Below are 56,331 nucleotides of genomic sequence, written 5' to 3'. Positions count from 1 at the left end.
GAAACGTGGCAGTCAAAGGAGCTAAATGTGTTACCCATGTCCTGACACACCTGTTACCCATGTCTCCGGTCTATACACAGCAGCAAAGAAAGTGACTGCCGCCCCGCACAGGGGCAACGCAAATAGACCAACGCGAATACGGGATCCGGCAAAATCAAAAAGCAAAAAGCAAAAGCAAAAGCAAAAAACATCACCGCAACGGCTTCAACCCTTCAAGCAAAGTAGGAATCAACTCACTCACGGTAGGATGAATATGCATAGCCCGCTGCAGCGTACTAAACGGCGCATCCGCATTCATGATATCGATGAAAGTATGAATCACTTCATCCCCCTCGATGCCATAAATCGCCGCGCCTAAAAACCGCTGCGACCGCGCATCGACCAGCGCCTTCATGAACCCATCCGTCTCACCGCGCTCCCGAGCGCGCCCCACCCGCGTCATCGGCATGGTCGCAATAAGCGCCTCGCGGCCATCCTTGCGTACTTCCTCCTCACTCATCCCTACCCGCGCGAACGGCGGATCCACGAACACCGCATAAGCCATGATGCGCGTATCGACGCTGCGCGACTCTCCATCGATCACATTCGAAGCGATGATCTCGTAGTCGTTCCACGACGTATGCGTGAACGCGCCGCGCCCATTCACATCGCCCAGCGCATAGACGCCTTCCACTTGCGTGCGCAACTGGCCATCCACGTCGATCATGCCGTGCCTGTTCACCTCGATGCCCGCGTGCGCGAGACCGAGATCATCGGTGTTGGGCGTGCGGCCCGTCGCGAAAAGCAGATGCGACGCATCGATGGTTTCATCGCCGACAAAAACACGCACCCCGCCCGCCGAACGCTCCACTTTCCCGATCTGCGCACCGAAGCGAAACTCGATGCCCTCGCGCACGAACACGTCGTGCATCGCGCGGGCGACGTCCTCGTCCTCGCGCGTCAGGATGCGCTCGCCACGCACGAGCAAAGTCACGCGGCTGCCGAAACGCCGGAACATCTGCCCGAATTCGAGCGCGATATAGCTCGCCCCGACGATCACGAGATGGGCCGGCACCTCGGTCAGCTCGAGAATCGTCGAATTGGTGAGGTAGGGAACGTGTCCGAGGCCATCGAGGTCCGGCACCGCCGCGCGCGTGCCCGTGTTGATGAAGACGAGATCGGCATCGATGTCCTGCGTCGAACCATCGCTCGCTTCGATGGAAAGCGCATGCGGACCCGTAAAGCGCCCGTGGCCCCTGAACACCGTGAGGTTCTCCGTGCCGCGCAGCCATTTTTCGATGCCCGTGCGCGAGCCGCCGATCACTTCGTCCTTGCGCGCCTTCACGCGCGCCATGTCGATGGCGATATCGCCGCCGATCATCACGCCGTACTGCGCCGCCGTGCGCGCCACGTGCGCCGCGCGCGCACTCGCGACATAAGTCTTGGTCGGCGTGCAGCCGACGTTCACGCACGTGCCGCCGAACAGATGCCGCTCGATCACGGCGGTGCGCCTGCCGCTCTGCGCGAGCCGCACGGCAAGCGGCGAGCCGCCCTGACCCGTGCCGATGACGACGGCATCGAAGTGCTGTGACATGGTGGGTTCTCCCCGGTCTTTTGCATGCGTAACGCAAAAAACCATGCGAATGAAGCGGATGACGAATGCAGATGCAGCAATCCGAAATGCATCTTACGCGCAAGTCCATGAGCGGGCAGACGCGCTGCCCGAAGCGCGCGCCCGGGACACGGGCATGGCTCGTGCTGCGTCCTGTCTGACAAGCCGCGCGTTGCGGCGCGCGGTCCCCTCGCCAACCAGCCCCAAAGCCGCACACGAAGCCCAAAGGCATTCATGACCGAGACGATCTGGTTTCTCGTCGTCGGCGGCGTGCTCATCTTCATGGGTCTCGCCAGCTCGACATTCAAGCGTCTGCCCATCAGCACCGCGATGTGCTATCTCGCGATCGGCTTCGCGATGGGGCCTGCCGCGGCCGACCTGCTGACGCTCGATCTCGCGAGCGACGCGACGGTCCTGCGGCGCATCACCGAAGTCGCGATGCTGGTGTCGCTGTTCGCGATCGGCCTGCGGCTGCGCGTGCCGCCCACCGACCGCCTCTGGATTCTGCCGATCCGCCTGGGCTTCGTCGCGATGGTGCTCACCGTCGCCGTGCTCACGCTTTTTGGCGCCTACGTGCTCGGACTCGGCTGGGGCCCGGCGCTGCTGCTCGCGGCGATGCTCGCGCCGACCGACCCGGTGCTCGCCCACGACGTGCAGGTCGAAACGCCCGGCGACATCGACTTGCTGCGTTTCTCGCTGTCGGGCGAAGGCGGCCTGAACGACGGCATCGCGCTGCCCTTCGCACTGCTCGGCATCGCGGTGTGCCGCATGCAGGCGACGCCCGGCGAAGCACTGCACTGGGACTTCGCGTTGCAGGCCACGTGGGGCATCGCAGGCGCGCTCGTGAGCGGCTGGCTGCTCGGCGCCTTGTCGGTGCGGCTCGTCGCTTATCTGCGCACGCGGCACGGCGAGGCGTTGGGGCCGGAAGGCTTTTTTGCGCTTGGACTCATCGCGCTGTCTTACGGTGTCGCAGAATTGCTGCACACGTACGCGTTTCTCGCGGTGTTCGCGGCCGGTCTTGCGATGCGCCGCGTCGAGCAGAAGGAAAGCGGCGGCAAGTCCGCGCGCGAGGCGGTCGGCAAAATCGATGCGGACGATGTCGGCGCCGCCGCCGCCGATCCCGAGCGCGCCCACGCATTCATGGCCGAGCGCGTGCACGGCTTCACGCTGGAACTGGAACGCATCGCCGAAGTGGCGATCATGCTGATCGTCGGCGCCGTGCTGGCGACGATATGGCGCGAGCTCTTCACGTGGCAGGCGGCCGCGCTCATCGTTGCGCTCTTTCTCGTGTTGCGGCCCGCGGCGGTCGAGATATCGCTCATCGGCTCGCATGCGGCGGGCGCGCAGCGGCGGCTCATGAGCTGGTTCGGCATACGCGGCGTCGGCTCGTTCTACTATCTGCTGTATGCGCTGGAACATGCGCCGCGTGACGTCGCCACGCCGCTCGTGCCGCTCGTCATCGCGACGATCACGGCATCGGTCATCCTGCACGGCATCACCGCGACGCCGCTCATGAGGCGATATCAGCGCGCACGGACCGACGATTGACCCCGAGGACCGCTACACGTGAAGCATCTGATTTTTTTCTGTGGACACGCGGGCACCGGCAAGACGACGCTCGCCAAACGGCTTTTCGGACGGCTCATGCAGGCGGCCGGCGCGCCCTTCTGCCTGCTCGACAAGGACACGCTCTACGGCGCGTATAGCGCGGCTGCGATCGGCGCGCTGACCGGCGATCCGCACGATCGCGACAGCCCGCTTTTCATGGAGCATTTCCGCGATCCGGAATATCGTTGTCTCGTCGATACCGCTGCGGAAAATCTCGCGCTCGGCGTCAGCGTCGTGGTGGTCGCGCCGCTCACGCGTGAAGTGCGCAGCTCACGGCTTTTCGATCGCGCATGGCTCGGCGTCGGCGAGGATGTCGACATTCGGGTCGTGTGGGTGCATGTGGATGAGGATGTGGCGCGCGAGCGCATCGTCGCGCGTGGCGATCCGAACGATGCGTACAAGCTCGCGCATTGGGACGAATATCGGCAGCGGCTTTTTCAGCCGGACGCAGCGCTCGCGCAAACGCTCGTCATGTTCGACAACACCGCGCCGACCGACGCAGCGCGCGATGCGTTGATCGCGCGCTTGCTGACTTAAGCCGCCGCCAGTTGCCGCGCCGTCGCGACCGCGTTGGCGCCTTCATACAGCTTGCCGAAGCGGTTGTTGAGAAACGCGTCGAGCGGCACCTGCTCCTGACGCACGAAACCGCTTTGCGGCAGCACGCCCTCGCGGAAGAGATCGAGTTCCGCGCAGATCGCGCCGGCGGTCGTAATCTGGATCGCGCTCATTGGCACGCCGCACACGTCCTTCGCGAAAATCTTGCGCGTGAATACGTCCTGCACGAGCTGACCACGGCGCATGCCGGTCACGGTGACGAAGATCAATACGACATCCTGCGCCGTCGATGGCACCGCGCGCTTCAACATCGTCTTGAGGCCGTCGCGGTCGCTGGACATGCGCAGATCGTCGAGCAGGAACTTCATCAGCTCGCGATGCCCCGGATAGCGCACCGACTTGTAATCGAGCGTCTCGACCTTGCCCGCGAGCGTTTCGCACAGCGTGCCCAGGCCGCCCGACGTGTTGAACGCCTCGTACTCGATGCCGTCGAGCGAGAAATGCTCGACGCCTTCGAGCGGCTGCACCCATTGCGTGCGGCCTTCGCGGATCGCTTCGCACGGCTGGCAATACTCGTTGATGAGGCCGTCGATGCTCCACGTGAGGTTGTACTTCAGCGCGTTGGTCGGAAACTCGGGCAGCGCGCCGACGCGCATCTTCACTTCACGCACGTCGTCGAGACGCTTCGCCAGATCGTGCGCGACGATGCCGATGAAGCCCGGCGCGAGACCGCACTGCGGCATGAACGCAAGCTCGGAATCGTCGGCGATGGCGCGGATCGCGTGCGTCGCGCGCACGTCCTCGGTCAGGTCGAAGTAATGCACGCCCGCCGCTTTCGCCGCCGATGCGACATTGATCGCGAGGAAATAAGGCAGCGCGTTGACGAGCGCATCGAAGCCGACGAGCGCCTGGCGCAGCGCGGGCGTATCGGCGGAATCGACACGTCGCGTCGGGATGCCCTGCGCATCGAGGAGCGCGAGCGCGTGCTCGTCGCGATCGAACGCGACGACGTCGAAGTCCCCCGTTTCACGCAGCAAATGGGCAATGCTCTGACCGATCAATCCGGCGCCGACGAGGGCCACTCTCATATTCATCTCCTTTATGTGCGGTTTGGCCAATACACCTCTTCACACAGTTTAGGAGCGCGCGAATACTGATCCTAGACACAAAATGATGCGCTTCGACGAAGAATTTCGTCATTTCGACGATCAAACACGTCGATTCGTCGTTCTCTCAACCCGCGCGATCGATCTTGCGCGCCAGGATGATGGACGTCGTGGTCCGCTCGACGCCTTCCAGCGCGCCGATTTCATCGAGCAGATCGTTCAGTCGATCCGGTGAATCGGCTCGCAACCATGCGACATAGTCGAACTCGCCGCTCACCGCGCAGAGCAACTGGATCTCGGGCATGCGCGCGAAGCGCTTCTGCAGATCGCGGCCATACTTCGGCATGAGCTTGATGCCGACGTACGCCTGAATGCTCGCATCGAGCACGTCCTGCCCGAGCCGCACGCCGTAGCCCGCGATCACGTTGTTCTTTTCCAGCCGCGCGATGCGCGCGATGACCGTCGTGCGCGCGACGTCCAGTTGCCGCGCGAGATTCGCGACACTTTCCCGCGCGTTCATTTGCAGGAGCGCGACGAGGTTGCGATCGATGTCGTCGAGCTGATCGAGGCGCGGCGGTCTCATGCGGGCGTCGTCCTTGGCATTTTGTGTTTTGCCTTATGCGTTTTGAATGCCATCGGGCATCCGGTGTTTTGTGTTTTGCATTATCGCCGACGTCGCTCGTCAGACGCCCATCAGACGCCGAGCCGGGCGACCATGAAATCGACGAAGCTCGCGAGCTTGGGCGTCGTGCGCGTATCGCGCGGATAGACGAGATGCGCGGGCGAAGGCTTCGGCAGAAAGTCCTGCAGCACCGCGACGAGCGCGCCGGCTGCCAGTTCATCCTCGACGAGCGCATGCGGTTGGAGCACGAGACCGAAGCCCGCGAGCGCGGCCTTCTTGAGCGCCTGTCCGTTGTTCGCCCGAAAGCGGGAGGACTGTGCGCGGCGCAGAAGCGTGGCGTCGTCCTCGCCTTCGAGCCGCCAGCCTGCTTCGCGTCCCTGATGCACGAAGCCCAGGCACTCGTGGCCGGCGAGATCGGCGGGGGTCATTGGCGTGCCGGCGCGCGCGAGATATGCGGGCGAAGCGCAGACGGTCATCGCATAGGCTTTGAGCGGACGCGCGACGAAGCTCGAATCGGCGAGCGGTCCGATGCGCACGGCCGCATCGAAACCTTCTTCGACGATGTCGACCATCCGATTCGTGAGATCGAGTTCGACGCTGATCTGCTCGAACGCCGCGAGAAACTCGGTCACGGCGGGCGTCACGAACTGCACGCCGTACGTGAGCGGCACCGTCACGCGCAGCACGCCGCGCGGCGTCGCGCCCATCGCTTCGGCGAGCGAATCGGCGGCGTCGACGTCTGCGAGAATGCGCCGGCATCGCTCGTAATACGCGCGGCCGATTTCGGTGAGGCTCTGACGGCGTGTCGTGCGCACGATGAGACGCGCGTCGAGCCGCGCCTCCAGCGCCTGAAGATGCTTTCCGGCCATCGGCGCGGAGATGGAAAAGCGCTCGGCCGCGGCGCTCAGGCTGCCCGCTTCGACAACGGCGACGAAGACCCGCATGCTCAACAAGGTGTCCACTGCGTTATTTTTCCAAAGACGTTTCGAATGTAAGCAGTTGTGGCAATGCGGGAGAATCCGCATGCAATCGTGATACTAATATCCGCCGATGGCGTGCTCTCGTTGCCTTTCAGCCCGGCTTACGAAGGGCGCCGCTTTTCCATATCGATCGAAGGTAAATCCCGAATGAAAAGAACTCTCGTTGCATTGGCCGCATTTTGCGCATTGAGCCCGGTATTCGCGCAGACGTCGGCGCCCGCCGCGGCATCGGCGCCCGCGGTGCAGGCCGCGGCATCCGCACCGGCCGCGAACAAGCGCGAGGCGCGCGTCGAAGAGCGTATCGCGGAACTGCATTCGAGCCTCAAGATCACGCCGCAGCAGGAAGAGCAGTGGTCGAAATTCGCCGACGTGATGCGCGAGAACGGGCGCACGATGGCCGATCTTTATCGTCAGCGCATCGCACAGCGCAACACCATGTCCGCGCTCGACGACATGAAGCAATACGAGCAGATCACGCAGGCGAACGCAGATGGCACGAAGCGCCTCGTCGAGGCTTTCGAGCCGCTTTACGCGAGCCTTTCGCCGGAGCAGAAGAAGCTGGCCGATACCAACTTCCGCGACGACAACGGCAAGGCGCGACAGCATCGCGCGCATCGCCATCCGCATGCGGCAGGCGCCGACGCTGCTTCGACGACGAAGCCCTGAGCGAGCGCGCATCGTAGAGAAACCCGCATCGTGCGATGCGGGTTTTTTTCGTCCACCGGGTGCAAAATGGCGCGAATGCCGTTACGATCCCGCACCGCCACCGCACCCGCCACTCCGGATCGCACCATGCTCCATCTTTCCCAGCTCGATCTCGCCGCCGATCCCGCCGCACGCCGCGTCGTGAAAAACGAAGCCGTAGCCGTCGAATTCGCCGCGTCGGCAGGCGAACTGATGAGTCTCGAAGGGCCGAACCGCTATGCGGCCGGCGACGCGCTCGTCACCGGCGGCGGCGGCGAGCGCTGGGTCGTGTCGCGCGAGCGCTTCGACGCGAAGTACACGCCCGAAGGCGGCATCGCGCACGGCGAAGCAGGCACGTATCGCAATCGACCGAGCATCGTGCTTGCGAAGGAAATGCACGAGCCCTTCTCGATCGCGCGATCCGCCGCGGGCGACATCCTCACCGGCGACGCGGGCGACTGGGTCATGCAATATGCGCCCGGCGACTACGGCGTCGTCAAGGCGGCGCGCTTCGCGAAGGTGTATCAGAACGCCTAAGCGAAGTCCTCGCCCATCTCGATTTCCACTTCGCGCGGCACGGTTTCGCCGTTCGCGTACGTCTCTTCGAGCGATCCGAGCGTCGCTTCCACATACGCGCGCAGCACCGCGTAACTGCGCGCGTGCATGCGCGGCGGCAGCGCGCGATAACGCGCGAGCGCGGCCGGATCGAAGCGCACGTCGATGGTGATGCGCCGCGCCGTCGAACCAAAGCGCATCGCGACATAGTGAATTACGAGCGACGTGCGGCCCTCATCGTCCCGACGTTCGGCGAATTGTGTCTGCTCGGGAAAGAGATCGCAGATGACGTGCGCAAGCATGTCGATGTCCGCGCTCGGGCAGTCGTATTGATAGTCGTCCATTCGATATAAATAGTCGATTGAAACGCCGGGTGCGGCGCGCTCAGACGCCCTGCGCAGCGGCACGGCGATAGTAGAGCACGAGCGCCACCGCGACGATCACGCCGAGCACGAGATACACGGCATCGGCGAAAATCAACGGCAGGAGGCCCGCCTGAACCATCGCGGCAGGCAAGCCGAAGAACGCATGCACGGCGACGAGAACGGCGAGTGCATGCCGTGAACGCTGGCGCAGCATCTGCCACATCAGCGCGGAGAAGCCGAGTTGCAATGCGAACGCGCTCGCGCGCTCGACGAGAAAGACGCCCGCTGACACCGGTGAAAGCGTCATCAGCACCAGATGAATGCGCGCGATGGCTTCGAGCGGCGCGTTCGCGAAATGCGCGTCGAGCGTGCCGCGATTGGCCAGCACCGCGTAGATGATCCATTGCACCTGCACGAGGACGCCGACGATCCACGCTTCCGCCCCGCCGTGCCCGATACCGTAGCCGAGGCCCGGGCCGTGACGTTCGAGCGCGCCGGGCTCGCGCGAGATGAGCCATTTCATCGCGAGAAAGCGCCCGACTTCTTCGCACAGGCCCGCCGCGATCGCGCCGTAGATGATGAATACCCCGGGATACCTGAGCCATACCGACGTAGCCGGATTGCTCAGCATGAAGCCGTGCAGCGCGCGCTCGATGATCATCGCGAAGAGCGCGAACACCGCGATGCCGAGGATCGCCTCGCGCGGCGCCATCGCAAAACGCGGCCGCAGCTTCCGGTACAGCACGATGGGCATCGCGGCGATGATGAGCGTCGCGAGCACGAGGCTCAGCAAGGTCGAAATACTGACCATTCAAGTTCCTTGTGATGCCTGTTGCGCGTCATTTTCGAGCGCGCGTGTCGTCGATGCGCGCACGACCAGATCGCCCGGCAGCAGACATTCGCGCGCGGGCATTGCGGCGCCGCCGAGCCTTTCGTGGAGAAACTCGACCGCGCGCCGGCCGATATCGTACGTCGGCTGGCGCACCGTCGTCATGCCGGCGAGTTGCGCCCATTCGGAATCGTCGATCGACATCAATGCGACGCTCGCCTGCCAGTCCGCGCCGTGCCGCTCCTTCAGATGCACCGCGACGCGCAGCGCGACGGGACCGTTCGCCGCGAAGAGCGCGACGCGCCGGCGCGCCGCTTGTGCCGCCGTGACGCGCGTATCGAGCTCGGCGAGTGCGGGCGTCGCATCGGCGAGATCGATCATGACGGTCGAGCCGCTTGCGCCGAGCGCCGCGACGGTGTCGCGAAACGCGGCTTCGCGCAGGCGCCGGGAGCTCACGTGCGTGACGGGCTGCACGATGAACAGCAGCTCATCGAAACCTTCATCGACGAGATGTTTCGTTGCGAGTTGCACGGCGGCGGGATTGTCGAGCCCGACCATGTCGGTGATGAAGCCTTCCACGGAGCGGTCCACGAGCACGACCGGAATGCCGCCTTGCGCGAAGCCTTGCAGCAGCTCTTCTTTCACGCCGAGCGCGTTGACGATCACGCCTTCGACGCGATACGTCGTGAGCAGTTGCAGATAGCGCCGCTCCATGTCGATCTCGTTGGCCGCGTGACAGATGAGCGGCATGTAGCCGAGCGCATGGCACGCCGCTTCGACGCCTTGCAGCACTTCGACGGAATAGGGATTGGTCAGATCGGCGAGCAGCATGCCGATCAGACGATTGCGGCCGCGCTTGAGGCCGCGCGCCATCTGATTCGGCCGATAGTCGAGCTTCGCGATGGCCGCCTCGATGCGCTCGCGCAGATCGGGCGACAACACGCTCATCTCGCCGTTCAGATAGCGCGAGATGCTGGTTTTGCCGGTGCCGGCTTCGCGCGCGACATCGGTGATCGTTGCACGGCGCGCACCGAATGCGGCCGGGCGATGGGTCAATGTGGGATCGTCGGACATAGTGGTCGTGGGCATACGCTTCGGCGTGAAGCGCGACGCGATGCCGTCATTATCGTTCTCCTCGCATCGCGCATGTTAGCGCATGCGCGCGCCCGACTTTTGCTTTTAGCGCGTGAGCACGGCGCGATTGACGATGTTCTGCGTGAGCGTGCCGTCCAGTGCGCCGATGAGATTTTCGGCGGCGTTGCGCGCCATCGCGTGACGCGTTTCGTGCGTCGCCGAGCCGATATGCGGCAGCGCGACCACGTTCTTCATTGCGAGCAGCGGCGAATCGGCGGACAGCGGTTCTTGCTCGAACACGTCGAGGCCTGCCCCGCGAATCGTGCCGTTTTGGAGGGCTTCGATAAGCGCGTTTTCATCGACGGTCGGCCCGCGCGATGCGTTGATGAGAATCGCGCTTTTTTTCATCTTCCTGAACTCGTTCGCGCCGATGAGGCCGCGCGTTTCCGGCGTGAGCGGCACTTGCAGGCATACGAAGTCGCATTGCGCGAGGAGATCATCGAGCTCGACGCGCTTCGCGCCGTAGTCCTGTTCTGCCTGCTCGTTTGCGCTGCGGTTCGTGTAGAGCACGTTCATGCGAAACCCGAGCGCGGCGCGGCGCGCGACCGCCCCGCCGATGCGCCCGAGACCCACGATGCCGAGTGTCTTGCCCTGCACGTCCACGCCGAAATTCGCTTCGCCGATGCTTGCCTTCCAGTTGCCTTCCTTCACCCATTCGGCGAGTTCGACGACTCGGCGCGCGCTTGCCAGAATCAGCGCGAAGACGGTATCGGCGGTGGATTCGGTGAGCACGTCGGGCGTGTGCGTGAGCACAATGCCGCGGCGCGTGAGGTCTTCCACGTCGAACTGGTCGAAGCCGACCGAGATCGTCGATAGCGCTTTCAGGTTTTTTGCGCCTTCGAGCATGTCGGGGGAGATTTTTATGCTTGCGCCGATGGCGCCGTCGGCTTGTTTTAGCGCTTCTACGAAGGCTGTCTTGTCTTTTGGGTCGACGTTTAGCACTTCGGCGTGGGAGCGGAGGTAGGCTTCTACGTCGCTCGGCAATGCCTTGTAGGCTACGATTTTTTTCGTCATGGTTTTGGCTTTTTGGGTTTGGTCGGATTGGGGTTGCGTGGAATCCTGATTTCGCGTCGGTCTATTTGCTTCGCCCCTATGCGGGGCGGCAGTCACTTTCTTTGCGTCGACCAGAGTTGGCGCTTTAGCGCTTACTCTGGTCCCGAGCAAAGAAAGTTATCCCCGCCCCGGGGAGGGGCAACGCTAATAAACCAACACGAAAACAAGCTTCACGACCTGACAGCCACACCGGAACTAATCGCACCCTGCGGCTTAACCGCCAACGTAAACCATACAGCCAGCAACAACGCCACGCTCATGAACACATAGGAAGCCGCCGGCGAGCCAGTCGCCCCATTCAGATATCCAACAAAATAAGACCCGACGAACGACCCCAACGCCCCCATGCTGTTGATAAGGGCCATCGCGCCTCCCGCGACATTCTTCGGCAACAACTCCGGCACGATCGCAAAGAACGGCCCATACGGCGCATACATCGCCGCGCCCGCGATCACGAGCAACGTATACGAAGCCCAGAAATTCGTCGACCCAAGCAGATACGACCCGGCGAACGCCACCGCACCGATCAGCAGAAACGGCCACACGAATGCCTTGCGCGCCTGGAGTTTGTCGGAAGCCCACGAAGCCAGCAGCATCGCAATGGTCGCCGCCAGATACGGCACCGCCGAAAGCCAGCCCGTCTCGACCATGCCGAGCGTCGAACCGCTCTTCAAGATCGACGGCAGCCACAGCACGAAACCATACACGCCGATGCTCCAGCAGAAATACTGCGCGCACAGCTTGATGACGGCCGGCGACTTGAACGCCTCACGATAATTCTTCACGGGCTTGATCGCGGCCTGCTCGGCCCGCAGCGTCGCATCGAGATCGTTCTTTTCCTGGTCCGACAGCCAGTTCACCTGCGCGGGCTTGTCCTTCACGATGAACCACCAGATCACCGCCCACACGACCGCGGGCAAACCTTCCGCGATGAACATGTGACGCCAGCCGAACGAATTCACGAGATAGCCCGACACGACCGACATCCACAAAACCGTCACCGGATTGCCGAGAATGAGAAACGTATTCGCGCGCGAACGCTCGGATTTAGTGAACCAGTTCGCGATGAACACGAGCATCGCCGGCATCACCGCAGCCTCGACGACCCCGAGCACGAAGCGGATCGCCATCAACGAAGGAATGTTGCTCACCATGCCCGTGAGCGTGGCGCAGCCGCCCCACAGGATCAGGCTCCAGAACACGAGCTTTTTCACGCTGCGGCGTTCGGCATAGATCGCGCCCGGAATCTGGAAGAAGAAGTAGCCGAGGAAGAACAGCGCGCCGATCAGCGACGACAGCCCCTTGCTGATGCCCAGATCCTGGTTGATGCCCGCGGCCGCGGCAAAGCCGTAGTTGGCGCGGTCGAGGTACGCGAGGCTATACGTGATGAAGACGATCGGCATGATCGCCCACCAGCGGCGCACCGCGAGCTTGGGAGTTGAAGATTGCATGGTTGTCTCCGAAGACATTTCTGTTGATCTCAGGTTCGCCCCTCGAAGGGCTGTAGGTTCTCTATTCGTCAGGCCACATCGAGCGCGGCTTTGGCCGTCTTGTCGTTGGAATCCTTTGCTTCGAGCAGATCGAGAGCGGCGCGCGTAGGCAGCCCTTCGCTGTCGCCGATCACCTGAATCGCCAGCGCGCCGATCCGGTTGCCGCGTCCGATCGCATGGCGCACGTCGCGCCCTTCGAGCAGCGCGCTTACGACGCCGACCGCGAAGCCATCGCCCGCGCCGACCGTATCGACGACGTTCTCGACCGGCACGCCCGGCACGATGCCTTCGTCGCCGTCGGTAGTGCGGAAATACGCGCCGTGCGCGCCCAGCTTCACGACGACGCCCTTCGCGCCCCGATCGAGATAGAACGCGGCGATGTCCTCGGGCTTCGCGTAACCCGTCAGCGTCAGGCCTTCGGACACGCCGGGCAATACCCAGTCGGCCAGCGCGGCGAGCGCGTTGAGCGATTCGGCCATCGCCTCGCGCGACGGCCAGAGCGTCGGGCGCAGGTTCGGATCGAACGAGATCGTCTTGCCTGCCGCACGCATTTCGCGGGCCATGTGGAACGCGAGTTCACGCGAGCTGGCCGAAATCGCGGGCGCAACGCCCGTCAGATGCAGGTGGCGCGCGCCCAGCACGTAATCCGCGGCGTAATCTTCGAGCGACAAATGACTCGCGGCCGAGCCACGGCGGAAGTATTCGACCGCCGGATCGCTGCCGTCATCGCACTTGCCCTTCAACTGAAAACCGGTCGGATAGCGCTCGTCGATGGCGACGCGGCGCGCGTCGATGCCTTCGGCGGCGAGCACGTCGAGCACGTAGCGGCCGAACGAATCGTTGCCGACGCGGCTCATCCAGCCCACTCTGAAGCCCAGACGCGACAGGCCGATCGCGACGTTCAGATCCGCGCCCGCGACGCGCTTCGTAAATTGAACGGCCTTCGCAAGATCGCCGGTCTCGGCGGCGACGAACATCGTCATTGCTTCGCCGTAGGTGACGATGTCGAGGGCTTCAGGCTTGGCTTGCATGTCGAGTCCTTTGCTGATGAATGCTGAATGCAAAATGCGTTGTGCGTCGCTTGAATGCGTAATTCAAAATGCCGCAATACGCGCGACCTGGCGCTCCGCGTCGGCGTCGAGCGAGCCGTCGGCGCCAGCGCCGGCAATAAACGGATATTCGATGCCGCGCGGCACATCGCCCGGCAATTGCGCGAGCAGCGTCGCGAAACGCGCGTCGCCATTCGCGGGCGCGGCGGCGAAACGGCGCGCGCCCTCGCCCATCACGGCCTTGCAATGGACATACGCGACGTGCGGCGCGATGCGCTTCGCAGCGTCGAGCGGGTCTTGCTCCGCCCAGTGCCAGTTGCCGGTGTCGAAGGTCATCGCGAGGCCGCTCGCTTCGGGCAGTGCGGCGAACAGCGCTTCGAACGCGCCGATCGTTCCGCCTGCTTTCAGTTGCCCGTTCTCGACGACGACGCGCGCTTTCGATGCAGCAACGCCCGTCATCAGGCGATCGAGCGTCGCGGGATCGGTCGCGACAGAACTTTCCGTACCGCCGAGCTGCAGCTTCACGATGCGCGCGCCCAGCGCCGCCGCTTCGTCGATCGCGAGTCGCAGCGCGGCGATATCGAGCGAGCCGTCGTCGCGAAACAGTGTCGCGGGCGTCGAGTAGACGGCCCACAAGCCGTGCGCGCGAATCTGCGAGCCGAGCTGCGCGAGCGCCTCGGGCCGTGCATCGGCTTCGTCCGCAAGCAGCTCACGGCGCACTTCGAAGCCATCGGCGCCGGCGCGCGCGGCGGCTCCGGCCCAGACCGCGTGACCGTCGCGCCGGATCGCATCCGCGCCGAACGCGCTTGCGACAATCACGACTTCGGTGCGCTTTGCTTCGCTGGGAGAAAGTGCCATCTCATTCACTCGCATTTCCCTGCTGTTGCGGCCCCAAACGACACTTGGAACCGGTTCCATAACGGATTTTCAAAAAGGACGCCGCAGCGCCCGTGTTGAAGCCGAATGTTGCGCCAAGGCAGTATTAGCGCGCCATAGTGGAATTCCCTAGCCGAGCAGACCCGGCTCCTCGCACAGTTCGAGAAAACGCGCAGCAGCGCGCGATGGCGTCGCGGCATGCGGCAGCAGTATCGAAAAACGACGCGTGAGCGGTTTCGGCGCGATGCGCACGCGCCTGAGCGCGCTGTCCTCGTGGCGGATCGACATCGCCGAGACGAAGCCGATGCCCATGCCCGCACGCACGGCCTCCTTCACGCCTTCGACGCCTGCGATTTCGAGCGCGACGCGCATCGGCACATCGCGCTCCGCGAACGCGCGCTCGACGATCTGCCGCACGCCCGAGCCCGGCTCACGCAGCACGAGCTTGTGTTCGCCGAGCTCTTCGAGCGTGACGGCCTTCCGCCCGGCGGCAAGCGGATGGCCGTTTGGCAGGATCGCGACGATCTCGTCTTCGCGCCACGACGTGACGGTCGTGCCGAGCGGCAGATCCTGGCCGGGCGACCCTTCGACGAGCGCTATATCCAGTGACCCGAGGGCGGCGACGATATCGGCGGTATTGCCATCGATGGTCGTCACGACGACGTCCGGAAACAGCCTGTGAAACGCCGCGATCAGATACGGCAGCAGATAGCTCGCGGGCGTCGTGCTCGCGCCGATGCGCAGCGTGCCGCGCTCGAGCCCGCGCAGCGCGTCGCGCAGCGCATGCGCCTGGCGAAAGTTGTCGCGCAGGCGCTCCGCGTGGCCGAGCAACTGTTCACCGGCCGCGGTCAGCCGCACGCCGCGGCCATCGCGTTGATAAAGCGGCTCGCCGAATTCATCCTGCAAGAGTCGCAATTGCCCCGACACGGCGGGCTGCGACAGATGCAGTGCCACCGCCGCGCGACTGATATTGCCGTGCTCAGCGACCGTCGCAAAAGTTATCAGTTGTTCCGGGGTCATAATTCTCAAATATCAGTTTAGCCGATATTTCACATTCTAAATCACGATTTTTCATATTCATATATCGAGAATAGGATTAGCCCATTGATCATCCAACTTACCAACGGGTTCTTCCATGTCTACGGTTCAGTCCGCCCATTCCCTGGCGCCCGCCGCGTCCTCCACGCGGGGACAGCTCAACGGCATTCTTTTCGTCGCGTTGTTCGCGGCGGCGGTGACGAGGCTCGCGTCCGTGCCCGCTGTCGCTGGACTGGGGATCAGCCCGCTGATCGTCGGCATCGTCGCGGGCGCGATCTATGGCAACGCGCTGCGTCACGGCATGCCCGACAGCTGGGCCGCCGGCGTCAACTTCTCCGCGCGCAAACTGCTGCGCATCGCGGTGGCGTTCTTCGGGCTGCGCGTGAGCCTTCAGGAAATCGCGCAAGTCGGCGTGTCGGGATTCACGGTGTCGGTGCTGGTCGTCGTGAGCACGCTCGTGATCGGTACGTGGGCCGGCATGAAGCTGATGAAGCTCGATCGCGACACCGCGCTCCTCACGGCGGCCGGCAGCGCGATCTGCGGCGCTGCGGCGGTGCTGGCGTTCGAATCGACCCTGCAATCGAAGCCGCACAAGAGCGCGATGGCGGTCGGCAGCGTCGTGCTGTTCGGCACGCTCTCGATGTTCCTCTACCCGCTCGCGCTCAACGCCGGCTGGCTGCATCTCGATACGCTCGGCGCGGGCCTCTTCTTCGGCGGCACCATTCACGAAGTGGCGCAGGTCGTCGGCGCGGCGAGCAACGTGAGCCCGGAAGCGACGCACATCGCCACGATCGTGAAGATGACGCGCGTGATGCTGCTCGTGCCCGTGCTGCTCGTGATCGGCTTCTGGATCAGCCGGTCGCGTAGCGGCGATGCGTCGCAAGGCAAAGGCAAGGTCGCGGTGCCCTGGTTCGCGCTCGGTTTCCTCGCGCTCGTCGTCGTGAACTCGCTGCATCTGCTTCCCGATGCCGCGACCAGCACGATCAACACGCTCGACACCTTCGCCCTCACGATGGCCATGACCGCGCTCGGCATGGAAACGCGCATCGCGCAGATTCGTCAGGCGGGACCGCGTGCACTTGCCACCGGCGCGATCCTGTATGCGTGGCTCGTCGGCGGCGGCCTTGCGATCACGCTTGGCGTCGAAAAACTGTTCGGCTGATCGACGCAGCAGTACAAATCGCGCGAGTGTCCCCTCGCGCGATAACGCTTTGAAGGAGCACTCATGGAACACGGCGCTCGCACCCAGAACGAGAAGCTCGATGTCAAGACCACGACGTGCTACATGTGCGCGTGCCGCTGCGGCATCCGCGTGCATCTGCGCGACGGCGAAGTTCGATACATCGACGGCAATCCTAACCATCCGCTCAACCAAGGCGTGATCTGCGCGAAGGGCGCGTCGGGCATCATGAAGCAATACTCGCCCGCGCGTCTCACGCAGCCGCTGATGCGCAAGGCCGACGCACTGCGCGGCGAAGCGCAGTTCGAGCCGGTGTCGTGGGATGTCGCGCTCGACACGCTCGAAAAACGGCTCGCGCACCTGCGCGCCACCGACCCCAAGAAATTCGCGCTCTTCACAGGCCGCGACCAGATGCAGGCGCTGACCGGCCTCTTCGCTAAAAATTTCGGCACACCCAACTACGCCGCACACGGCGGCTTCTGTTCGGCGAACATGGCCGCGGGCATGATCTATACGATCGGCGGCTCGTTCTGGGAATTCGGCGGCCCCGACCTCGACAGCGCGAAGCTCTTCTTCATGATCGGCACGGCGGAGGACCATCATTCGAATCCGCTCAAGATCGCCCTTTCGAAGTTCAAGCGCGCGGGAGGACGCTTCATCGCGATCAATCCGGTGCGCACGGGCTACGCGGCCATCGCCGATGAATGGGTGCCGATTCGTCCCGGCACCGACGGCGCGCTCTTCATGGCGCTGCTCCACGAACTCATCGCCGCCGATGCGTACGATCACGAGTTCGTCACGCGCTACACGAATGCGGCCGAACTGCTCGACATGAACGAATCGAGCGATACGTTCGGCCTTTTCGTCAAGGACGGCGACGCGCCCGAAGGCAATGCGCTCTTTCCGCAGAATCATCTGTGGTGGGACAAAAAGACGAATCGCGCGGTCGCGCATCATGCCGACGATGCCGAACCCGCGCTCGACGGCCGCTACACGCTCGACGACGGCACGCCCGTCGCGCCCTCGTTCGCGCTGCTGCGCGAGCAAGTGGCGTCGTGCACGCCCGAATGGGCCGCGGACATCACCGGCATTCCCGTCGCGACCATCAAACGCCTCGCCGCCGAAATGATCCAGGTGAGCCGCGATCACAAGATCACGTTGCCGATCGAATGGACCGACGCATGGGGCAAGAAGCACGCGACGGTCACGGGCAATCCCATCGCCTTTCACGCGATGCGCGGACTCGCCGCGCACTCGAACGGCTTCCAGTCGATCCGCGCGCTTGCGGTGCTGATGTCGCTGCTCGGCACGATCGACCGGCCGGGCGGCTTCCGGCACAAGTCGCCGTTTCCGCGCGCGGTGCCGCCGTCCGCGAAACCGCCGAACCATCCCGATCAGGTGAAGCCGAATACGCCGCTCGCGTCCGGCCCGCTCGGCTGGCCTGCCGCGCCCGAGGATCTCTTCATCCACGACGACGGCACGCCCGTGCGCATCGACAAGGCGTTCTCCTGGGAGTATCCGCTCGCGGTGCACGGCGTGATGCACAGCGTCATCACGAACGCCTGGCGCGGCGATCCGTACACCATCGACACGTTGATGATCTTCATGGCCAACATGGCCTGGAATTCGTCGATGAACACGATGGAAGTGCGCAAGATGCTCGCCGACAGAAATGAGGCGGGTGAATACAAGATTCCGTTCATCGTCGTGTGCGATGCGTTCCAGTCGGAGATGACCGCGTTCGCCGATCTCATCCTGCCCGACACGACCTATCTCGAACGTCACGACGCGATGTCGATGCTCGATCGCCCGATCTCCGAGTTCGACGGCCCGGTCGATTCGGTGCGCGTGCCGGTCGTGCCGCGCACGGGCGAATGCCGGCCGTTTCAGGAAGTGCTCGTCGAGCTCGGCAGCCGCCTGAAGCTGCCCGCGTTCACCACGCCCGATGGCGCGCGCAAGTACCGCGACTATCCGGATTTCATCGTCAATCATCAGACCGCGCCGGGATCGGGCGTCGGCTTTCTGATCGGCTGGCGCGGCAAGGACGGCCGCGATGCGCTCGTCGGCGAGCCGAATCCGAATCAGTGGGAAGAGTACGCGAAGCACGACTGCGTCTATCACTACACGCTGCCTGAAGAACTGCAATATATGCGCGGCCAGAACGGTCCGTATCTGCAATTCGCCGTCGACAAGGGCTTTCGCAAGTTCAACGAGCCGATCCTGATTCAGCTCTATTCCGACGTGATGCAGAAGTTTCGCCTTGCAGCGCAAGGGCGCACGAAAGGCAGGCAGCCGCCCGATCATCTGCGTGCGCGCATCGAGGAGTATTTCGATCCGCTGCCGTTCTGGTATGCGCCGCTCGAACTCGATACGACCGATCTCGCGCAGTATCCGCTCGCGGCCGTCACGCAGCGCCCGATGGCGATGTATCACTCGTGGGACTCGCAAAACGCGTGGCTGCGGCAGATTCATGGCGAGAACCTGCTGTATATGAATCCACGCATGGCGAAGGCGAACGGCATCGAGGATGGCGGCTGGATCTACGTCGAATCGCAATGGGGCAAGGTGCGCTGCATGGCGCGTTACAGCGAAGCGGTCGAGCCGGGCACGGTATGGACATGGAACGCGATCGGCAAGGCGGCGGGCGCGTGGGGCCTCGGTTCCGATGCCAACGAATCGCAGCGCGGCTTTCTGCTCAATCACCTCATCACGGATGAGCTTCCGGTTTCCGCGCGCGAAGGCATGCGCTTCTCGAACTCCGACCCGATCACGGGACAGGCCGCGTGGTACGACGTGCGCGTGCGCGTCTACCCCGCCGAAGCCGATGCGAGCCACACGCTGCCGCAATTCGCGCCGATGCCGCCATCGCCCGGCATGACGGGTACGATCCAGCGCGTCGTGCAGACCTACTTCGCGGGGCGCGGCGAGTTCGCGGCGCGGCTGCGCAATGCCGTCAAGCGCAACACGAACGACTGAAGGAGACCGACATGACCCAGATGGCCCTCGTGATCGATTTGAACGTCTGCGTCGGATGCCACGCCTGCGTGACGAGCTGCAAGGAGTGGAACACGTCGGGCGAAGCCGGCAGCCTCGCGGATCAGCGCCCTTACGACGGCGATCCGTCCGGCACCTTCTTCAACCGCGTGCAGACGTACGAAGCGGGCGAGTTTCCGCTCGCCGACACGATCCACTTCCCGAAATCGTGCCTGCACTGCGAAGACCCGCCGTGCGTGCCCGTCTGTCCGACCGGCGCGAGCTACAAGCGCAAGGAAGACGGACTCGTGCTCGTGGATTTCGACAAGTGCATCGGCTGCAAATACTGCGCGTGGGCGTGTCCTTACGGCGCGCGCGAGCTCGACGAAGAGCGCAAGGAAATGACGAAGTGCACGCTGTGCGCCGATCGCATCTACAACGAAGCGCTGCCCGAACGTGACCGCAAGCCCGCGTGCGTGCTCGCGTGCCCGACATCGGCGCGGCTTTTCGGCGATATCCATGATCCGGAGTCGGTGGTGTCGAAGGCAATCGAGGAACGCGGCGGTTATCAGTTGATGCCCGAATGGGAGACGCGACCCGCGAACCACTATTTGCCGCGGCGGCCGGTGAATTCCTGCGGCAGCGGCGGTTCGTGCGGCTGCAATTCCAACGCCGCCGAAGCGCCCGAAGCACACGGCGACCTCAATCTCGCGGCGATGGCCGTGCGCGTCTGAACTTTCATCGGAGCTCGAACATGAAACCCGCGTTTTCCGTCGTGTTCCTCACGACACTGAGCGGCGCCGCGCAAGGCTTGCTGATCGCGCTCGTCGGCGTCGAGGCGCTCGCGAAGCTCGGTCTGATCGCCGCGCCTTCGCAGATGTTCTTCATCGTCGGCGCGGCGTTGTGCGTCGCGCTCGGCGGCCTGGGGCTCGTCGCTTCGTTCTTCCATCTCGGGCATCCGGAGCGCGCGTGGCGCGCCATCGCGATGTGGCGCACGTCATGGCTCTCGCGCGAGTGTTTGTGCCTGCCCGCGTTTCTCGCATGCGGCGCGGCTTATGGCATCGCGCATTGGTTCGGTTGGCCGTGGTCGCTTCTCATCGGCGTGATCGGCGTGCTTGCGTCGGCGGCGCTTTTCGTCTGCACCGCGATGATTTATGCGTGCCTGCGCTTCCTCCAGGAATGGGCGACGCCGCTCACGATGGTCAACTTCGTGCTGCTCGGCTGCGCGTCCGGATTCACGCTCGCGACGGCGTGCGCCGCGTGGCTGGCGCCGTCGCTCGCGGCCGGTCTTGCGGCTTGCGCATGCACGTTGACGCTCGCCGGCTGCATATCGCGTGTGGCAACGCTTCAGCGCAATGCGCGCCTGCGTCCCAAGTCGACCGTGCAAAGCGCGACAGGCATCAAAGGGCCGAACGTCGTGCAGAAATCGCGCGGCTTCACGGCGGGCGCATTCAATCTGCGCGAGTTCTTTCACGGACGTTCCGCCGAAGCGATCGCGCGCATCAAGTGGACGTTTCTCGTCGGCGCGTTCGGCGTGCCGTTCGTGTTGATGGTGCTCGGCATCGGCACGCAGTCGATCGCGCTGTTCTGTCTTGCGTGCGTCACGCAATATCTGGGGCTCATCGCCGAGCGATGGTTCTTCTTCGCGGAAGCGCGGCACCCGCAGAATATTTACTACGCACGGGCGTCGTGAAATGAAAGACAACGCGTGCCGGGCGGCACGCGTTTGACGTCAGACGGCGAGTTTGAGCGCTTGATCGAAATCGGCGATGAGATCGTCGATATCCTCGATGCCCGCCGACAGCCGCAGCATGCCGTCGGAAATGCCCATCGACTTGCGGACTTCGGGGCCGGCTTCGTAGAAGATCGTCGGCGCAACGGGAATGATGAGCGTGCGCGTGTCGCCCAAGCCCGTCGCCTTCACCGGCAACTGGAGCGCGTTCACGACTTCGATCATGCGTTCGGCATTGCGCAATTCGAACGACAGCAGCCACGACGCGCCCTTGAACAGCGCCTGCGCAATCTCATACTGCGGATGACTCTTCAAGCCCGGATAAAACACACGGCCGATGGCCTCGTGCTTCTCGAGAAACTGTGCGAGCGCGAGTGCGTTCTCACTGCACTTCGCGACGCGCAGTGCGAGCGTTTCCGCCCCCATCGCGATGGAATGCGCCTGCTCCGACGACAGCGACGCGCCCATGTCGCGCAGCCCTTTCTTGCGGATCTGCAGGAGCCCTTGCTCTTTCGAAGCGGAGCGGCGGTAGTCATCGGCGATATTCGGGTACGCGCTCCAGTCGAAGAGACCGGTGTCCGTCACCGCGCCGCCGAGCGCCGCGCCATGACCGGCGATGGTCTTCGTCAGCGAATTGACGACGAGACTCGCGCCGACCGCTTTCGGCCTGAACAGCGCGGGCGATGTGATCGTGTTGTCGACGACATACGCGAGACCGCGATCGCGGCACAGTTCGCCGATGCCTTCGAGATCGGGAATCTGCGTCCCCGGATTCGCGATCGTCTCGACGAACACCATGCGCGTGTTCGGCTTGATCGCGTTGGCGACGTTGCCGGCGGACGTGGCATCGACCATCGTCACTTCGATGCCCAGCGTGCGCAGCGTTCCGAACAGGCTGTTCGTGTTGCCGAAGACATAGCGGCTCGACACGAGATGATCGCCTGCGCGCAGCAGGGTCAGGAAAATCGCCGAAATGCCCGCCATGCCCGTGCTGAAGCAGATCGATCCGACGCCCTCTTCGAGGCTCGTGATCTTGCGCTCGAGCGCGGCCGTCGTCGGCGTGCCCTGACGCGCGTAGTTGAAACCGCCCTTTTTCGTGCCCTGAAACACGCCGATCAGATCTTCGACGCGTTCGAATCCGTATTGCACCGATGTATGTATGGCCTGGCGCACGCCGCCGTGCTCCACGCCCGTGATCCGGTCGCCATGAACGATGCCTGTGGTGAAGCCTTGCTTGTCCATCCCATCTCCGCTACGAGTCGAAACGCAAAACACCGATTTTGCCCGATTCGCGCCATCATGCGTCGATACCATGCGGGAATGCGTGTTGCTCGCCCCGATCTTCGTCCGCGCAATTTCGCCGGGTTTCGCTGTATCAGTGACAAGCGAACTCTTTCGAGGACCCCTTCTCATGGCTTACGAACTCCATTACTGGGACGGATTGCAGGGCCGCGGCGAATTCGTGCGGCTCGCGCTGGAAGATGCCGGCGCGGAATATGTCGACGTCGCGCGTGAATCGAAGAAAAGCGGGTATGGCACGGACGCGATGGTGAAGGTGCTGAACAGCAAGACCGAACCGCTCATTCCCTTCGCGCCGCCGTTTTTGAAGGATGGCGAGTTGATCGTGCCGCATGTCGCGAACATTCTTCTGTATCTCGGGCCGAAGCTCGGACTCGCGCCGAAGGACGAAGGCCTGCGCTACATCGCGCATGGATTGCAGTTGACCATCGCCGATTTCGTCGCCGAAGTGCACGACACGCATCATCCGCTCGCGACCGATCTTTACTATGAAGATCAGAAGGACGCGGCGAAGATTCGCACGCAATATTTTCTCGACAAGCGCGTACCTAAATTCATGCATTACTTCGAGCGCGTGCTGAAGCAGAATCCGCATGGCCCGGCGCAGATGGTCGGCGACGCAACGACCTACGTCGATCTTTCTATCTTTCAGATTGTCGAGGGCATGTCGTACGCTTTTCCGCGCGCGACGAAGAAGTTCGGCAAGCAGTATCCGCACGTCAGCGCGCTGCACGATGCGGTGCTGCAAAGGCCGAACATCGCGGCTTACGTCGATTCGGAACGGCGTATCCCGTTCAACGAATCGGGCATTTTCAGGCACTATCCCGAACTCGATCAGGACGCTTGACGCGTCCACGTCAATCAGGAGCCAGCATGGTAGAAACGATCCCTTCCTTCGGTCTCGGCACGTTCCGCGTCGATGCCGCGAAGACCACGAACGCCGTGAAGAGCGCATTGCAAAGCGGCTATCGGCATATCGACACCGCGCAGTTCTACAACAACGAAGCCGCCGTCGGCCAGGGCGTGCGCGACTCGGGCGTGCCGCGCGACGGTATCTGGGTCACCACGAAAGTCTGGTGGGAGCGGCTCTCGCGCGATGCGCTCATCGCGAGCCTGAAAGACAGCCACGCGAAGCTCGATATCGGCACGATTGATCTCGCACTCGTGCACTGGCCTTCGCCCGATCGCGGGGTGCCCATCGCCGAAACGCTCGCGGCGATGCGGGAAGCGCAGAAGCTCGGCCTGATTCGTCGCTACGGCGTGTCGAATTTCACCGCGCCGCTGCTCGAAGAAGCGCTGAAGGCGCCGGGCGGCAAGGAGATCCTCACGAATCAGATCGAGGTGAGCCCGTTTCTCGCGAACCGCGAGCTCGTCGATGCGACGCAACGGCTCGGTGTCAAGGTGACTGCGTACATGCCGCTCGGCGAAGGCCGCGCGCATACGGACCCGACGTTGAAGGCGATCGCGGAAAAACACGGTGCGACGCCCGCGCAGGTGACGTTCGCGTGGCTGTTGTCGCGCGATATCGTGGTGCTGTCGGCATCGACGAATCCGGAGCATCAGAAGAGCAACCTGGATGCGCAAAAGCTGAAGCTCGACGCCGACGACATCGCGAAAATCGACGCGCTCGACGAAGGCAAGCGCAACGCGAATCCGCCGTTCGCGCCGAAGTGGTGACGCACGACGCGTCGGCCACGCATCGCACGCAGCCCGGCCGCTCGCGCCGGGTTTTTTTCGTCTGCGCAGCCGCCGCGCAATGCTATCCTTGGCCACCCCTTATTCCATTTGCTTCTAAGCTTTCCACGATTTCGTAAAAGTGCTCTCTTTCCTGCTCAAGCTCCGTACACGCGCCCAACGGCTCTTCCGTCTGTCGGACTCGCATACGATGCTCGTCTGGGCGGTCGTCGTCGGCGTGGCCGGGGCCTTCGCGACATCCGTCTTCCGCGAAGGCATTGAGATCCTGCAACGGCTTCTCGGCAACCATTCGGAAGGCCTCGTCGCGCTCGCGCACAGCCTGCCCTGGCCCGCGCGCATCGCGCTGCCCGCAGTGGGCGGGCTCATCGCGGGCGGCTGTCTGCTGGTCGCGCGCAAACGCGCCAGCAAGAACGCGAGCACGGACTATATGGAAGCCGTCACCATCGGCGATGGCATCGTGCCCGTCTGGCAAAGCTTCTGGCGCAGTCTGTCCTCGCTCATCACGATTTCGAGCGGCGGCTCCATCGGCCGCGAAGGTTCGATGGTGCAGCTCGCCGCGCTCGCGTCGTCGCTCATCGGACGCTGGGTGCATTTCGATCCGCCGCGCCTGCGGCTGCTCGTCGCGTGCGGCGCGGCGGCCGGTATCACGTCGGCGTACAACGCGCCGATCGCGGGCGCGTTCTTCGTCACCGAACTCGTGCTCGGCTCGATGGCGATGGAAAGCTTCGGGCCGATCGTGGTCTCGTCGGTCGTCGCCAACATCACGATGCGCGAGTTCGCCGGCTACAAGCCGCCGTACGAGATGCCCGTGTTTCCGGCCGTCACGGGCATCGAAGTGCTGCTCTTCGTCGTGCTCGGCCTCTTGTGCGGCGTGCTCGCGCCGTATTTCCTGCGGCTCCTGGCGGCATCGAAGAAACGCTTCTCGACGCTGCCCTTGCCCTTGCCGGTGCGCCTCGCGCTCGGCGGCCTGATCGTCGGCGTGATCTCGGTCTGGTGGCCCGAGGTCTGGGGCAACGGCTACGAAGTCGTGAACTCGCTGCTGCACGAACCGTGGGCGTGGACCACGCTGCTCGTCGTGCTCGTCTTCAAGATCATCGCGACGGCGGCAACCGCAGGCTCGGGCGCCGTCGGCGGGATCTTCACGCCGACGCTCTTCGTCGGCGCGGTGCTCGGCTGTCTCTTCGGCATCGGCGTGCATGCGATCTTCCCGCAATACACGTCGGCGCCCTTCGCCTACGCCATGGTCGGCATGGGCGCGTTTCTCGCCGCCGCCACACACGCGCCGCTCATGGCGATCCTGATGATCTTCGAGATGACGCTCTCGTATCAGGTCATGCTGCCGCTGATGCTCTCGTGCGTGATCGCGTATTTCATCGCGCGCACGTCTGAACAAACGTCGATGTATGAAGTCACGCTGCGCCGCAATCGTGAGGAAAAAGAGCGCATCCGGCTCGCCGCGACGCAAATGCGCGAGCTCGTCAAACCCGCCGATACTGTCGTGCCGCTCACGGCGAACATCAAGGACATGACGCGCGTGTTCCTGGAGTACCCCGTGAAGTATCTCTATGTCGTCGATGAAGCCGAGCGCTTTCGCGGCGTCGTCGCGCTGAAGGACATCACCTCCGACCTCCTCGACGAGCACGACACGAAAACGAAGACAGCGGAGGATTATCTTCAGCCGCAATTCGATGTGCTCACGCCCGACATGTCGCTCGGCGAAGCGCTGCAGCATTTCCTCGCGTTTCAGGGCGAGCGGCTGCCGGTGATCGAGAAAAAAACGCAGCCGCTGCTGCTCGGCGTCGTGTACAAAACCTCGCTTCTGGACGCATACTTCCGTTTGAATCCGACATCGCGCTGAAACTGCGCGGCCGTGCAATTTCGCGGCGCGCGCGCGGCTTGCGCCCGCCTTTCAACGCGACTTCGGCTGACTTCACAATTCACTCGAAGTGCGTTCGCGCGACGCCCACTCGTCGCGCCCGTGTGTGCATCGTCCCAACGGACCGCGCGCACGGCGGGCAGCGCAGAGGTTCATCGGCATACGCTTTGCTTGATGAATCTCGCTGCTCACGTGAGGAGGGGTTGCCCGATGAAGACCTCAACGTTGTTGTCGATGGCACTGGTTTCGGTGTCGTGCTATGCCGCGCCGCTGCACACGGGTTCGACAGATGAATCCACCGCCGGCGCTGCCGCGATTCGCGCCGCGCTGCGCGTGAACGCCGCGCCCGTTGCGCCGCCCGCGCCGGACGTTTCGGCGCAGGATCTGGGTCACGCCCGCTGGCGTCATGTGCCGCTGCCGAAGTCACGCGCGCCGAGCCACGGCATGGCGAGCCAGCCGATCCAGGTTCAGACCTGACGACCTCCTCTTTCGCACCTCGATACGGACCTTCGAATGACCGACACGCACGCAAAACACGCCTTGAACGATGAGCCGATCGACGACGAGATCGCGCAGGTGCTACGCACCGTGACGTACCCGGCCAACAAGGATGCGATCGTCGATGCGGCGCGCGCGGCGGGCGTGTCCAACGACGTCATCACGCTCTTCGACGGATTGCCCGAGCAGGACTACAACAACCCGGATTCGGTCGAGCAACTGCTGGGCAGCAATGGCGGACCGGGAATTTCGATCTAGCGCTCGTCGTGCAGATCGGTCAGGTCAGACAAAACGTTATTCATCAAAGACTTAACGCGACTGCCCGACGCTTTTCAACACTGCTATCCACAGAAATTGTGGATAACTCGAGCATCGAAGCTGTGCGCCGCTTTTGGGGAAAAAGTGGCGCGAACCGCATCGCGCGGTTATTTCGGCGCGGAATCAAGAAACTAGATGAGTCGCCAAGCGGTTTTCCACAGCCCTTTCCACGTTTAATGGGGATAAGTTATGCAGGGGCGGACGCAAGCTGACGCGCCATGAAAAGTGCGGGGAATTTTCAAAGGCGATCGCGCTCGTAAGGCGTGATCGATTGAACGATGACTTCCTCGCAAGTCACCACAAGGTCGAGTCCGATGTTCAAACTTCACCAACTGAGGGTTCTCACGATTGTGTCATCGAACGATGGATAACCGCCCAGCACCTTGATTAGCAAGCCATAGTATTTTGCGTGCCGCAGCCGAAGGTATTCAAAACAAAATCCGTTCGCCAGAATGCTCACTGAGGAGGTTGTGTTGCAATCGTCACGCTATCGAATTCAACGGCTATCTCTGCTCCCACGGTCGAGTACAGATACGCCACATACCGTCCCCTATGCTTGCCGTGTGCTGATCCGCTAAGCAGGCTCTGCGCTGAGGCAAAGCCATCGGTGTTCGGTTCGACAATTTCCAGACAGTTCACGATGTTCAACGCGCCGCCGTCCTTGAATCCTGCTCGGCTCATACCGTCGAAGGTGATCCTCACGCGCTTCTGGTCATCAAACATCCCAAGAACAAGCGTGTCAGGACGCCTTGGATTAGTACTGCCACGAACGATGATACTTTCTAGGAACCAATCATGAAAATTCCCATATAGATCAGAAATCTCGGTCATATGAACCTCAACGCGGAAAAACAGATACGGGCCAGCCGTGATCGCGCACACCATCGTCCCAATTATGCGCGTGCGGATTCGGCTGGCCGTGATGGTCATCGAAATCGATGTCTACAACCGGGGCCCGGTCGGAGCCGTACATGCGCCATTGCTTTTTCTGCTTGGGTCCAGACTCGACCCACCCCGGATCGCCATTGAACGGTATCCCTGCAAGATCAAAGCCGTCGCCGTCCGGTAGTCCCGATTCGAATTCAAATGGCTCCGCATCCGATATCGGCGTGTCGCCGTCCGTTAGATTCTTGAGCAACGGGTTGTCATCCTTGTCACTGGCACTCCCGAGCGCCCCTCCAGCCACCGCACCAGCCACTTCGATAGCCATGCCGAGCCAGTCAGTCCCAGCCGAGCGGAGATCACCGATGGTGGCGCCGAAGGCATCGGAAGCAGAGGCCGCAGCATCGAGCCCCATCGCCTTGGATGAAAGATCGAACGCGCCGCCGTCAGCCAAGGCCTTTCCGGGTTCGCCATTGGCCTGCTTCAACGCATAGAATTCAGTCAACGACAGTGGCTTGCTCGATGTGACAGAACCGCCACCGGAGTTGGGCCAGTACTGCGGTGCATAGTGACGAAAAACGCTTCGGTTGCCTGACCACTCACGATGAACCGCCGGAATGAGCCGATTGTCACGCACGGACTGTTTCAGAATGCTCGTGATCCCTGCACCGTCGACCGGCAAGTCAAACGTCGAAACGCGCAGATGCTCTCGAATGTAACTCACACATTGGGTGAAGTCGTGAGACATGTAGGGGCTTCACGCCGATCGATTTGAATATCGAGCATCTGTAGGAAGTCGACGCGATCACGCGCGATGCGCCTTTCCATTTCCTCCTCGATGTCGTCCTCGTCATCCTCCCACCATCTGTGATCCGACCAGCTACCTTGACTACGTTTTCGACGTGGCCTATCGCCCGACGACCATGGCCGGGTCCATGTCTGAAGCGGGCTTCGAACTTCGCTTGCCGGCATCAGGCAACCATGCCAATTGCTGCTGCCTAGCGGCACATACAGCGCGTTGTACGAGAAGCCCCATGCAGGAAACCCCCACTTCGGAAACATCGTGACACCTTCTGTCAGACAGAGAGATAACTATCCTATAGGATGCCTAACGATTTTCGGTGTCGAAGATGACAAGATTTGATGCGACTCAAGCCCCCCGACCTCTCTCGCCATCGCCATCAAGAAAAAATGGCGCGAACCGCACCGCACACCGATTTCAGCACAGGATCAAAAAACTAGCGCAGTCGCCTAGCGGTTTTCCACAGCCCTTTCCCCGTCCGCTGGGGATAACTCATGCAAGCCCGCTCGCGCTGACGCGTCATGAAGCGCGCATGACTTCTCCTTGCGTGTCAATCACTTAGCAGACTTCCAAGCGCGTTTTCAACAGGGTGCTCCCCAGTTCATGGGGATAACTGTGCGGCACGCCGAGCGACCGCTCAGCTCCCCCGATACTGCGCCGCGCTGGCCGGCGCAGGCGTCGCCGGCTTCTTCGCACCCTTGTCGGCCGCCCCGCCCGCCGCCGCATCCGACGACATATAAGCCGGCGCGGCCTTCGCCTTTTGCTTCTGGCCGGCGGGCGGCGCGGTCGGCGGACGGCTCATGTCGGCGAGCATCTGCTGGCAAGGCAACGGCTTGTTGTTGCTCGGCGCGATGAGCGGAATCAGCGCCGCGAACGGATTGACGAGACCGAGCCCCACGGCCGCCGCGCCGCGCAGCGCGAGCACCGGACTCACGCCGACGTGCGGGTCCTTGAACGTGCCCTTCACATACAGCGGCGAGCGCAGCGAGAAGACGCGCAAGCCCTTCGTATGCGGATGGACGCCCAGATCCATGTCCTCCGTCTTCAGATTGATCGTGCCATCGACATTGATCACGGCATCGTCGGTATCGAGCGCGAAGACGCGTGAATCGAGCACGCCATCGGTCACGATAAAGTCCGCCGCCGCGCAGTTGATGTTCACGTCGCGCTTGCCGAAGAGCTTCTCGTACACGACGTTCGCCACGTTCAGCCCCGCCGCCTCCATGTACAGGCGGCTCACGGTGCCCTCGGTGATGAGCGCCTTTACCTCCCCGTTGGAGGTCGACGCAAGCGCCGCGGGTGAATTGCCGGTCGCGGACAGCGCGGCGTCGCCGTTGATTTCGCCGAGCGCGGATTGCATCGTCTTGACGGTCGGGAAAAGCTGCTTCAGCTTCAGATGCCGCGCCTGCGCCGATACGCGGCCCTTGAGCGGCGCGGCGCTGCCGTCGAGATGAATGTTCGATGCCATCGTGCCGCCCGCCACGCCGAACTTGAGCGGCTCGAACGACAGCACGCCATCCTTCATGATGACGTGCGTGTATAGATCGGTGATCGGCAGATCCGGGTTCTTGACGATGCGCTGGCCGGTGAACTTCACGTCCGCGTCGATGGCCTTCCAGCGGTCGGTCTTGAACTCTTCGGTCGGCAGCGCCTTCGACGTCGGCTGCTTCTCCTTCTCCCCGCGCTTCGCCTTGCTCGCGTTCGAATCGGCGCCGATGACCGGCGCGAGATCCTTGAACTGCAGCAGATGCGACACGAGCTCGCCCTGCAACAGCGGACGCGGCTTCCTGGCCGCATAGACCAGCGAGCCGTTGATGTCGCTGCCGCCCACGCGCCCGGTGAAATTCTCGTAATGGAACACGTTGCCGTCCTCGCGGAACTGGCCGGTCAGGCGCCCTTCGGTCGCGAACGGAGGCGTCTCGGGCAGCGTCACGCCGGTGAACGGATAGAGATGCGCCATGCTAACGGCCTGAACCCACAGGCGCAGATCGAGCGCGGCGAGATGCGCGGGATCGGTGACGGTGCCGACGAACGCGATATGCGTGTCGCCCAGGCGCACATCCGCCTGCACGGGGAACGGGCGCTGCGCGTCGCGCACGGCGAGCACGCCGCCGAGCTTGCCGTCGCCGGACACCTTGCCGCCGTTGTACGTACCTTTGACGGTCCAGCCGAACGCGTAAGGCGGCACGGGCGGCTTCGGCCCTTCCTTCGTCGTGATGCTCGTATTCGCCGACGTGCTCGCCGGATTCGGCGACGACGCATTCGCCGCAGCCGCCGCCGACGCGGCCGACGCCGCCGACGCTTCGGATGCCGCGGCTGCATCGGCCTGCTTGTTGAGCTTCGCCGCGCCGCTCTTGCCGACCATCTCCGCCGACGATTTCGCCGACGCGTCCTGCTGCTGCTTCATTGCTTCGCCGATCGGCACGGGCTGGCCGAGCGTATCGACGACGACCTGCATTTCGGCCTTGGTCACTTCATCGTGGACATCGACGGTTCCCTTCGCGAGCGAAATATCGCCGAGCTTCAGGTTCCAGGTGGATGGCTCCGTCGACTGCTTGAACTTGAAGGTCCAGTTGTTGCGATTGTCCTTGAGCCGCTCGATATCGATCGACGGGTTCACGAGGTTGATCGTCGGAATCACGATGTCGTGCGCGAGCAGCGGCAGCACCTGCACTTGAAAGTCGATTTCATCGAGCGTGGCGAAGTGCTTCTGTCGCGCCCAGTCAGGATTCGCGATGGTGATTTTCTCAGCGGAAAAGCGCGGCCACGGCACCCAGCGTTTCCAGCCCGTCTCATTGGGTGGACGCTGCCAGCCGACTTTCAGGTCGCCCGTGATCTCGAAACGGCGGCCGATCGCTTCCGATACTTTGTCGTCGACCCAGGGCCGCAGCCGGTTCCAGTCGAAAGTCAGAAAGATCACGACCAGTATTGCAATCAGAACCGCCAGAACGGCAAAAAACCATGCGACGATCCTTCCGATTTTTCCGGGCGTTCGGGCCTGCGCCATGATGCTCCATCCGTTTTTTCTGATTATGTGTTCGCCAGCACATGGTGTGCCCGTATGAAACCGCGCAGTGACGCGGTCAATGCGACGTAAGATGTGCGCTCGAGGAACAAACCCCACTTAAGAACGATGCCCAACGCGACATCGCTGGTATCCGCGCATGGCGTCACGCGCCGCGACGCGGTGCGCGGCACGATGCTTTTGCATCCGACGGATTTCACGCTTTACGCCGGCGAGCGCGCGGCGATCACCGGGCCTTCGGGTTCGGGCAAGAGCGTCTTTTTGCGCGCGCTCGCCCTGCTCGATGCCTGCGACGCGGGTTATGTCGCGTGGCGCGGCGAGCGCATCGCGCGCTCGGGGATTCCCGCGTATCGGCGGCGCGTCGCGTATATCGCGCAGCGGCCCGCGATGCTCGACGGCGCCGTCGAAGACAATCTGCGCTATCCGTTCACGCTGAAAACCTATCGCGATGCGCATTTCGATCGCGATATCGCAATGAAGCTGGCCCTCGCGGCAGGACGCGGAGCGGACTTTCTCGACAAGCTCGCGAGCGATCTGTCGGGCGGCGAGGCGCAGATCGCCGCGCTCGTGCGCGTACTGCAACTCGCGCCGGATGTGCTGTTGCTCGACGAGCCGACCGCATCGCTCGACCCGGCTTCGGCGCGCTCGATCGAAGCACTCGTCGCCGCCTGGTTCGACGCCGGCGCGGGCCGCGCCTGTATCTGGGTCTCGCACAATCCGGAACAGGCGCGCCGCGTCGCCACGCGCCATCTGACGATGAACGCCGGCGTGCTCGGAGACAACCCGCGATGAACGGCTATCAGAACCTCTCGCTCATCGATATCGGCCTGGCGGCGGCGCTGATCGTCGTGAATGGCGCGTTGTCCGTCGCGCTGAATCTCGGACTCGAGCGCAAGCTGCTTGTCGCGGCGGTGCGCACCATCGTGCAACTGCTGTTGATCGGTTACGTGCTCGGCTGGGTGTTCGCGTTCAACCGCTGGTACGTCGTGCTGCCGCTGATGGCGCTGATGACGGTCATCGCCGGTCTCGCCGCCTCAGACCGCGGACGGCGCACTTATGCCGGACAACGCGCGGACAGCATTCTCTCGATCTGGGGCAGTTCGTGGATCATCGGCGCGTTCGGGTTGTTCGTCGTGATCCGCATTCATCCGTGGTACCAGCCGCAATACGCGATTCCGATTCTCGGCATGATCCTCGGCAATTGCCTGACGGGGGTGTCGCTCGGCATCGAGCGCATGACGGAGGAACTGACCGCCGGGCGCGCGACGGTGGAAATGTCGCTCGCGCTCGGCGCCTCGCGCTGGGAAGCGGCGCAAGGGCCCGCGCGCCAGGCCGTGCGCGCGGGCATGATTCCCACTTTGAACGCGATGGCGGTGGTCGGGCTCGTCAGCCTGCCCGGCATGATGACCGGTCAGGTGCTCGCCGGGCAGTCGCCGTTGCAGGCGGTGCGGTATCAGATCGTCATCATGTTTCTGATCGCGGCGGCGTCGGGGCTTGGCGTGGTCGGGGCCGTCGTCATGACTTACCGGCGGTTGTTCTCGCCGGATCACCGGTTCATGGCGTCGAAGCTCGTCGAACGGAAAGCCAGAAAACGCGCCGCGTAGCGCGCTTACTCGCCGTTGTACGCGCGCTCCAGCGCCGGGAGATCAAGCTTGATCATTTCGCGCATCGCTTTCATGGTGCGGTCGGCCTTCACCGGGTCGGGGTCCTGCAGCATGCCGAGCAGACGCGTCGGCGCGATCTGCCACGTCACGCCGAAGCGGTCCGTGAGCCAGCCGCACGCCATCGACTGGCCGCCGTCCATCAGCTTGTCCCAGTAATGGTCGATTTCTTCTTGCGTCTCGCATTTGATGAACATCGAAAGCGCAGGCGAGAACTTGAATTCCGGATTGCCGTTCAGCGCCAGGAACGCCTCGCCTTCGAGCTCGAACATCACGGCGATGACGCTGCCGACCGGGCTCGGGCCCGACTCGGTGCTGCGCATGATGTCCTTGATGCGCGCGTTCCTGAAGGTATCGACATAAAAGTTCGCGGCCTCTTCGGCGTTGCCGCCTTGGAACCATAGACAGGGCGAAATCTTGTGCATGTGCGTGTCTCCGTTCGCGGATGCGTGCGTCACTGGCCGCACGGCTGCTGTGCCATCGCCTGCTTCATTTCTTCCGGCGTGACGTCGCGCGTGTGCGTGGCGACCGACCATTGATGGCCGAACGGATCTTCGAGACGCCCGTAGCGGTCGCCCCAGAACATATCGGCGACGGGCATCGTCACTTTCGCGCCGGCGCTTTCGGCCTGCTTCACGGTGGCATCGACATCTTTGACATACAGGTGAATCGTGACCGGCGAGCCCTTCAGCGCCTTCGGGCCGACCGAGCCATATTGCGGAAATTCATCGACGAGCATCAGCATCGAATCGCCGATCTTCACGATCGCGTGCATGAGCTTGCCGTCCGGTCCGGGCATGCGGCCCAGCTCGACGGCGTCGAACGCGCGCTTGTAGAACTCGATGGCTTCGGCCGCGCCCGCGCAGACGAGATGCGGGGTCAGCGAATGCATGCCTTGGGGAATGGGATCGACGGCGGGATTGGACATATCGGCTCCGTTTGGTGAGTGAAGCGCGCCGGCTCGGCGCGGCTCTCTACCCTACAACGAACGGGCATGCCGCCGATCGACATTAGCGCGCGTCGAATGTCAAATTTTTTGGGCTTTTTATTTGTGATCGTGGAATCCTGGTTTCAAGCTCCACACACACGCACCGCAACTATTTCGAAGACTGTTCCGCAAGCGATTGAATCAGCGCTTCGAGCCGCGAGAAGTTCACCGGCTTGGTCAGATGATCGCGAAAACCGGCTTCGCGGCAGCGCCGGATGTCCTCGTCCATGCCATAGCCCGTGATGGCGATGGACGGCCGGTCGGGCTGCAAGCTCTGCCACGCGCGCGCGATGTCGAGACCGCTGCCGTCGGGCAGGCCGATATCGCTGACGAGCAGATCGAACGGCCCGCTCTTCGCGCGTTCGAGCGCCTCCGCAACGGTCACCGCGACCGTCACTTCGTGGCCGAGCATTTCGAGCACTTCGGACATCGCGGACGACGTCTGCTCGTTGTCCTCCACGAGCAGCACCTTGAGCGCGCGTCCGTGCTCCTGACTCGCCGTTTCGACGAGCGGCGCGTCCTCGCGCGCCGGTTGCAGCCGCGCGAGCGGCAGCGTGAGCGTGAAGCGCGCGCCCGTGTCGCGGCCTTCGCTGTAGGCGGACAATGTGCCGCCGTGCTTCTGCGCGAGCGTGCTCGCGATCGCGAGGCCGAGGCCCAGACCGCCGAACGAGCGCGTGATCGAATCGTCGGCCTGTTCGAACGCCGAGAAGATGCGCGGCAACGCCTCCGCGCTGATGCCGATGCCGCTGTCCGTCACCGATACGGCGATCGTCGATGTATCCGGGTTCCACGTGCGCACCTCGATGCGCCCGCCCGCCGGCGTGAACTTCACCGCGTTCTTCATCAGATTCCAGACGATCTGCTGAAGCCGCGCGGCATCGCCGAGCACGACGAAAAGCGCCGCATCGAAATGGGTTTCGAGCGTGAGGCTCTTCGTGCGCAGATCGGCCTCGGACATGTCGAGCGCGCTCGTCAGCAAGGTATCGAGCGCGACGCTCGCGAAATTCAGCGACAGCTTGCCGCGCGCGATGCTCGTGAGATCGAGCAGATCGTCGATGAGCCGCGCTTCGAGCTCGACGTTGCGGCGAATCAGATCGAGCGTCGGATGCGCCTCGCGCGGCAGCGGGTGCTTCATTTCGAGCAGGCGCACGGCGGCCAGGATCGGCGTGAGCGGCGTGCGCAGTTCATGCGACAGCACCGCCAGAAAATGGTCCTTCGCGCGATTCGCCGACTCCGCCTGATCCTTCGCGAGCCGCAGCGCGTCGGCGGCCATGTGGGCATCGGTTGCGTCGCGCACGATCTTCGAAAAGCCGATCAGCTCGTCGTGCTCGCTGCGGATCGCGGTCGTCACGCCCGACGCGAAGAACGAATGGCCGTCCTTGCGCCAGAGCCAGCGGTCGTCGCTCGCGCTGCCTTCGCGCCGCGCCGTGTCGAGCTCGTTGTCGAACACGCCTGCTTCGCGATCTTCCTGCGCATAGAAAATGCTCGCGGACTGGCCGAGCACGTCCTGCGCGGGAAAGCCCAGAATGCGCTCCGACGCCGCGTTCCACGTGCGGATGCGCCCTTCCGGATCGAGCGTGATGACGGCGTAATCCTTGAGCGCGTCGATGAGCAGGCGAAAGTGCGTCTCCGTTTCGCGCAATGCCCGCTCCACCGCGATGCGTTGCGCGCGCTCGGCGCTCTCGCGCATCGCGCGGCGCACGACGGCGGGCAGGCGCTGCAGGCGTTGCTTTAGCACGTAATCGGTTGCGCCGCGCTTGAGCATGTCGACGGCGTGCTCTTCGCCAAGCAATCCCGACACGAAGATGAACGGCGTGTCAGGCGTTCGCTCGCTCGCGATCGTCAGCGCCTCGATGCCCGAGAAGGTCGGCATGACGAAATCCGCGAGGATCACGTCGAAGCGCCGTTTCTCCAGCTCGGCGATGAACGTCGCGGAGTCGTAGACGATCGATGCATCGACCGAATAGTCCGCGCGCTCCAGTTGGGCGATCGTCAGCTCCGCATCGAGTGCGTTGTCTTCGACGAGAAGCAGATGCAGCGGCTGCATGATCTAGACGCCCTCGCGAGAGGACGCGTGCGGATGCATCGAACGGGACGTGGACGCGGGCATGGGCGCAGTCGTCATTGCGAGGGCGGCGGACGGCGAAAACGCGTCGAACCCGGCGGCGGCTCGTTGAGCACGGCCCAGAACACGCCGAGATCGCTGATCGCCTCGACGAATTCGGCGAACTCCACCGGCTTCACCACGTACGCGTTCACGCCCAGCTCATAGCTGCGAATCAGATCCTGCTCCTCGCGCGATGAAGTCAGCATGACGACGGGAATACTCTTCAACGACGCGTTCGAGCGGACCATGTCGAGCACTTCGAGACCGTCGATTTTCGGCAGCTTCAGGTCCAGCAGGATCACGGCGGGACTGCCGGGCGCGCGCTCCTTCCACTCGCCCTCGCAAGTGAGATAGTCGATGGCTTCCTGTCCGTCGCGCGCCACGATCACTTCGTTGGCGAGCTGGCTCTTGTCGAGCGCGACGAGTGTGAGCTCGAGGTCGTTTGGATTGTCTTCGACGAGCAGTATCGGTTTAAGCATGGTCTCTTTTTGGCCTTGTAGCTGACGTCCCCTGCGTTCCATTGGCGCTGCGGAACACGACCGGCAGGGAGAAATAGAATACCGCGCCCTCTCCCAGCCGTCCTTCGGCCCACGTCCGTCCCTCGTGCCGCTCGACGATGCGCCGCACGTTGGCGAGCCCGATGCCCGTGCCTTCGAACTCTTCCGCGCGATGCAGCCGCTGGAACACGCCGAACAGCTTCGCACCGTACTTCATGTCGAAGCCGACGCCGTTGTCGCGCACGCCGATCACGTTGTCGTCGCCACTGCGGGACGCGAATATCTCGATTTTCGCCGATTCCCGCGTTCTCGTATATTTCACCGCGTTCGAAATCAGGTTGCGCAGCGCGAGCTGCAGGAACGCGGCATCGCCGGTCACGCGCGGCAGATCGCCGATCACCCATTCGATGCGCCGCCCGGCGCCTTCCTGCTCGAACTCCTGCACGACGCCGCGCACGAGCAGGCCGAGATCGACGGTCGCGGGCCTGAGCGCGGCGCGGCCCATCTGCGAGAAGGTCAGCAGATCGTCGACGAGCGTGCCCGCGAAGCGCGCCGAATCGAGCATGTTGTTCAAAAAGCGCCGGCTCTTTTCCGACATGCGCTCGCCTTCCTGTTGGCGCAGCAAATCGCCATAGCCGGCGATATGGCGCAACGGCGCGCGCAGGTCGTGCGACACCGAGTACGAGAACGCTTCGAGCTCCTTGTTCGCGCGCGTGAGTTCGGTCGCGAGCTCGGCGCGTTCTTCCGCGCGGCGCAGCACGATGTTCAGCAGCGCGCCGCGCAATTCACCGGCGATTTCGAGCTCGCCCTGACGCCACATGGCGGAATGACCGCGCACCGTTTCGAGCCACGGCGAAAAGCTCGTGCGCGGCGCGCTCGCGCCATCGGCATTTTCGATCTTGACCGGCTCGCCCGCCCACTTGATGGTCTGCATCACTTCGGGCCTGAACCACAGCAGATAGTTGCGAAAGATCTGCGAGACCGGCACCGCGAGCACGCCGCACGCCTTGTCCTCGTAGGCCTTCGCGGGCGGCCATTCGCGCGCCAGCGAATCCGTGGCCCACACGCCCGAGGTGTTCTGCGCGAGCCAGTGCGTGAGCGCGCGCACGGTGTCTTCGTCGGGCGTGGCGCCGAGCAGCGTGACGCGGTCGTCGAACACGATCGCCGCGCCCGCCGAACGCGCGAAGCTCAGCACGTCCTTCGGCACCGCCTGCAAACCGGCGACGAAGTTGTCATGCTCGCCCATCGCGGTGACGAGCCGGCCCATCGTGCGGCGCAGGCCGGCGAGATATTCGCCTTCGGCGCGCTCTTCTTTCGCTTCGATCTGCAACGACAGCATGTGTCCGAGATGCTCGACCGCGACGCGCGTGCTGAACGGCACGATGCGCGCATCGTGGTCGTGGCACGAGATGAGACCCCACAACTGGCCGCGCACGACGATCGACACCGACATCGACGCATGCGTGCCCATGTTGCGCATGTACTCCAGATGCACCGGCGAGAAGCTGCGCAGGGTGGCGTAAGTGAGATCGGTGGGACGGCCCGTAATGGCGTTCACGGCGGGCACGAGACGCGCCGGCTTGTAGCCGACATCGGCGACGAGCCGGATGCGGTTCTTCAGATACAGCGCGCGCGCCTGCCGCGGAATGTCCGACGCGGGAAAGAACTGATGCAGGAACGACGCGTAGCTTTCGTCGCGGTCTTCCGCCAGCACGTGGCTGCGGCCTTCCTCGTCGAAGCTGTAGAGCATCGCGCGGCCGAAACCGGTGATCGCGCGCACTTCGCGCACCGCGAGCTCAGCGAGCGCCTGCACGCTCTGCGCGTCCTGCAACCCGCGCGCGAACGTGCGCACGAGCGGATACATGGAGGCGAACGCATCGCCCGTTGCGGCCGCTTCCATTTCGATTACGAGCGCGCCGTCATGACGATGCATCGTGACGTCGAAGCGCATCGAGCGTTCGCTCGCCGCCGGCGTGACGTCGATTGCGCCGATGTAGAGCGGCGCGTCTTCCAGCGCGGATGTGGCGGCGGCCTGTTCGATGCGCCGAGCGGCTTGCGCGCCGAGCGCGATATCGAGCGGCTCGCCGATCAACGCATCGACGTTCGCGCCCGTCAGCGATGAAAGGTTCTCGCTCGCCTGCACGATCCGCAGATCGTCGGCGAGCACGAGCAAATAGCCATGTGGCTGGATGCCGCCGGGAATGTGAATCGGCTCGGCGTCGCAGTCCTTCGTGGCGACGCCCGAGCTGAGCGTGCGCCGGCGCGCTTCGGCGTCGGGCGGCCCGTACGATGCCTCTCCCGAAGTCCGCGCGCCGATCGGTGGCTCGCTCATGACGCCGCTCCGGGCGCCGGCGATGCCTCGGCATCGGCCGTTTCGGGACACAGCCACGCGTGCAGGCTTTCGAAAGTCGCGATGGCGGTCTTCACCGCATCGTCGAACTGAAGCTCGGGCACCGACGACTCAGCGGTCGCGCGAAAGACGTTCCACATGCTGCCCGTGCGCGGACCGTAGCCGTGGAAATAGGTATTGCCGAAACCCGGTTCGAGATCGAGACGTTCGGCGACATGCGGCGCGATGAAGCGCCCGCCGAGCGTGCTGCCTTCCATCACGTACATCGAGCCGAATGCGCCGCCGATGTTATGCATGCGCGGCAGGTCATGGCATGGGTCGACTTGCGGCCGCTCGCCCGTCAGCGCGGCGAGATCGGCGGCGAGCAGCGGCGCTTTGCGGCGCGCGTCGAAAAACTCCGCGAGCGCTGCGGGCATGCACGCGGCCGCCGCATCTTCCCACGGCGCGACGTAGCCATAGAATCGTTCGAGCAGTGCGATGTATTGGTCGCGTTGCAGATCGTCCCGCATCAGGCCGAGCGCATTCTCGAGCCGCACATGACACGCGGCGGTTTCGTGCTTCAGACGGGACAGGAGGTCGAGTGGCATGTTCCGTTGTGTTGGCTTCTGGCTGCTGCGCGGGCATGGGATGCAAGCGTCGGAAGGGCTTACCGGTTCGAGCTGCCGCGCATCGCATGCATCGGTAGAAAACGCGTCGAACGTTGTCTTCCAGGCCCGCTTTTTGATCAACGAATCATTTTACGCAACCGGGCCGCGCGCTGCTATCCGCAGTCCCTCTGCACCGTTCGGTTCATCGCTCGGGCGCGCCGCTTTCGCCGCTGTTCACGTTCGCGTGTTCGTCGCGCTGCGTGTCGCGTTGATAGTCGCTGCCGCCACGTCGATCCGTATCGACGAGACCGCGTTCGATGTCTTCATGCGCCTGCTTGCCGACATCGCGCGCGCCATGCTCGTGCTGCGACTCGACGTTCTGATCCGTCTCGTGCGGCAACGGCGCGCTCGATGCATCGTCGTGCGCTTGCGTCTCGCGGTCCTTGGCCGACATCTCGCGCCCACCCTCGGGCACGCTCTGTGGCGCTGCGTTCGACTGCTTCATCATCGTCTCCCTGTGTTCGACATCACCTGCGCGGCGCGCTCATGCCGAGCCGCTTCTTCATCTCCGCCGTGAGCCTCTGACGCGCCTTCTCGTAGCCCGCCCACGGATCGCTCTTCAGCGCATCGAGCCGCTCGTGCGCATTGCCGATGTTCCATTGATCGCCGCTCGCGACGTCGTCGAGTTCGTCCCACGAAAGCGGCATCGACGCGCCGAGTCCCGGGCGCGCGCGCAGCGAAAATGCCGCGACCGTGCTCGATCCGCGGTTGTTGCGCAGATAGTCGATGAAGATCTTGCCCTTGCGGTTCTGCATGCCCATCTTCGCCGAGAAGAACTTGGGCAGCGCATTCGCCATGTGTTGCGCGACGGCTTGCGAAAACGCCTTCATCTCGTCCCAGCCCACGTGTTTCGTGAGCGGCACGACGACATGAAAGCCCTTGCCGCCGCTCGTCTTGCAGAACGACGTGAGGCCAAGCTCCGCGAGCAGTTCCTTCGTGAGCTTCGCGGCCTCGATCATGCGTTCCCAGCCGACGCCTTCGCCCGGATCGAGATCGAACACCATGCGATCCGGCTTCTCGATGTTCGATGCCACCGCGTTCCACGTATGCAGTTCGATCGTGCCCATCTGCGCGGTGCCGACGAGCGCTTGCGGCGATTCGATCGTGAGCAGCGGCGGATGCCCCGGATCGATATCGGGATGTTGCGTGATATGCGGAATCGCGAGCTTCGCGCTGTGCTTCTGGAAGAACAGTTCGCCGCCGATGTCCTCGGGCGCGCGCACGAGCGACACCGGACGATCCTTCAGATGCGGCAGCATCCAGTCGGCGACCGACGCGTAATACTCGACGACATCGAGCTTGGTGAAGCCCGTCGATTTGTCGATGACACGTTCTGGATGACTAATCTTTACGCCTTCGATCTCGGCCGAGGCTGCTTTCGCCTTCGCCGATGTTTTCTTGACCGCCGTTTTCGATGCCGCCTTCTTCGCAGGCGCCTTTTCGGCAGTGACTTTTTTCGCCGTTACCGGCTCTTCCTTGACGATCTGACGCGCGGGTTTATCGTCACGCAGACTGATGAACGATGCTTGTCGCACGATGCGCTCCTTGGTCCATTCCGCGAAATTGCACTCGGCCACGAGTTCGGGCTTCACCCAATGCACCGGCGTGCGGCTGCGTTCCTGCGGCTCGCTTTCGAACGGCATGCGCCGCGTCTCGCGCTTGTCGAGCTCCTTCTTCACCGCGACGAGCATCTTGTGATCGAAACCGGTGCCCACGCGGCCCGCATATTGCAGCTTGCCGTGCGCGTCATATACGCCGAGCAGAAGCGCGCCGAATTCTCCGCGGCTGCCCGCTGGCTCCGAATAGCCGCCGATCACGAACTCTTGCCTGCGACGGCACTTGAGCTTGATCCACGCGTTGCTGCGCCCCGACACATACGTGCTGTCGATCCGCTTGCCGATGATGCCTTCGAGCGCCATGTCGCACGCGCTCTTGAGCAGTTCTTCCGCGTGAAAGGCGAAGTCCTGCGAATAGCGCAGCACCGGATCGTCGATGGGCTCGATGAGCGCCTTCAGGATGGCGCGCCGTTGCACGAGCGGCACGTGGCGCAGGTCGTAGCCGTTCAGATACGGCACGTCAAAAAAATACACGACGATGTCCTGCGGCCGTCCCGCATCGAACGCGTTTTGCAGCGCCTGGAAATCGGGCAGGCCGCGCTCGTCGAGCACGACGGCTTCGCCATCGAGCCAGCCGCTTTCGATATCCAGCTTGTCGAGCGCCTTCATCTGCTTCGAAAACTTCGCGCTCCAGTCGTTGCCGTTGCGCGTATAGATGCGGATCTCGCGCTTGCCCTTGATCGTTTCGATGCGCGCGAGCATCCGGTAGCCATCGAACTTGATTTCGTAGGCCCAGTCATCGCCGGGCGGCGCGGCGTCGACGAGCGTCGCGAGCTGCGGCTTGAAGGTCGCGGGCAGCTTCGCCTTCGCGGCGCCTTCGATCGCCGGCTCGTGCGACAACGTGCGCAACGACTCCGCGCTGCGATTCGCGACGATATCCGGATGCGCGTGTCCCTCCGCTTCTTTCCGTGCCGCCGACCGGCGCGCGGGCGCTTTCTTCGCGGCCGCCTTGCGTTCGGCGCGTTCGAGCAACGCGCCGCTCTTGTCGCGCGCGCCGAGCGACTCGGACAGCACGCTGCCCGGCTTTTTCAACAGGATGTCGTATTCGGCTTCGGGCCGCGCTTCGTCATCGCGTTCCTTGATGAGCAGCCACTGCTCCTTGTCGCCGCTGCCGCGCATGTGGCTCTTCACGAGCGTCCAGCCGCCATGCAGCTTTTCGCCGTCGAGCACGAACTTGAGCTTGCCTTTCTCGTATTCGCGCGCGGCTTCTTCGACACTGCCCGACTGCGGCGCCCATGTCCCGCGATCCCACACGATGACGCTGCCCGCGCCGTAGTTGCCTTCGGGAATCTCGCCTTCGAATGAACCGTAATCCAGCGGATGATCCTCGACATGCACCGCGAGACGCTTCACCGATGGATCGAGACTCGGGCCCTTGGGCACCGCCCACGACTTGAGCGTGCCGTCGAGTTCGAGCCGGAAGTCGTAATGCAGGCGGCGCGCGTCGTGTTCCTGGATGACGAACGACAAAGCCTGTTTCGCGGATTTTTTCGCGCGCGCGCTAGCGCTACGCTTCGCGACGCCGGACGGTTCCGGCGTCTTTTCGAAGCGCCGCATGCGTTGATAGGTTTCGAGTTTCTCAGCCATCGTCGTCTGCTTCGTGACTCATGCTCTCATGCGCTCATAGGCCCGTATGCTCACGCGCGTTTGCGGCGTGTCGTCGCCTTGCGCGCGGGGCGCGTCGGTTGCTCGCTGCCTTCTTCGCCGGATTGCGCGGCCTTCGCGCCGCGTTTCGGCGTTGCACCGCCCTTCTTGAGGCTGCGTTTGAGCAGTTCCGACAGATCCAGAATATCCGCCGACGGCTTGTGCTCGCCTTCCTCGATCGTCATCACTTCAGCGACCTTGCCTTCCTTCACCTTCTTGTCGACGAGCGCCATGATGTCGTCCTTGAAGGTGTCGTGATACTTGGTCGGGTCCCACGTGTCGCTCATGTCGTCGATGAGGCGTTTGGCCATCTCCAGTTCCTTCGGCGTGACGCCGGCCTTCTTCGTGCTTTCGTCGGGGAACTTGAACTCGGTGAAATCGCGCACTTCGTCGCCCCAGCGCAAGGTGTTGAGCGCGAGCGCGGGACCGACCGGAATCAGCGCGGCCAGATGCTGCTTGTTATGCAGCACGACGCTCGCGATGCCGACCTTGCCGGTGTCCTTCAGCGCGTCGCGCAACAGCGCGTAGACTTTTTCGCCCTTGCGATCGGGTGCGAGATAGTAAGGCGTATCGAGCGAGAGGAACGAGATTTCAGGGGCATCGACGAAAGCAAGAATATCGACCGTCTGCGTCGACTCGGGATTGGCCGCGCGGATTTCGGCGTCGGTCATCACGACGTACTTGCCCTTCTCGTACTCGAAGCCGCGCACGATGTTGTCGCGCGTGACTTCCTTGCCCGTGTTCTTGTTGATCTGCTTGTAGCCGATGGGGTCCATCGAGCGCTTGTCGAGCAGGTTGAAGCCGACCTTTTCCGACTGCGTCGCCGGATAGAGTTGCACGGGCACGTGGACCAGCCCGAAGCTGATCGCGCCTTTCCAGATCATGTGCGGCATCGCGGCACCTTCGCTGTCGGATCGAGTCGATGGATGCGCCTCGCGGCGCGGTAGCGATAACGACTCGCACGAAGCGTGCCAAACGGTGCGCGCACGACGCGTTCGAGACCGTTGCGTTTACATGCGCCGCCGCCGCGGTCTGACTATCTGTAAGCCTTACTGCCGGATTGTTTTTGCGGGTGTTTAGCGAAAAGACGGTTAGTTGCGAATGATGCGCTTTAAAAAGCGCGCCGACATCGCTCGGCGCGCAGTGTTACTTACTTTCGGCTCGCGGTCACGGTCAGTTGCGTGCCGTCATCGAGCGTGACGGTTTTCTTCGAACCGGTGGAGGTCGGCATCGAGAAGCGCACGATCTGGCTGAAACGGTTATCAACGGGACATTGCAGGCTCTTGCCGCCGACGGTCACCTTGTTCGTGCCCTTCGGCGCGTAGGCGCGAAAGCTGATCTGCACGTTGGCCGAACCGTTGTCGCCGACCATCGGCGCGAAACGGATCTGCACTTGCCGGATCGCCTGCCCGTCCGCGCTCTTCGGCACGGAAGCGGCCTGCGGACAGCCGTCAGGCACCGCCTGCGCGCCGCTCGGCGCCGTGCCCTGCCAGGTGAAGTCATCGGTCTGACCCGAGCGTATGGTGCGCGTTTCCTGTTCGTTGCCGAAGTTTTTCGACGCCATCTTCACGGTGTACTTGATGGGACCGTCATTGGGCGCTTCGGACAGCACCTTGATGCCTGGCGTCGCGTGAGCGGTCGCGGCGCACATCGCGAGCGCGGCGACGGAAACGATGCGACGAACGTTCAAAGGACGATTCATGCCGCCACCTCCGTATCGAGCGCTGAGGAAGGCCGGCGCCGCCATGTGCGCCGGCGTGCTGTAGGGCGGATCAAGTCTAGCGCCCCGCCTCATTGGTCATCCTAGTGGAAAACCCGCGCGTACGGCAAAGTCAATGACGTTCGTCAACGCGCGATCAGAAGCCGGTCAGCACGAGCTTGCCGACCGTGCGCCCTTCTTCCAGCAGCCGATGCGCCTCGCGCAGATTCGCCGCGTTGATAGCGCCGAGATTTTTGCCGAGCGTCGTGCGAATCGTGCCTGCGTCGATCAGCCGCGCCACTTCGGACAGCAGCTTGTGCTGCTCGATCATGTCGGGCGTCTTGAACATCGCGCGCGTGAACATGAACTCCCAGTGAAACGCCGCGCTCTTCGATTTCAGCAATTCGACCGCAATCGGTTTCGCATTCTCGACGATCGTGCAGATGCCGCCTTGCGGCTTGATGACCTCGGCGGCCGCGGGGAAATGCTTGTCGGTATCGTTGAAGATAAGCACGTAATCGACTTGCGGAAAGCCGATTGCCTTCATCTGCTGCGCAATGTCGTCGAAGTGATTGACGATGTGATCCGCGCCGAGGTCCTCCGCCCATTTCGCCGATTCGGGCCGCGACGCGGTCGCGATCACTTGCAGCTTCGCGACGCGCTTCGCGAGCTGAATGCCGATGGAGCCGACGCCGCCCGCCCCGCCGATGATCAGCACCGACTTGCCCGCGTCCTTGCCTTCCGCCGATACGCCCAGGCGCTCGAACAGCGCTTCCCAAGCGGTGATGGTCGTAAGCGGCAGCGCGGCGGCGCAGGTGAAATCGAGCGACTTCGGCTTGGCGCCGACGATGCGCTCGTCGACCAGATGAAACTCGCTGTTCGCGCCCTGCCGCGTGATGTCGCCGGCGTAATAAACCGGATCGCCGGCCTTGAAAAGCGTGACGTCGGGACCGACCGCTTCCACGATGCCCGCCGCGTCCCAGCCGAGCACGCGCGGCGTGTCCTCGATCTTGTCCTTCGGCGCGCGCACTTTCGTGTCGACGGGATTCACGGCGATCGCCTCGATTTTCACGAGCAGATCGCGGCCGGTAGGCGTCGGTTTGTCGAGTTCGATATCGACGAGCGATTCGGGATTGGAGATCGGAAGGTAATGCGTCAGGCCGATGGCTTTCATGTGCTGCTCCTTTCAGTGGACAGGTTCCGATGGTAGTACGCGACCGGCATCTGGAAAACCGCCATAATCGCTGAAACATTCTTTAATCGAGAACATCTCCTCAGATTCCGAGGTGCTCACTGGCGTCGCGAAAATAGAAAAGTCGAATCCAGAACAGGCTAGGACACTCGTCGATGAATTGAAGCCAAAAAAAGCAAAGTTGACGCTCGCAAGCTTGTGAGGGTGACAAAGAGCGAACTCCGGCCGCGTGCAGTGCTCGGCGCGCAGCTTTTGCCGATCCCGCGCGCGTGCAGCGCTGAAGGTTCTTTACAATGGCGGTTTCCTGCCTTCCGCGCTTTTGCCTCCGATGAACCTCGTCATCCAAAGTCCCAGCCCCATTTCCGATTCGCATCTGCGGCCGCTCGCGGCGCTCGCCCGCTCGCGGGAAACGAAGCGCATCGACGACACGCTCCTGCGTCTCATCGACGCCGATCCGCTGCAGCGCCCCGATATCGACGCGTATTGCGGCGCGCACGCGCTCGACTACGCCTATGTCGAGCCGAACGCGAAGCTGGCGGATTTCGGCCTCGTCGCGATGGACATGGACTCGACGCTCATCACGATCGAATGCATCGACGAAATCGCGGATTTCTGCGGCCTGAAGGCGGAAGTCGCGGCGATCACGGAAGCGTCGATGCGCGGCGAGATCAAGGACTTCAACGAGAGCCTCACGCGCCGCGTCGCGCTGCTCAAGGGTCTCGATGCGAGGGCGCTGGAACGCGTCTATGAGGAACGCCTGCAATTGTCGCCCGGCGCGGAACGCATGCTCGAAGGCGCGCGCGCCGCGGGCCTCAAGACGCTGCTCGTGTCGGGCGGATTCACGTTCTTCACGGAGCGGCTCAAAACGCGCCTCGGCCTCGACTACACGCGCGCGAACACGCTCGAAATCGTCGACGGCAAGCTGACCGGGAAAGTGGTCGGAGACATCGTGAACGCTGATGTGAAGGCGCGCACGCTCATCGATACGTGCGCGGCGATCGGCATCGATCCGAAGCGCGCGATCGCAATGGGCGACGGCTCGAACGATCTGAAGATGATGGCAGAAGCCGGTTTGTCGGTGGCGTTTCGCGCGAAGCCGGTCGTGCGGCAATCGGCGAGTGTGGCGTTCAACTTCGTCGGGCTCGACGGATTGTTGCGCCTGTTCTGAGCGATGTGAAAACGGCGCCTTGTAACGCGAGGCGCCTTTCTTCCGTCAGGCGAACGCCTTTGTGAGCGCCGCTTCCAGATCCGCGCGCAAATCCTCTTGCGCTTCCAGTCCGATATAGAGGCGCACCAGCACGCCCTCGTGCGGCCATTGCGACGCCGTGCGCATCGAGCGGATGTTGTACGGCATCGCGAGGCTATGCGAGCCGCCCCAGCTCCAGCCGATCGAGAGCAGTTCCAGCGCTTCGACGAACGCATCGACTTGCGCGGCGCTGTAGCGGCCATCGAACACGATCGAGAACAGTCCGCCCGCGCCGCCCTCGAAGTCGCGCTCGTAGAACGCGTGACCCGGACAATCTTCCAGCGCCGGATGCAGCACCGCGGCGACTTCCGGGCGCGTCTTGAGCCATTGCGCCAGCGCGAACGCCGTGCGGTCGTGCGCCTCGTAGCGCGTTTTCATCGACGGCAGGCTGCGCAGCACGAGCGATGCATCGTCCGCCGACACGCCGATGCCCATTCGCATGCGCGCGCGCTTCATCTTCTTGTGCAGCTCGATATCGCGCGTGATGACAGCGCCCATCAGCAAGTCGCTGCCGCCCGACTGGTACTTCGTCAGCGCCTGCACGGAGATATCGACGCCATGCTCGAACGGCTTGAACGCGAGCCCCGCGGAGAACGTGTTGTCGATCGCCGTGACGATGCCCTTCGCGCGCGCGACCGCGACGATCGCCGGCACGTCCTGCACTTCCATCGTGACCGAGCCGGGGGCTTCGAGCCAGATGAGCTTCGTGTTCGGACGGATCGAATCGGCGATGCCCGCGCCCGTCATCGGATCGTAGTACGTCACTTCGAGCCCGAAGTCGGCGGCGAGCCAGTCCGCGTGCTCGCGGTTCGGCGAATACGCGTTGTCGGGCACGAGAACGTGATCGCCCGCCTTCACCAGACCGAAGTAGACGTTCGAGATCGCAGCGAGGCCGGACGGCTGCAACAGCGCATGTTCGCCGCCTTCGATCGCGGCGAGGCGCTGCGCGAGCGCGATCGTCGTCGGCGTGCCGTGCAGGCCGTAGCGCCATTTCGAATCGTCGCTCCAGGTGAGCGCGCGCATCGTCGCGAGATCGGGAAACACGACCGTCGATGCACGCGCGACCGGAACCGAAAACGACTCGAAGCCGGGCGTGATGCGATCCTTCGGTTGCACGATGCGGGTTTGCAGGTCGCGGTCGTTGATGTTCTTGCCTGAATCGGTCATGGCTTCGATATGAATCGCAAAAAAGAAAAGCCGCCGGATGGGCCGGCGGCGTGAAAACCACTCAAGCTATTCGCCGATGATGACGTTGCTCGTGCCGCCCACGGCGTTTTTGGGCGGCGCAGGCGGTGCCGGTTCCAGCGAGGGCGCGGGCGGCGCTTTTGTCGCGCCGGTCGCGCCCGTTGCGGGCGTCGGCGGCAAAGCCTTGCCCGCGACCGCCGGATGCAGGTCGAACGGCTGCCCGTTCGAATCGTCCGGGTCCATGCGCTCGCCCGACAGGCTGCCATCCGCCGCGATCTTGCCGACCCAGTTGCCCGTGATGTGCGTGCCGTCGTTCGATTCCTCGATCTCGAGCGTGTCGCCGTCGCGATCGCCCGCGACGAGAATCACGTTCGGGCTGCCGGCGAAACGGTACTCGCCGTGCAAGCCGGAAGGCTCGTCGGTTTTCGCGCCGAGCTTCATCTCGATCTGCCTGGTGCCGAGCGTGCCGACATAGCGCGGGAAACCCGCGTACTCCGGATTCGGCGTGAGCGGCTTTTGCGGCGGCAGCGCGAGTTCCTTGATCGCGGCCTGCGCGCCGTGCACGTCGGCGCCGGCGGGCTCACGCTGGTTCTGGGGCAGCACGCCGCCGCTGCCCGAAGGCATTGGCGAATTGCAGGCGGCGAGCGCCGCGGCGATGGCGCAAGCCGCGAGCATCCGCGGCCCTTTCATGCGGGACATCGTCCTTGCGCTCATCAAATGCGCTCGAAGATCGCCGCGATGCCCTGTCCGCCGCCGATGCACATCGTCACGAGCGCGTAACGCCCGCCGATGCGCTGCAGCTCGTACAGCGCCTTCACGGTGATGAGCGCGCCGGTCGCGCCGATCGGATGGCCGAGCGAAATGCCCGAGCCGTTCGGGTTGACCTTCGCGGGATCGAGCTTCAGTTCCTGCGACACGGCGCACGCTTGCGCGGCGAACGCCTCGTTCGCTTCGATGACGTCGAGATCGTCGACGGTGAGGCCCGCGCGCTCCAGCACTTTTTGCGTCGCCGGAACCGGGCCGATGCCCATGATTTTCGGATCGACGCCCGCGTGCGCGTACGCGACAAGACGCGCCAACGGTTTCAGGCCGCGCTTCTCCGCGGCGTCGCGCTCCATCAGCACGACGGCCGCGGCCGCGTCGTTGATGCCGGACGCGTTGCCCGCCGTCACCGTGCCGTGTTCCTTCGCGAAGACGGGCTTCAGCTTCGCGAAGTCTTCCGCCGTCGCGTTCATGCGCACGTGCTCGTCGCGGTCGAAGACGGTGTCGCCTTTCTTCGATGCGAGCGTGATCGGCAGAATCTGTTCCTTGAAGTAGCCGGCTTCGGTCGCCCTGGCCGCGCGGCGGTGCGATTCGAGCGCGAGCGCATCCTGCATCTCGCGCGTGATGCCGAACTTCTGCGCGACGTTTTCCGCCGTCACGCCCATGTGGATCTTGTCGAACGGATCGTTGAGCGCACCGACCATCATGTCGACGATGCGCGTATCCCCCATGCGCTGGCCGAAGCGCGCCGCGGGCATGATGTACGCCGCGCGGCTCATGTTCTCCGCGCCGCCGCCGATGGCGACGTCGGCATCGCCGAGCAGGATCGACTGCGACGCCGACACGATCGCCTGCAAGCCCGAGCCGCACAGCCGGTTCACCGTGAGCGCGGGCGCGTGCTGCGTGACGCCGCCGTCGAGCGCCGCGACGCGCGCGAGATACATGTCGCGCGGCTCGGTATGCACGACGTTGCCGAAGACGACGTGACCAACCTCGTCGCCCTGCACGTTGGCCCGCGAAAGCGCCTCGCGCACGACGCGCGCGCCGAGATCGGTCGGGCTGAAGTCCTTGAGCGCGCCGCCGAAATCGCCGATTGCCGTGCGTACGCCGCTTACCACCACCACTTCACGCTGCATGTTGTCGTCTCCTTTGTTGGGGGTTCGGCTATTCTGCCAGCGCGCGCTCGACCTCGTCCTTGCGCGGAATCGGTGCGACGGCGCCGAAGCCTTGCGTCGACAGCGCGGCCGCGACATTCGCATAGCGCGCGGCGGTGAAAGGATCGTCGCCCGCCACGATGCGCGCGATGAAAGCGCCGCCGAAGCAGTCGCCCGCGCCGGTCGCATCGACGGCCTGCACGACGCGGCCGGGCACGACGCGCCGCTCGTCGGGCGTCGCGATATACGCGCCTTCCTTGCCGAGCTTCAGCGCGACGACTTTCGGACCGAGCTCGAGCAACGCATCGACGATGGCGTCTTTATCTTCGTGGCCCGTGAGCAAGGTGACGTCGTCCCAGCTCGGCAGGCAGATATCGGTCGAGCGGATGGCTTCGATCATGACCGCGCGGGCGCGCGCGAGCGGCCACAGCTTCAGGCGCAGGTTCGTATCGAAGCTGACCTTCACGCCGTGCGTGCGGGCGTGTTCGATCGCAGCGAGCGCGGCATCGCACGCCGATACGCCGATCGCGAGGCTGATGCCCGACAGATGCACGACCTTCGACGCCGCGATCGCATCGAGCGGCAGATGCGACGGCGCATACCGGCTCGCCGCCGATCCCGCGCGCAGATAGTCGAAGCGATGTCCGCTCTCGCCGTGCGACACGAAATAGACGCCCGTGGGCGCATCGTGATCCACGCGTACGGTTGCCGTATCGACGTTTTCCGCGCGCCACAGATCGAGCAGCAATTGCCCGAAATGATCGTTGCCAACCGCGGACACGAACCCCGTCGACGCGCCCTGGCGCGACGCCGCGATCAGGAAGTTGGAGACGTCGCCGCCGAAGCCTTGCAGATAGTTCGCCTGATCGCGCGTCGACTGATTGAACTCGACCATCGCCTCGCCGAGCGCGAGGATGTGCGGCACGGGTGACGAAAACTCCGGCATGTGCTTAGACCTCGCCCCAGAGATCGTGGCCATCGGCGCCGGTGATCTTCACCGACACGAAGTCGCCGGCCTTGTAGCGCTTCGATGCCTTCGTCGTCGGCGCGATATAGACGACGCCGTCGATTTCCGGCGCATCCGCCGCCGTGCGGCCGACGCCGCCATCCGCGCTCACTTCGTCGACGAGCACTTTAAGCGTCTTGCCGACCTTGCGCTTCATGCGCTTGGCCGACAGCTCTTCGGCCAGTTCCATGAAGCGCGCGCGGCGCTCTTCGCGAACTTCGTCGGGCAGCGCGCCGTCGAGCTCGTTGGCGCTCGCGCCTTCGACCGGCGAATACGCAAAGCAGCCGACGCGGTCCAGATCCGCTTCCTTCAGGAAGTCCAGCAACGTCTGGAACTGCTCTTCCGTCTCGCCCGGAAAGCCCGCGATGAACGTGCTGCGGATCGTCAGATCCGGACAGATCTCGCGCCAGGTCTTTACGCGTTCGAGCACCTTTTCGGCGTTGGCCGGACGCTTCATGCGCTTCAGCACCTCGGGATGCGCGTGCTGGAATGGCACGTCGAGATACGGCAGCACGTGGCCCTTGAGCGGACCTTCGGCCATCATCGGGATGACTTCATCGACGCTCGGATACGGATAGACGTAATGCAGGCGCACCCACGCGCCGTATTGCGCGGCGAGTTCGCCGAGCGCGCCGACGAGATCGGTCACGCGCGTCTTGAGCGGCTTGCCGTTCCAGAAGCCGGTGCGATATTTAACGTCGACGCCATACGCGCTCGTGTCCTGCGAGATCACGAGCAGTTCCTTCACGCCAGATTTGAAGAGATTCTCGGCTTCGAGCATCACGTCGGCGACCGGGCGCGACACGAGATCGCCGCGCATCGACGGAATGATGCAGAACGTGCAGCGATGATTGCAGCCTTCGGAAATCTTGAGATACGCGTAGTGACGCGGCGTGAGCTTGATGCCGGCGGGCGGCACGAGATCGGTGAACGGATCGTGCGGCTTCGGCAGATGCGCGTGCACCGCGTTCATCACTTCGTTGGTCGCGTGCGGGCCGGTGACGGCGAGCACTTTCGGATGCACTTCCTCGATGAGGCCCGTGCCGCTCGCGCTCTTTTTCGCGCCGAGACAGCCGGTCACGATGACCTTGCCGTTTTCGGAGAGCGCTTCGCCGATGGCGTCGAGGCTTTCCTGCACGGCTTCGTCGATGAAGCCGCAGGTGTTGACGACGACCAGGTCCGCGCCGTCATAGGTGCCGGAGATTTCGTAACCCTCGGCGCGCAGCTGGGTCATGATCTGCTCGGAATCGACGAGCGCTTTCGGGCAACCGAGCGAAACCATGCCGATCTTCGGCGCGGGATTCGTCTTGGTGATTGAATCTAAAGTGTTTTTCACGGGGGAAATGTCGTTTTCGGTACGCACGAGGCCAATCCATTATTTTACCCCGGCGCGTTGGGGCGGCGAATTTTGCGAAGGCGGCCGACGCGCCGGCGAAACCTGCCCAAAGACCTATGCCGTACCGATGAGTATCTCCGCCGGAATGTGCAGGCCTTCATGCAGGCGGCGAATCATGGCGAGGCTCAACGCGCGTTTGCCAGCGAGCACTTCATAGACCCGGTTAGAGTTCCCGATATACGGCTGCATGTCGGGCACGGACAGCCCCGCCTGCTCCATGCGGAACTTGATCGCCTCTACTGGACTGGGAGCAGCTAGCGGAAAGTGCTCGGCTTCGTATCGCTCGATCAGGATCGTCAGGATGTCAAGCGCGTCACCCTCGGGGGTGCCGGGAGCGGGATCGGCATCCACGAGCAACGATACGGCCGCGAGCGATGCGGCGTAATCGGCCTTGGTGCGAATCGGGTGAATATCCATCGTATTACTCCATTTCGACAGTTGCCGCGTCGACCTTGTCGTATTGCGCGTGCGTGCCCACGAACTTGATATACGCGACGCCCACTCGATAAGCCACAGCCACGATCAATCGAAACTCGTTGCCTTTGATGTTGAAAACAACGCGATTGTGTCCGACAAAGCTCGCGGCCGCGTACCGATCTTCAATGTCCTGAGGTGTTTTCCATACTGCCTTGGACGTTTCCGCGTACCACGCCAACAGAGCCTGTTCGGCCTGCGCATGCCTTTTTATGAAGGTAAGTAACGATTTTCGGGCGACGATTCGCATGCGGCTCCACTTTAGTCCCAAATCGGGACTAGGGCAATGGCCGAATTTTAGCGAGTCTACGTGAGGCCAGCCGCAAAACACACACTTCTTCACAATTCCAGACATGGTGCCCCCTACCATCGCACCTCACCCCGCACTCCCAAAGCACCATGCTCGACCAATCCGCCCTCCGCCATTTCAACCCGCTCTTCATCACCCCGTGCTACTCCGGCCAGGTGACCTCCGGCTACGCCACCAGCATGCTCACGCTCACGAACGAGCTCTGGCGTCTCGGCGTGCAAGGCTCCATGCGCATCCGCGCCGGCGAAAGCCTCGTCACCCGTGCGCGCAACGAAGCCGTCGCACATTTTCTGGCTCAAAAGCAACACACACATCTGTTCTGGATCGATGCCGATATCGGCTTCACGCCGGATCAGGCGCTGCGCCTCTTGCTCGCGGACCGCGATGTCGTCGCGGGCGTGTATCCATTGAAGCGCATCGACTGGACGGGCGAGATTCCCGCAGGTCTTACGCAAGAACAATTTCTCGCGCGCGCCCTGCGCTATCCGGTGAATTCGATCAACAGCGCGCACGCAGCCATTGACGACGACGGTTTCATGGAAGTCAGCGAAGCCCCGACGGGTTTCATGTGCATTCGCCGCTCCGTACTCGAAACGATGATCGAGCGCATGCCCGAGCTGCAATACGTCCCCGACGCGCCACCCGACTCGCCGCTGCATGGCTACTGCCATCGCTTTTTCGACGTGATGGTCGAGCACGAAACGGGACGTTATCTTTCCGAGGACTATGCGTTCTGCCGCCGCTGGCGCGATCTGGGCGGAAAGGTCTACGTGGATACCCGCTCGAAGCTCGCGCATCACGGCGCGTTCACGTATCGCGGCGATTTCGGCGCGGCGTGGGCGCAGGACCCCTCGCGGGCGGTAGGCGGCCTGTGAGCGGACGGCACGCGCTCGCTCACGCCGAGGCGTGAAAGCCCCGACCTCGGAACGCGCCCATGAAACCGGCTACTTCTTTTCCGTCGACGAAGGCGTGGGCGTCGGGAACGGAAACGTGTTGAACATCGACTTCGCCTGCGACTGCATCTGCTCCTGCATCTGCACGAACATGTTCTTCGACTGCTCGATGTAGCTCGTCATCATGCCTTGCATCATCGGCGCCTGCATGTTCATGAACTGCGACCAGACTTCGGGGTTGAGCGCATTGCCGTCGTAGATGCCCTTGCTCTGCTCCGTCAGCTTCTGCTGGATGTCGATGAACGCCTGGATGTTCTTTTCCAGGTACGTGCCCATCATGCCCTGCATCGCATGGCCGTAGAAGCGGATGATCTGCGAAAGCATCACCGATGAGAACATCGGCAGGCCGCCGCTCTCTTCCTCGAGAATGATCTGCAAAAGGATGCTGCGCGTGAGATCGTCGTTGCTCTTCGCGTCGAGAACCTTGAAGTCTTCCTGATCGAGCACGAGTTGCTTCACATCGGACAACGTGATGTAGGTGCTCGTTTCCGTGTCATACAGCCGACGGTTTGGATATTTTTTGATGAGTCGTTCGGCGGAGTTCTTTGTAGTAGTAGTGGTGGTCATTTAACGCCTTTAAACGCAAAACTTTACTGCGATGGCAGCAAGCAGGTCTTGCGTTGTCGCAAAAAAGCGCTGCTGCATGTTCGCCGCATCGTTGATTAATCCGGCGAGTGGAGGCTTCCCGCGCGCCCTGGAAGCGTTGCGGGAAGCCTCCGCCCGTCAGCCCATATGCAAGCCGCCGTTCAGTGAGAAGTCAGCACCCGTCGCGAATCCCGACTCATCGGACGCAAGCCACGCGCAGATCGAACCGATCTCGTCGGGCGTGCCGAGACGCCGGACCGGAATCGTCGCGACGATCTTCTCCAGCACTTCCGGACGGATCGCCTTCACCATGTCCGTGCCGATATAGCCCGGCGACACGGTGTTGACCGTCACGCCCTTGGTCGCCACTTCCTGCGCGAGCGCCATCGTGAAGCCGTGAATGCCGGCCTTCGCGGTCGAGTAGTTGGTCTGGCCGAACTGCCCTTTCTGACCGTTCACCGACGAAATGTTGATGATACGGCCAAAGCCGCGCTCGACCATGCCGTCGATGACCTGCTTCGTCACGTTGAAGAGACTCGTCAGGTTCGTGTCGATGACGGCCGTCCAGTCTTCGTGCGTCATCTTGCGGAACACGACATCGCGCGTGATGCCCGCGTTGTTGACGAGAATATCGACCTCGCCGACTTCCGCCTTCACCTTGTCGAACGCGTTCTTGGTCGATTCCCAGTCGCCGACGTTGCCTTCGGAGGCGATGAAGTCGAAGCCGAGCGCCTTCTGGTCTTCGAGCCATTTGACCCGGCGCGGCGAATTCGGGCCGCAGCCCACGACGACCGTGAAGCCGTCCTTGTGCAGGCGCTGGCTGATGCTGGTGCCAATGCCGCCCATCCCGCCGGTTACATACGCTATGCGCTTCGTCATTCCTCACTCCATTTTGTTATGCGAACGGCGCTCGAACTGCGCCGCCCGCTTGCCCTTCCCAAGGTTGCCTTGTTACGGACGCTCGAGTGCCAGCGCGACACCCATGCCGCCGCCGATGCACAGCGAGGCCAGGCCCTTCTTCGCGTCGCGCTTCTGCATTTCGTG

The 56,331-nt window shown here is 63.4% G+C and carries 54 protein-coding genes; 17 read left to right on the top strand and 37 right to left on the bottom strand.

Annotated elements, in window-relative coordinates:
- Window positions 1-190: 190 nt before the first annotated feature.
- Window positions 191-1,573, bottom strand: coding sequence for an FAD-containing oxidoreductase (locus AWB75_RS30065; protein ID WP_061127659.1), 1,383 nt, complete (start codon window positions 1,571-1,573; stop codon window positions 191-193).
- Between the two features lie 252 nt (window positions 1,574-1,825).
- Between AWB75_RS30065 and AWB75_RS30060 the strand changes: the two genes are divergently transcribed.
- Both AWB75_RS30060 and AWB75_RS30055 read left to right on the top strand, forming a co-directional pair.
- A complete protein-coding gene (locus AWB75_RS30060; RefSeq protein WP_061127658.1) occupies window positions 1,826-3,139 on the top strand; it encodes a cation:proton antiporter in 1,314 nt (437 codons plus the stop codon).
- A gap of 18 nt (window positions 3,140-3,157) precedes the next feature.
- Entirely contained in the window at window positions 3,158-3,736 is a 579-nt protein-coding gene (locus AWB75_RS30055; RefSeq protein ID WP_061127657.1) for an AAA family ATPase, read from the top strand.
- Here the strand turns inward: AWB75_RS30055 and AWB75_RS30050 are convergent.
- The 3 genes from AWB75_RS30050 to AWB75_RS30040 all read right to left on the bottom strand — a co-directional run bounded on the left by AWB75_RS30050 (window position 3,733) and on the right by AWB75_RS30040 (window position 6,444).
- Window positions 3,733-4,842, bottom strand: coding sequence for a saccharopine dehydrogenase family protein (locus tag AWB75_RS30050; RefSeq protein WP_061127664.1), 1,110 nt, complete (start codon window positions 4,840-4,842; stop codon window positions 3,733-3,735). The two genes, AWB75_RS30055 and AWB75_RS30050, sit on opposite strands and share 4 nt — an antisense overlap.
- A gap of 145 nt (window positions 4,843-4,987) precedes the next feature.
- The gene (locus AWB75_RS30045) at window positions 4,988-5,443 is read right to left on the bottom strand and encodes an Lrp/AsnC family transcriptional regulator (RefSeq protein ID WP_061127656.1); all 456 of its coding nucleotides are present in this window, start codon (window positions 5,441-5,443) and stop codon (window positions 4,988-4,990) included.
- A gap of 110 nt (window positions 5,444-5,553) precedes the next feature.
- On the bottom strand, window positions 5,554-6,444 hold the full coding sequence (locus AWB75_RS30040) for a LysR family transcriptional regulator (protein WP_061127655.1): 891 nt from the start codon (window positions 6,442-6,444) through the stop codon (window positions 5,554-5,556).
- A gap of 165 nt (window positions 6,445-6,609) precedes the next feature.
- Here AWB75_RS30040 and AWB75_RS30035 point away from each other — a divergent pair, with 165 nt between their 5' ends.
- Both AWB75_RS30035 and AWB75_RS30030 read left to right on the top strand, forming a co-directional pair.
- Window positions 6,610-7,128, top strand: a complete 519-nt coding sequence (locus AWB75_RS30035) for a Spy/CpxP family protein refolding chaperone (RefSeq protein WP_061127654.1) — start codon at window positions 6,610-6,612, stop codon at window positions 7,126-7,128.
- A 126-nt stretch (window positions 7,129-7,254) separates the two neighbouring features.
- Window positions 7,255-7,683: a PGDYG domain-containing protein gene (locus AWB75_RS30030; protein ID WP_061127653.1), complete on the top strand. Its 429-nt coding sequence runs from the start codon at window positions 7,255-7,257 to the stop codon at window positions 7,681-7,683.
- Here AWB75_RS30030 and AWB75_RS30025 read toward each other — a convergent pair.
- From AWB75_RS30025 to AWB75_RS29990, 8 genes are all read right to left on the bottom strand, one after another.
- Window positions 7,680-8,045 (bottom strand): DUF3022 domain-containing protein, encoded by a 366-nt coding sequence (locus AWB75_RS30025; RefSeq protein WP_061127652.1) that lies wholly within the window; start codon window positions 8,043-8,045, stop codon window positions 7,680-7,682. The genes AWB75_RS30030 and AWB75_RS30025 overlap by 4 nt on opposite strands.
- Before the next feature lie 40 nt (window positions 8,046-8,085).
- On the bottom strand, window positions 8,086-8,877 hold the full coding sequence (locus AWB75_RS30020) for a YhfC family glutamic-type intramembrane protease (protein WP_061127651.1): 792 nt from the start codon (window positions 8,875-8,877) through the stop codon (window positions 8,086-8,088).
- Window positions 8,878-9,969, bottom strand: coding sequence for a LacI family DNA-binding transcriptional regulator (locus AWB75_RS30015; protein WP_061127650.1), 1,092 nt, complete (start codon window positions 9,967-9,969; stop codon window positions 8,878-8,880). It abuts the gene before it with no gap.
- Window positions 9,970-10,074: 105 nt separating this feature from the next.
- On the bottom strand, window positions 10,075-11,043 hold the full coding sequence (locus tag AWB75_RS30010; RefSeq protein ID WP_061127649.1) for a 2-hydroxyacid dehydrogenase: 969 nt from the start codon (window positions 11,041-11,043) through the stop codon (window positions 10,075-10,077).
- A 209-nt stretch (window positions 11,044-11,252) separates the two neighbouring features.
- Window positions 11,253-12,533, bottom strand: coding sequence for an MFS transporter (locus AWB75_RS30005; protein ID WP_061127663.1), 1,281 nt, complete (start codon window positions 12,531-12,533; stop codon window positions 11,253-11,255).
- A gap of 68 nt (window positions 12,534-12,601) precedes the next feature.
- Entirely contained in the window at window positions 12,602-13,603 is a 1,002-nt protein-coding gene (locus AWB75_RS30000) for a sugar kinase (protein WP_061127662.1), read from the bottom strand.
- 63 nt (window positions 13,604-13,666) lie between these two features.
- Window positions 13,667-14,479 carry a sugar phosphate isomerase/epimerase family protein gene (locus tag AWB75_RS29995; RefSeq protein WP_061127648.1) on the bottom strand — a complete coding sequence of 271 codons (813 nt, stop codon included), beginning with the start codon at window positions 14,477-14,479 and terminating at the stop codon, window positions 13,667-13,669.
- Window positions 14,480-14,626: 147 nt separating this feature from the next.
- Window positions 14,627-15,517: a LysR family transcriptional regulator gene (locus AWB75_RS29990; RefSeq protein WP_061127647.1), complete on the bottom strand. Its 891-nt coding sequence runs from the start codon at window positions 15,515-15,517 to the stop codon at window positions 14,627-14,629.
- Window positions 15,518-15,632: 115 nt separating this feature from the next.
- On the opposite strand from AWB75_RS29990, the gene AWB75_RS29985 reads away from it, so the two are divergent.
- The 4 genes from AWB75_RS29985 to AWB75_RS29970 all read left to right on the top strand — a co-directional run bounded on the left by AWB75_RS29985 (window position 15,633) and on the right by AWB75_RS29970 (window position 21,381).
- The gene (locus AWB75_RS29985; RefSeq protein WP_061127646.1) at window positions 15,633-16,697 is read left to right on the top strand and encodes a YeiH family protein; all 1,065 of its coding nucleotides are present in this window, start codon (window positions 15,633-15,635) and stop codon (window positions 16,695-16,697) included.
- Between the two features lie 63 nt (window positions 16,698-16,760).
- Complete coding sequence (locus tag AWB75_RS29980) at window positions 16,761-19,691, top strand: molybdopterin oxidoreductase family protein (RefSeq protein ID WP_061127645.1); 2,931 nt, start codon at window positions 16,761-16,763, stop codon at window positions 19,689-19,691.
- A gap of 11 nt (window positions 19,692-19,702) precedes the next feature.
- Window positions 19,703-20,422, top strand: coding sequence for a 4Fe-4S dicluster domain-containing protein (locus tag AWB75_RS29975; RefSeq protein WP_061127644.1), 720 nt, complete (start codon window positions 19,703-19,705; stop codon window positions 20,420-20,422).
- Window positions 20,423-20,442: 20 nt separating this feature from the next.
- Complete coding sequence (locus AWB75_RS29970) at window positions 20,443-21,381, top strand: dimethyl sulfoxide reductase anchor subunit family protein (protein ID WP_061127643.1); 939 nt, start codon at window positions 20,443-20,445, stop codon at window positions 21,379-21,381.
- Between the two features lie 39 nt (window positions 21,382-21,420).
- Here the strand turns inward: AWB75_RS29970 and AWB75_RS29965 are convergent, their stop codons facing one another.
- Window positions 21,421-22,662, bottom strand: coding sequence for a cystathionine gamma-synthase family protein (locus AWB75_RS29965; protein WP_061127642.1), 1,242 nt, complete (start codon window positions 22,660-22,662; stop codon window positions 21,421-21,423).
- Window positions 22,663-22,831: 169 nt separating this feature from the next.
- Between AWB75_RS29965 and AWB75_RS29960 the strand changes: the two genes are divergently transcribed.
- The 5 genes from AWB75_RS29960 to AWB75_RS29940 all read left to right on the top strand — a co-directional run bounded on the left by AWB75_RS29960 (window position 22,832) and on the right by AWB75_RS29940 (window position 27,046).
- Window positions 22,832-23,566, top strand: coding sequence for a glutathione S-transferase (locus AWB75_RS29960; protein WP_061127641.1), 735 nt, complete (start codon window positions 22,832-22,834; stop codon window positions 23,564-23,566).
- Between the two features lie 26 nt (window positions 23,567-23,592).
- Window positions 23,593-24,396: an aldo/keto reductase gene (locus tag AWB75_RS29955; RefSeq protein ID WP_061127640.1), complete on the top strand. Its 804-nt coding sequence runs from the start codon at window positions 23,593-23,595 to the stop codon at window positions 24,394-24,396.
- Window positions 24,397-24,535: 139 nt separating this feature from the next.
- Window positions 24,536-26,272 (top strand): ClcB-like voltage-gated chloride channel protein, encoded by a 1,737-nt coding sequence (locus AWB75_RS29950; RefSeq protein ID WP_061127639.1) that lies wholly within the window; start codon window positions 24,536-24,538, stop codon window positions 26,270-26,272.
- A 228-nt stretch (window positions 26,273-26,500) separates the two neighbouring features.
- On the top strand, window positions 26,501-26,767 hold the full coding sequence (locus AWB75_RS29945) for a hypothetical protein (protein WP_061127638.1): 267 nt from the start codon (window positions 26,501-26,503) through the stop codon (window positions 26,765-26,767).
- A 36-nt stretch (window positions 26,768-26,803) separates the two neighbouring features.
- On the top strand, window positions 26,804-27,046 hold the full coding sequence (locus AWB75_RS29940; RefSeq protein ID WP_061127637.1) for a DUF2795 domain-containing protein: 243 nt from the start codon (window positions 26,804-26,806) through the stop codon (window positions 27,044-27,046).
- 516 nt (window positions 27,047-27,562) lie between these two features.
- Here AWB75_RS29940 and AWB75_RS29935 read toward each other — a convergent pair.
- From AWB75_RS29935 to AWB75_RS29925, 3 genes are all read right to left on the bottom strand, one after another.
- Window positions 27,563-27,937 carry a hypothetical protein gene (locus AWB75_RS29935; protein ID WP_143746531.1) on the bottom strand — a complete coding sequence of 125 codons (375 nt, stop codon included), beginning with the start codon at window positions 27,935-27,937 and terminating at the stop codon, window positions 27,563-27,565.
- A gap of 7 nt (window positions 27,938-27,944) precedes the next feature.
- Window positions 27,945-28,736 (bottom strand): hypothetical protein, encoded by a 792-nt coding sequence (locus AWB75_RS29930; protein ID WP_061127635.1) that lies wholly within the window; start codon window positions 28,734-28,736, stop codon window positions 27,945-27,947.
- A 691-nt stretch (window positions 28,737-29,427) separates the two neighbouring features.
- Window positions 29,428-31,797, bottom strand: coding sequence for an AsmA family protein (locus AWB75_RS29925; protein ID WP_061127634.1), 2,370 nt, complete (start codon window positions 31,795-31,797; stop codon window positions 29,428-29,430).
- Window positions 31,798-31,923: 126 nt separating this feature from the next.
- Between AWB75_RS29925 and AWB75_RS29920 the strand changes: the two genes are divergently transcribed.
- Both AWB75_RS29920 and AWB75_RS29915 read left to right on the top strand, forming a co-directional pair.
- Window positions 31,924-32,607, top strand: a complete 684-nt coding sequence (locus AWB75_RS29920) for an ABC transporter ATP-binding protein (RefSeq protein ID WP_061127633.1) — start codon at window positions 31,924-31,926, stop codon at window positions 32,605-32,607.
- Window positions 32,604-33,419, top strand: a complete 816-nt coding sequence (locus tag AWB75_RS29915) for an ABC transporter permease (RefSeq protein ID WP_061127632.1) — start codon at window positions 32,604-32,606, stop codon at window positions 33,417-33,419. The genes AWB75_RS29920 and AWB75_RS29915 overlap by 4 nt, the downstream gene beginning before the upstream one ends.
- Window positions 33,420-33,424: 5 nt before the next feature.
- On the opposite strand, the gene AWB75_RS29910 is transcribed toward AWB75_RS29915, so the two are convergent.
- From AWB75_RS29910 to AWB75_RS29860, 11 genes are all read right to left on the bottom strand, one after another.
- Complete coding sequence (locus tag AWB75_RS29910) at window positions 33,425-33,901, bottom strand: VOC family protein (RefSeq protein WP_061127661.1); 477 nt, start codon at window positions 33,899-33,901, stop codon at window positions 33,425-33,427.
- A 29-nt stretch (window positions 33,902-33,930) separates the two neighbouring features.
- On the bottom strand, window positions 33,931-34,404 hold the full coding sequence (locus tag AWB75_RS29905; RefSeq protein ID WP_061127631.1) for a VOC family protein: 474 nt from the start codon (window positions 34,402-34,404) through the stop codon (window positions 33,931-33,933).
- Window positions 34,405-34,573: 169 nt separating this feature from the next.
- A complete protein-coding gene (locus tag AWB75_RS29900) occupies window positions 34,574-36,511 on the bottom strand; it encodes a hybrid sensor histidine kinase/response regulator (protein ID WP_061127630.1) in 1,938 nt (645 codons plus the stop codon).
- Between the two features lie 74 nt (window positions 36,512-36,585).
- Entirely contained in the window at window positions 36,586-37,050 is a 465-nt protein-coding gene (locus AWB75_RS29895; RefSeq protein ID WP_061127629.1) for a response regulator, read from the bottom strand.
- Complete coding sequence (locus AWB75_RS29890; protein WP_061127628.1) at window positions 37,043-39,400, bottom strand: ATP-binding protein; 2,358 nt, start codon at window positions 39,398-39,400, stop codon at window positions 37,043-37,045. Before AWB75_RS29890 ends, AWB75_RS29895 begins: the two co-directional genes overlap by 8 nt.
- Entirely contained in the window at window positions 39,397-40,005 is a 609-nt protein-coding gene (locus tag AWB75_RS29885) for a biliverdin-producing heme oxygenase (RefSeq protein ID WP_061127627.1), read from the bottom strand. Before AWB75_RS29885 ends, AWB75_RS29890 begins: the two co-directional genes overlap by 4 nt.
- 202 nt (window positions 40,006-40,207) lie before the next feature.
- Window positions 40,208-40,510, bottom strand: coding sequence for a hypothetical protein (locus AWB75_RS29880; RefSeq protein ID WP_061127660.1), 303 nt, complete (start codon window positions 40,508-40,510; stop codon window positions 40,208-40,210).
- Window positions 40,511-40,532: 22 nt separating this feature from the next.
- Window positions 40,533-43,268 (bottom strand): DNA ligase D, encoded by a 2,736-nt coding sequence (gene ligD / locus AWB75_RS29875; RefSeq protein WP_061127626.1) that lies wholly within the window; start codon window positions 43,266-43,268, stop codon window positions 40,533-40,535.
- A 50-nt stretch (window positions 43,269-43,318) separates the two neighbouring features.
- Window positions 43,319-44,218 carry a non-homologous end joining protein Ku gene (gene ku, locus AWB75_RS29870; protein ID WP_061127625.1) on the bottom strand — a complete coding sequence of 300 codons (900 nt, stop codon included), beginning with the start codon at window positions 44,216-44,218 and terminating at the stop codon, window positions 43,319-43,321.
- Window positions 44,219-44,475: 257 nt separating this feature from the next.
- Window positions 44,476-45,027, bottom strand: a complete 552-nt coding sequence (locus AWB75_RS29865) for a DUF6013 family protein (RefSeq protein WP_061127624.1) — start codon at window positions 45,025-45,027, stop codon at window positions 44,476-44,478.
- 154 nt (window positions 45,028-45,181) lie between these two features.
- Entirely contained in the window at window positions 45,182-46,198 is a 1,017-nt protein-coding gene (locus AWB75_RS29860; RefSeq protein WP_061127623.1) for a zinc-binding alcohol dehydrogenase family protein, read from the bottom strand.
- 346 nt (window positions 46,199-46,544) lie between these two features.
- Here AWB75_RS29860 and serB point away from each other — a divergent pair, with 346 nt between their 5' ends.
- Window positions 46,545-47,384 (top strand): phosphoserine phosphatase SerB, encoded by an 840-nt coding sequence (gene serB, locus AWB75_RS29855; RefSeq protein WP_061127622.1) that lies wholly within the window; start codon window positions 46,545-46,547, stop codon window positions 47,382-47,384.
- A gap of 45 nt (window positions 47,385-47,429) precedes the next feature.
- On the opposite strand, the gene AWB75_RS29850 is transcribed toward serB, so the two are convergent.
- The 7 genes from AWB75_RS29850 to AWB75_RS29820 form a co-directional block, all read right to left on the bottom strand.
- Window positions 47,430-48,629 (bottom strand): cystathionine beta-lyase, encoded by a 1,200-nt coding sequence (locus AWB75_RS29850; RefSeq protein WP_061127621.1) that lies wholly within the window; start codon window positions 48,627-48,629, stop codon window positions 47,430-47,432.
- A 66-nt stretch (window positions 48,630-48,695) separates the two neighbouring features.
- Entirely contained in the window at window positions 48,696-49,337 is a 642-nt protein-coding gene (locus tag AWB75_RS29845) for a hypothetical protein (RefSeq protein ID WP_235012291.1), read from the bottom strand.
- Between the two features lie 23 nt (window positions 49,338-49,360).
- Window positions 49,361-50,545 carry a beta-ketothiolase BktB gene (bktB, locus tag AWB75_RS29840; protein WP_061127619.1) on the bottom strand — a complete coding sequence of 395 codons (1,185 nt, stop codon included), beginning with the start codon at window positions 50,543-50,545 and terminating at the stop codon, window positions 49,361-49,363.
- 28 nt (window positions 50,546-50,573) lie between these two features.
- The gene (locus AWB75_RS29835) at window positions 50,574-51,509 is read right to left on the bottom strand and encodes a sugar kinase (RefSeq protein ID WP_061127618.1); all 936 of its coding nucleotides are present in this window, start codon (window positions 51,507-51,509) and stop codon (window positions 50,574-50,576) included.
- Window positions 51,510-51,513: 4 nt separating this feature from the next.
- Window positions 51,514-52,851, bottom strand: a complete 1,338-nt coding sequence (rimO, locus tag AWB75_RS29830) for a 30S ribosomal protein S12 methylthiotransferase RimO (protein ID WP_061127617.1) — start codon at window positions 52,849-52,851, stop codon at window positions 51,514-51,516.
- 168 nt (window positions 52,852-53,019) lie between these two features.
- Window positions 53,020-53,382, bottom strand: a complete 363-nt coding sequence (locus AWB75_RS29825) for a helix-turn-helix domain-containing protein (RefSeq protein ID WP_061127616.1) — start codon at window positions 53,380-53,382, stop codon at window positions 53,020-53,022.
- Window positions 53,383-53,386: 4 nt separating this feature from the next.
- On the bottom strand, window positions 53,387-53,689 hold the full coding sequence (locus AWB75_RS29820; RefSeq protein WP_061127615.1) for a type II toxin-antitoxin system HigB family toxin: 303 nt from the start codon (window positions 53,687-53,689) through the stop codon (window positions 53,387-53,389).
- Between the two features lie 149 nt (window positions 53,690-53,838).
- Between AWB75_RS29820 and AWB75_RS29815 the strand changes: the two genes are divergently transcribed.
- The gene (locus AWB75_RS29815; protein WP_061127614.1) at window positions 53,839-54,624 is read left to right on the top strand and encodes a hypothetical protein; all 786 of its coding nucleotides are present in this window, start codon (window positions 53,839-53,841) and stop codon (window positions 54,622-54,624) included.
- Window positions 54,625-54,693: 69 nt separating this feature from the next.
- On the opposite strand, the gene phaR is transcribed toward AWB75_RS29815, so the two are convergent.
- The 3 genes from phaR to AWB75_RS29800 all read right to left on the bottom strand — a co-directional run.
- Window positions 54,694-55,269: a polyhydroxyalkanoate synthesis repressor PhaR gene (gene phaR / locus AWB75_RS29810; protein WP_061127613.1), complete on the bottom strand. Its 576-nt coding sequence runs from the start codon at window positions 55,267-55,269 to the stop codon at window positions 54,694-54,696.
- Between the two features lie 156 nt (window positions 55,270-55,425).
- Window positions 55,426-56,166 carry a 3-ketoacyl-ACP reductase gene (locus tag AWB75_RS29805; protein ID WP_061127612.1) on the bottom strand — a complete coding sequence of 247 codons (741 nt, stop codon included), beginning with the start codon at window positions 56,164-56,166 and terminating at the stop codon, window positions 55,426-55,428.
- Between the two features lie 72 nt (window positions 56,167-56,238).
- On the bottom strand, window positions 56,239-56,331 hold a 93-nt coding region (locus tag AWB75_RS29800; protein WP_143281732.1), incomplete at its 5' end, for a hypothetical protein.

This window comes from Caballeronia catudaia, from assembly GCF_001544755.2.
Taxonomy (GTDB): Bacteria; Pseudomonadota; Gammaproteobacteria; order Burkholderiales; family Burkholderiaceae; genus Caballeronia; species Caballeronia catudaia.
This window is presented reverse-complemented; position numbering and strand designations above follow the sequence as displayed.

What these genes read in the sequence shown, in the direction of transcription:
- AWB75_RS29915 (WP_061127632.1), top strand. Translation starts at nt 32,604, where the DNA reads ATGAACGGCTATCAGAACCTCTCGCTCATCGATATCGGCCTGGCGGCG.
- AWB75_RS30060 (WP_061127658.1), top strand. Translation starts at nt 1,826, where the DNA reads ATGACCGAGACGATCTGGTTTCTCGTCGTCGGCGGCGTGCTCATCTTC.
- AWB75_RS30025 (WP_061127652.1), bottom strand. Translation starts at nt 8,045, where the DNA reads ATGGACGACTATCAATACGACTGCCCGAGCGCGGACATCGACATGCTT.
- AWB75_RS29835 (WP_061127618.1), bottom strand. Translation starts at nt 51,509, where the DNA reads ATGCCGGAGTTTTCGTCACCCGTGCCGCACATCCTCGCGCTCGGCGAG.
- AWB75_RS29980 (WP_061127645.1), top strand. Translation starts at nt 16,761, where the DNA reads ATGGAACACGGCGCTCGCACCCAGAACGAGAAGCTCGATGTCAAGACC.
- AWB75_RS29880 (WP_061127660.1), bottom strand. Translation starts at nt 40,510, where the DNA reads ATGAAGCAGTCGAACGCAGCGCCACAGAGCGTGCCCGAGGGTGGGCGC.
- AWB75_RS30035 (WP_061127654.1), top strand. Translation starts at nt 6,610, where the DNA reads ATGAAAAGAACTCTCGTTGCATTGGCCGCATTTTGCGCATTGAGCCCG.
- AWB75_RS29965 (WP_061127642.1), bottom strand. Translation starts at nt 22,662, where the DNA reads ATGGACAAGCAAGGCTTCACCACAGGCATCGTTCATGGCGACCGGATC.
- AWB75_RS30045 (WP_061127656.1), bottom strand. Translation starts at nt 5,443, where the DNA reads ATGAGACCGCCGCGCCTCGATCAGCTCGACGACATCGATCGCAACCTC.
- bktB (WP_061127619.1), bottom strand. Translation starts at nt 50,545, where the DNA reads ATGCAGCGTGAAGTGGTGGTGGTAAGCGGCGTACGCACGGCAATCGGC.
- AWB75_RS29995 (WP_061127648.1), bottom strand. Translation starts at nt 14,479, where the DNA reads ATGGCACTTTCTCCCAGCGAAGCAAAGCGCACCGAAGTCGTGATTGTC.
- AWB75_RS30010 (WP_061127649.1), bottom strand. Translation starts at nt 11,043, where the DNA reads ATGACGAAAAAAATCGTAGCCTACAAGGCATTGCCGAGCGACGTAGAA.
- AWB75_RS29925 (WP_061127634.1), bottom strand. Translation starts at nt 31,797, where the DNA reads ATGGCGCAGGCCCGAACGCCCGGAAAAATCGGAAGGATCGTCGCATGG.
- ligD (WP_061127626.1), bottom strand. Translation starts at nt 43,268, where the DNA reads ATGGCTGAGAAACTCGAAACCTATCAACGCATGCGGCGCTTCGAAAAG.
- AWB75_RS29815 (WP_061127614.1), top strand. Translation starts at nt 53,839, where the DNA reads ATGCTCGACCAATCCGCCCTCCGCCATTTCAACCCGCTCTTCATCACC.
- AWB75_RS29850 (WP_061127621.1), bottom strand. Translation starts at nt 48,629, where the DNA reads ATGACCGATTCAGGCAAGAACATCAACGACCGCGACCTGCAAACCCGC.
- AWB75_RS30065 (WP_061127659.1), bottom strand. Translation starts at nt 1,573, where the DNA reads ATGTCACAGCACTTCGATGCCGTCGTCATCGGCACGGGTCAGGGCGGC.
- AWB75_RS29945 (WP_061127638.1), top strand. Translation starts at nt 26,501, where the DNA reads ATGAAGACCTCAACGTTGTTGTCGATGGCACTGGTTTCGGTGTCGTGC.
- AWB75_RS30030 (WP_061127653.1), top strand. Translation starts at nt 7,255, where the DNA reads ATGCTCCATCTTTCCCAGCTCGATCTCGCCGCCGATCCCGCCGCACGC.
- AWB75_RS30015 (WP_061127650.1), bottom strand. Translation starts at nt 9,969, where the DNA reads ATGTCCGACGATCCCACATTGACCCATCGCCCGGCCGCATTCGGTGCG.
- AWB75_RS29985 (WP_061127646.1), top strand. Translation starts at nt 15,633, where the DNA reads ATGTCTACGGTTCAGTCCGCCCATTCCCTGGCGCCCGCCGCGTCCTCC.
- AWB75_RS29900 (WP_061127630.1), bottom strand. Translation starts at nt 36,511, where the DNA reads ATGCAGCCGCTGCATCTGCTTCTCGTCGAAGACAACGCACTCGATGCG.
- AWB75_RS29825 (WP_061127616.1), bottom strand. Translation starts at nt 53,382, where the DNA reads ATGGATATTCACCCGATTCGCACCAAGGCCGATTACGCCGCATCGCTC.
- AWB75_RS29860 (WP_061127623.1), bottom strand. Translation starts at nt 46,198, where the DNA reads ATGAAAGCCATCGGCCTGACGCATTACCTTCCGATCTCCAATCCCGAA.
- AWB75_RS29955 (WP_061127640.1), top strand. Translation starts at nt 23,593, where the DNA reads ATGGTAGAAACGATCCCTTCCTTCGGTCTCGGCACGTTCCGCGTCGAT.
- AWB75_RS29920 (WP_061127633.1), top strand. Translation starts at nt 31,924, where the DNA reads ATGCCCAACGCGACATCGCTGGTATCCGCGCATGGCGTCACGCGCCGC.
- AWB75_RS29890 (WP_061127628.1), bottom strand. Translation starts at nt 39,400, where the DNA reads ATGAGCGAGCCACCGATCGGCGCGCGGACTTCGGGAGAGGCATCGTAC.
- AWB75_RS29895 (WP_061127629.1), bottom strand. Translation starts at nt 37,050, where the DNA reads ATGCTTAAACCGATACTGCTCGTCGAAGACAATCCAAACGACCTCGAG.
- ku (WP_061127625.1), bottom strand. Translation starts at nt 44,218, where the DNA reads ATGCCGCACATGATCTGGAAAGGCGCGATCAGCTTCGGGCTGGTCCAC.
- AWB75_RS29905 (WP_061127631.1), bottom strand. Translation starts at nt 34,404, where the DNA reads ATGTCCAATCCCGCCGTCGATCCCATTCCCCAAGGCATGCATTCGCTG.
- AWB75_RS29910 (WP_061127661.1), bottom strand. Translation starts at nt 33,901, where the DNA reads ATGCACAAGATTTCGCCCTGTCTATGGTTCCAAGGCGGCAACGCCGAA.
- AWB75_RS29865 (WP_061127624.1), bottom strand. Translation starts at nt 45,027, where the DNA reads ATGAATCGTCCTTTGAACGTTCGTCGCATCGTTTCCGTCGCCGCGCTC.
- AWB75_RS30000 (WP_061127662.1), bottom strand. Translation starts at nt 13,603, where the DNA reads ATGCAAGCCAAGCCTGAAGCCCTCGACATCGTCACCTACGGCGAAGCA.
- AWB75_RS29940 (WP_061127637.1), top strand. Translation starts at nt 26,804, where the DNA reads ATGACCGACACGCACGCAAAACACGCCTTGAACGATGAGCCGATCGAC.
- AWB75_RS30005 (WP_061127663.1), bottom strand. Translation starts at nt 12,533, where the DNA reads ATGCAATCTTCAACTCCCAAGCTCGCGGTGCGCCGCTGGTGGGCGATC.
- AWB75_RS30020 (WP_061127651.1), bottom strand. Translation starts at nt 8,877, where the DNA reads ATGGTCAGTATTTCGACCTTGCTGAGCCTCGTGCTCGCGACGCTCATC.
- AWB75_RS29805 (WP_061127612.1), bottom strand. Translation starts at nt 56,166, where the DNA reads ATGACGAAGCGCATAGCGTATGTAACCGGCGGGATGGGCGGCATTGGC.
- AWB75_RS29820 (WP_061127615.1), bottom strand. Translation starts at nt 53,689, where the DNA reads ATGCGAATCGTCGCCCGAAAATCGTTACTTACCTTCATAAAAAGGCAT.
- AWB75_RS29930 (WP_061127635.1), bottom strand. Translation starts at nt 28,736, where the DNA reads ATGTCTCACGACTTCACCCAATGTGTGAGTTACATTCGAGAGCATCTG.
- serB (WP_061127622.1), top strand. Translation starts at nt 46,545, where the DNA reads ATGAACCTCGTCATCCAAAGTCCCAGCCCCATTTCCGATTCGCATCTG.
- AWB75_RS29970 (WP_061127643.1), top strand. Translation starts at nt 20,443, where the DNA reads ATGAAACCCGCGTTTTCCGTCGTGTTCCTCACGACACTGAGCGGCGCC.
- rimO (WP_061127617.1), bottom strand. Translation starts at nt 52,851, where the DNA reads ATGGTTTCGCTCGGTTGCCCGAAAGCGCTCGTCGATTCCGAGCAGATC.
- phaR (WP_061127613.1), bottom strand. Translation starts at nt 55,269, where the DNA reads ATGACCACCACTACTACTACAAAGAACTCCGCCGAACGACTCATCAAA.
- AWB75_RS29935 (WP_143746531.1), bottom strand. Translation starts at nt 27,937, where the DNA reads ATGACCGAGATTTCTGATCTATATGGGAATTTTCATGATTGGTTCCTA.
- AWB75_RS29990 (WP_061127647.1), bottom strand. Translation starts at nt 15,517, where the DNA reads ATGACCCCGGAACAACTGATAACTTTTGCGACGGTCGCTGAGCACGGC.
- AWB75_RS29975 (WP_061127644.1), top strand. Translation starts at nt 19,703, where the DNA reads ATGACCCAGATGGCCCTCGTGATCGATTTGAACGTCTGCGTCGGATGC.
- AWB75_RS29960 (WP_061127641.1), top strand. Translation starts at nt 22,832, where the DNA reads ATGGCTTACGAACTCCATTACTGGGACGGATTGCAGGGCCGCGGCGAA.
- AWB75_RS29885 (WP_061127627.1), bottom strand. Translation starts at nt 40,005, where the DNA reads ATGCCACTCGACCTCCTGTCCCGTCTGAAGCACGAAACCGCCGCGTGT.
- AWB75_RS29845 (WP_235012291.1), bottom strand. Translation starts at nt 49,337, where the DNA reads ATGAAAGGGCCGCGGATGCTCGCGGCTTGCGCCATCGCCGCGGCGCTC.
- AWB75_RS30050 (WP_061127664.1), bottom strand. Translation starts at nt 4,842, where the DNA reads ATGAGAGTGGCCCTCGTCGGCGCCGGATTGATCGGTCAGAGCATTGCC.